Origin of the sequence: Streptomyces sp. NPDC019937 (assembly GCF_040631655.1) — a bacterium.
Taxonomy (GTDB): Bacteria; Actinomycetota; Actinomycetes; order Streptomycetales; family Streptomycetaceae; genus Streptomyces.
This window is the reverse complement of the sequence record NZ_JBEYAL010000025.1, coordinates 55,174-112,844: the sequence shown is the minus strand read 5'-3', so window position 1 is coordinate 112,844 and position 57,671 is coordinate 55,174. Positions and strand designations below refer to the sequence as shown.

At 71.1% G+C, this 57,671-nt stretch carries 43 protein-coding genes and 1 pseudogene (2 of these 44 only partly in view); 11 read left to right on the top strand and 33 right to left on the bottom strand.

Annotated features, from left to right (window positions below; translation table 11 throughout):
* The 20 genes from rfbC to ABZ562_RS24845 all read right to left on the bottom strand — a co-directional run.
* Positions 1-267, bottom strand: partial view of a dTDP-4-dehydrorhamnose 3,5-epimerase gene (rfbC, locus tag ABZ562_RS24940; RefSeq protein ID WP_361483680.1) — the beginning only. The gene continues 285 nt to the left of window position 1, outside the view; 267 of the gene's 552 nt are visible here — the first part of the coding sequence; it begins with the start codon at positions 265-267; the stop codon falls past the left edge of the window.
* On the bottom strand, positions 264-1,484 hold the full coding sequence (locus ABZ562_RS24935) for a polysaccharide pyruvyl transferase family protein (RefSeq protein WP_361483678.1): 1,221 nt from the start codon (positions 1,482-1,484) through the stop codon (positions 264-266). Before ABZ562_RS24935 ends, rfbC begins: the two co-directional genes overlap by 4 nt.
* A complete protein-coding gene (locus ABZ562_RS24930) occupies positions 1,481-2,428 on the bottom strand; it encodes a glycosyltransferase family 2 protein (RefSeq protein ID WP_361483676.1) in 948 nt (315 codons plus the stop codon). The genes ABZ562_RS24935 and ABZ562_RS24930 overlap by 4 nt, the downstream gene beginning before the upstream one ends.
* Complete coding sequence (locus ABZ562_RS24925; protein ID WP_361483674.1) at positions 2,425-3,732, bottom strand: hypothetical protein; 1,308 nt, start codon at positions 3,730-3,732, stop codon at positions 2,425-2,427. Before ABZ562_RS24925 ends, ABZ562_RS24930 begins: the two co-directional genes overlap by 4 nt.
* The gene (locus ABZ562_RS24920; protein WP_361483672.1) at positions 3,729-5,012 is read right to left on the bottom strand and encodes a DUF4910 domain-containing protein; all 1,284 of its coding nucleotides are present in this window, start codon (positions 5,010-5,012) and stop codon (positions 3,729-3,731) included. The genes ABZ562_RS24925 and ABZ562_RS24920 overlap by 4 nt, the downstream gene beginning before the upstream one ends.
* Positions 5,000-6,025, bottom strand: coding sequence for an SDR family oxidoreductase (locus ABZ562_RS24915; protein ID WP_361483670.1), 1,026 nt, complete (start codon positions 6,023-6,025; stop codon positions 5,000-5,002). Before ABZ562_RS24915 ends, ABZ562_RS24920 begins: the two co-directional genes overlap by 13 nt.
* Positions 6,026-6,028: 3 nt before the next feature.
* Positions 6,029-6,676 (bottom strand): PIG-L family deacetylase, encoded by a 648-nt coding sequence (locus ABZ562_RS24910; protein ID WP_361483668.1) that lies wholly within the window; start codon positions 6,674-6,676, stop codon positions 6,029-6,031.
* The gene (locus ABZ562_RS24905) at positions 6,673-7,467 is read right to left on the bottom strand and encodes a glucose-1-phosphate cytidylyltransferase (RefSeq protein WP_361483666.1); all 795 of its coding nucleotides are present in this window, start codon (positions 7,465-7,467) and stop codon (positions 6,673-6,675) included. The genes ABZ562_RS24910 and ABZ562_RS24905 overlap by 4 nt, the downstream gene beginning before the upstream one ends.
* Positions 7,468-7,481: 14 nt before the next feature.
* Positions 7,482-8,714 carry a class I SAM-dependent methyltransferase gene (locus ABZ562_RS24900; protein WP_361483664.1) on the bottom strand — a complete coding sequence of 411 codons (1,233 nt, stop codon included), beginning with the start codon at positions 8,712-8,714 and terminating at the stop codon, positions 7,482-7,484.
* Positions 8,711-9,955 (bottom strand): glycosyltransferase, encoded by a 1,245-nt coding sequence (locus tag ABZ562_RS24895; RefSeq protein WP_361483725.1) that lies wholly within the window; start codon positions 9,953-9,955, stop codon positions 8,711-8,713. Before ABZ562_RS24895 ends, ABZ562_RS24900 begins: the two co-directional genes overlap by 4 nt.
* Before the next feature lie 11 nt (positions 9,956-9,966).
* Positions 9,967-11,202, bottom strand: a complete 1,236-nt coding sequence (locus ABZ562_RS24890) for an O-antigen ligase domain-containing protein (RefSeq protein ID WP_361483662.1) — start codon at positions 11,200-11,202, stop codon at positions 9,967-9,969.
* A 1-nt stretch (position 11,203) separates the two neighbouring features.
* Complete coding sequence (locus tag ABZ562_RS24885) at positions 11,204-12,736, bottom strand: right-handed parallel beta-helix repeat-containing protein (RefSeq protein WP_361483660.1); 1,533 nt, start codon at positions 12,734-12,736, stop codon at positions 11,204-11,206.
* 11 nt (positions 12,737-12,747) lie between these two features.
* Complete coding sequence (locus ABZ562_RS24880) at positions 12,748-14,691, bottom strand: alginate lyase family protein (protein ID WP_361483658.1); 1,944 nt, start codon at positions 14,689-14,691, stop codon at positions 12,748-12,750.
* Positions 14,688-16,883, bottom strand: a complete 2,196-nt coding sequence (locus tag ABZ562_RS24875) for a bi-domain-containing oxidoreductase (RefSeq protein WP_361483656.1) — start codon at positions 16,881-16,883, stop codon at positions 14,688-14,690. The genes ABZ562_RS24880 and ABZ562_RS24875 overlap by 4 nt, the downstream gene beginning before the upstream one ends.
* 17 nt (positions 16,884-16,900) lie before the next feature.
* Positions 16,901-18,835, bottom strand: a complete 1,935-nt coding sequence (gene asnB / locus ABZ562_RS24870) for an asparagine synthase (glutamine-hydrolyzing) (protein WP_361483654.1) — start codon at positions 18,833-18,835, stop codon at positions 16,901-16,903.
* Between the two features lie 3 nt (positions 18,836-18,838).
* Entirely contained in the window at positions 18,839-20,359 is a 1,521-nt protein-coding gene (locus ABZ562_RS24865; protein WP_361483652.1) for a Wzz/FepE/Etk N-terminal domain-containing protein, read from the bottom strand.
* Positions 20,356-21,765 carry a Wzz/FepE/Etk N-terminal domain-containing protein gene (locus tag ABZ562_RS24860; protein WP_361483650.1) on the bottom strand — a complete coding sequence of 470 codons (1,410 nt, stop codon included), beginning with the start codon at positions 21,763-21,765 and terminating at the stop codon, positions 20,356-20,358. Before ABZ562_RS24860 ends, ABZ562_RS24865 begins: the two co-directional genes overlap by 4 nt.
* On the bottom strand, positions 21,762-23,000 hold the full coding sequence (locus tag ABZ562_RS24855; RefSeq protein WP_361483648.1) for a glycosyltransferase family 4 protein: 1,239 nt from the start codon (positions 22,998-23,000) through the stop codon (positions 21,762-21,764). The genes ABZ562_RS24860 and ABZ562_RS24855 overlap by 4 nt, the downstream gene beginning before the upstream one ends.
* Positions 22,990-24,309: a nucleotide sugar dehydrogenase gene (locus ABZ562_RS24850; RefSeq protein ID WP_361483646.1), complete on the bottom strand. Its 1,320-nt coding sequence runs from the start codon at positions 24,307-24,309 to the stop codon at positions 22,990-22,992. The genes ABZ562_RS24855 and ABZ562_RS24850 overlap by 11 nt, the downstream gene beginning before the upstream one ends.
* Before the next feature lie 70 nt (positions 24,310-24,379).
* Complete coding sequence (locus ABZ562_RS24845) at positions 24,380-25,855, bottom strand: sugar transferase (RefSeq protein WP_361483644.1); 1,476 nt, start codon at positions 25,853-25,855, stop codon at positions 24,380-24,382.
* A 651-nt stretch (positions 25,856-26,506) separates the two neighbouring features.
* Here ABZ562_RS24845 and ABZ562_RS24840 point away from each other — a divergent pair.
* The gene (locus ABZ562_RS24840; protein WP_361483642.1) at positions 26,507-26,725 is read left to right on the top strand and encodes a hypothetical protein; all 219 of its coding nucleotides are present in this window, start codon (positions 26,507-26,509) and stop codon (positions 26,723-26,725) included.
* Positions 26,726-26,969: 244 nt separating this feature from the next.
* The gene (locus ABZ562_RS24835; protein WP_361483640.1) at positions 26,970-28,244 is read left to right on the top strand and encodes a 4-hydroxybenzoate 3-monooxygenase; all 1,275 of its coding nucleotides are present in this window, start codon (positions 26,970-26,972) and stop codon (positions 28,242-28,244) included.
* Positions 28,245-28,309: 65 nt separating this feature from the next.
* Here the strand turns inward: ABZ562_RS24835 and ABZ562_RS24830 are convergent, their stop codons facing one another.
* A complete protein-coding gene (locus ABZ562_RS24830; RefSeq protein WP_361483638.1) occupies positions 28,310-28,837 on the bottom strand; it encodes a GNAT family protein in 528 nt (175 codons plus the stop codon).
* 130 nt (positions 28,838-28,967) lie between these two features.
* Here ABZ562_RS24830 and ABZ562_RS24825 point away from each other — a divergent pair, with 130 nt between their 5' ends.
* The 6 genes from ABZ562_RS24825 (at position 28,968) to ABZ562_RS24800 (ending at position 35,561) form a co-directional block, all read left to right on the top strand.
* Positions 28,968-30,518 carry a cytosine permease gene (locus tag ABZ562_RS24825; RefSeq protein ID WP_361483636.1) on the top strand — a complete coding sequence of 517 codons (1,551 nt, stop codon included), beginning with the start codon at positions 28,968-28,970 and terminating at the stop codon, positions 30,516-30,518.
* A 132-nt stretch (positions 30,519-30,650) separates the two neighbouring features.
* Positions 30,651-31,157: a serine hydrolase domain-containing protein gene (locus ABZ562_RS24820; RefSeq protein ID WP_361483634.1), complete on the top strand. Its 507-nt coding sequence runs from the start codon at positions 30,651-30,653 to the stop codon at positions 31,155-31,157.
* A complete protein-coding gene (locus ABZ562_RS24815) occupies positions 31,154-31,573 on the top strand; it encodes a hypothetical protein (RefSeq protein WP_361483632.1) in 420 nt (139 codons plus the stop codon). The genes ABZ562_RS24820 and ABZ562_RS24815 overlap by 4 nt, the downstream gene beginning before the upstream one ends.
* Before the next feature lie 193 nt (positions 31,574-31,766).
* Complete coding sequence (locus ABZ562_RS24810; protein ID WP_361483723.1) at positions 31,767-33,161, top strand: MFS transporter; 1,395 nt, start codon at positions 31,767-31,769, stop codon at positions 33,159-33,161.
* Positions 33,158-34,375 (top strand): FAD-dependent monooxygenase, encoded by a 1,218-nt coding sequence (locus ABZ562_RS24805; protein ID WP_361483630.1) that lies wholly within the window; start codon positions 33,158-33,160, stop codon positions 34,373-34,375. Before ABZ562_RS24810 ends, ABZ562_RS24805 begins: the two co-directional genes overlap by 4 nt.
* A 244-nt stretch (positions 34,376-34,619) precedes the next feature.
* Positions 34,620-35,561 (top strand): aminoglycoside phosphotransferase family protein, encoded by a 942-nt coding sequence (locus ABZ562_RS24800; protein ID WP_361483628.1) that lies wholly within the window; start codon positions 34,620-34,622, stop codon positions 35,559-35,561.
* 401 nt (positions 35,562-35,962) lie between these two features.
* On the opposite strand, the gene map is transcribed toward ABZ562_RS24800, so the two are convergent.
* The 3 genes from map to abc-f all read right to left on the bottom strand — a co-directional run bounded on the left by map (position 35,963) and on the right by abc-f (position 39,238).
* On the bottom strand, positions 35,963-36,745 hold the full coding sequence (map, locus tag ABZ562_RS24795; RefSeq protein ID WP_361483626.1) for a type I methionyl aminopeptidase: 783 nt from the start codon (positions 36,743-36,745) through the stop codon (positions 35,963-35,965).
* A 147-nt stretch (positions 36,746-36,892) separates the two neighbouring features.
* Complete coding sequence (locus tag ABZ562_RS24790; RefSeq protein WP_361483624.1) at positions 36,893-37,570, bottom strand: CatB-related O-acetyltransferase; 678 nt, start codon at positions 37,568-37,570, stop codon at positions 36,893-36,895.
* Between the two features lie 48 nt (positions 37,571-37,618).
* Positions 37,619-39,238 (bottom strand): ribosomal protection-like ABC-F family protein, encoded by a 1,620-nt coding sequence (abc-f, locus tag ABZ562_RS24785; RefSeq protein ID WP_361483622.1) that lies wholly within the window; start codon positions 39,236-39,238, stop codon positions 37,619-37,621.
* A gap of 349 nt (positions 39,239-39,587) precedes the next feature.
* On the opposite strand from abc-f, the pseudogene ABZ562_RS24780 reads away from it, so the two are divergent.
* Positions 39,588-40,701 (top strand): annotated as a pseudogene (locus ABZ562_RS24780) (NAD(P)/FAD-dependent oxidoreductase); the annotation flags it as partial.
* A gap of 347 nt (positions 40,702-41,048) precedes the next feature.
* Here ABZ562_RS24780 and ABZ562_RS24775 read toward each other — a convergent pair.
* The 6 genes from ABZ562_RS24775 to ABZ562_RS24750 all read right to left on the bottom strand — a co-directional run bounded on the left by ABZ562_RS24775 (position 41,049) and on the right by ABZ562_RS24750 (position 48,616).
* A complete protein-coding gene (locus ABZ562_RS24775) occupies positions 41,049-42,509 on the bottom strand; it encodes an MFS transporter (RefSeq protein WP_361483620.1) in 1,461 nt (486 codons plus the stop codon).
* Entirely contained in the window at positions 42,506-43,450 is a 945-nt protein-coding gene (locus ABZ562_RS24770) for a nucleoside hydrolase (protein ID WP_361483618.1), read from the bottom strand. The genes ABZ562_RS24775 and ABZ562_RS24770 overlap by 4 nt, the downstream gene beginning before the upstream one ends.
* A gap of 191 nt (positions 43,451-43,641) precedes the next feature.
* Positions 43,642-45,426 carry a beta-glucuronidase gene (gene uidA, locus ABZ562_RS24765; RefSeq protein WP_361483616.1) on the bottom strand — a complete coding sequence of 595 codons (1,785 nt, stop codon included), beginning with the start codon at positions 45,424-45,426 and terminating at the stop codon, positions 43,642-43,644.
* A gap of 70 nt (positions 45,427-45,496) precedes the next feature.
* On the bottom strand, positions 45,497-46,372 hold the full coding sequence (locus tag ABZ562_RS24760) for a carbohydrate ABC transporter permease (protein ID WP_361483613.1): 876 nt from the start codon (positions 46,370-46,372) through the stop codon (positions 45,497-45,499).
* A 1-nt stretch (position 46,373) separates the two neighbouring features.
* Positions 46,374-47,327, bottom strand: coding sequence for a sugar ABC transporter permease (locus tag ABZ562_RS24755; RefSeq protein WP_361483610.1), 954 nt, complete (start codon positions 47,325-47,327; stop codon positions 46,374-46,376).
* Positions 47,324-48,616, bottom strand: a complete 1,293-nt coding sequence (locus tag ABZ562_RS24750; protein WP_361483607.1) for a sugar ABC transporter substrate-binding protein — start codon at positions 48,614-48,616, stop codon at positions 47,324-47,326. The genes ABZ562_RS24755 and ABZ562_RS24750 overlap by 4 nt, the downstream gene beginning before the upstream one ends.
* A gap of 175 nt (positions 48,617-48,791) precedes the next feature.
* Here ABZ562_RS24750 and ABZ562_RS24745 point away from each other — a divergent pair, with 175 nt between their 5' ends.
* Positions 48,792-49,412, top strand: coding sequence for a TetR/AcrR family transcriptional regulator (locus ABZ562_RS24745; protein WP_361483604.1), 621 nt, complete (start codon positions 48,792-48,794; stop codon positions 49,410-49,412).
* A 22-nt stretch (positions 49,413-49,434) separates the two neighbouring features.
* Here ABZ562_RS24745 and ABZ562_RS24740 read toward each other — a convergent pair whose 3' ends face one another.
* Positions 49,435-49,998 carry a DUF488 domain-containing protein gene (locus ABZ562_RS24740; protein WP_361483601.1) on the bottom strand — a complete coding sequence of 188 codons (564 nt, stop codon included), beginning with the start codon at positions 49,996-49,998 and terminating at the stop codon, positions 49,435-49,437.
* Positions 49,999-50,176: 178 nt separating this feature from the next.
* On the opposite strand from ABZ562_RS24740, the gene ABZ562_RS24735 reads away from it, so the two are divergent.
* The gene (locus tag ABZ562_RS24735) at positions 50,177-50,953 is read left to right on the top strand and encodes an SOS response-associated peptidase (protein ID WP_361483598.1); all 777 of its coding nucleotides are present in this window, start codon (positions 50,177-50,179) and stop codon (positions 50,951-50,953) included.
* Here ABZ562_RS24735 and ABZ562_RS24730 read toward each other — a convergent pair.
* Both ABZ562_RS24730 and ABZ562_RS24725 read right to left on the bottom strand, forming a co-directional pair.
* A complete protein-coding gene (locus ABZ562_RS24730) occupies positions 50,904-51,695 on the bottom strand; it encodes an alpha/beta fold hydrolase (RefSeq protein WP_361483595.1) in 792 nt (263 codons plus the stop codon). The two genes, ABZ562_RS24735 and ABZ562_RS24730, sit on opposite strands and share 50 nt — an antisense overlap.
* Positions 51,692-57,671, bottom strand: the 3' portion of a protein-coding gene (locus ABZ562_RS24725) for an SDR family NAD(P)-dependent oxidoreductase (protein WP_361483592.1). The gene runs 1,358 nt beyond the window's last position; 5,980 of the gene's 7,338 nt are visible here — the last part of the coding sequence; its start codon lies beyond the right edge, outside the window — the gene reads right to left on this strand; the stop codon is at positions 51,692-51,694. Before ABZ562_RS24725 ends, ABZ562_RS24730 begins: the two co-directional genes overlap by 4 nt.

Genomic DNA, 57,671 nt, shown 5'->3' with positions numbered 1-57,671 from the left:
GCGCAGGTCCACGACGACGTCGAAGATCTGCCCGTACGAGCACCGCACCAGCTTGGCCTCGCCGGCGCCGGAGCGCAGGTGGAGGCCGCGCAGCACGCCCCGGACCGAGCGGGAGACGCTGTCCTGGACGAAGGCGTGCGGGTCGAGGCCCACCGAGCGGATCACCTCGGCGTCGAAGGTGCGGCAGAAGAAGCCGCGTTCGTCGGCGTACGGCGTCGGCTCGAACAGGTACGCGCCGGTGATCTCCGGGATTTCGGTCGCTTTCATGGAGCCTTCCGTGGGACGTGGGCGTGGTCGTTCGCCGGGAACAGGGTCGTGGTCAAGGCGGTGAATTGGGAAGCGAGTTGTTGTGCGGCGACCCGGTTTCGCTCGGTGAGGGTCTGCCGTAGCTCCGCCGATCGCTTCTCCAGCGCCCGGAACTGCTCGAGCAGCCGGTCGGCGTCGACCTCGCGCGCCGGGTGGCAGAACGCGCCGAGGCCCATCCGGTCCATGAGCGCGTCGCTCTTGGCCGCGTAGCTGAGGGCGAGCACCGGGGTGCCGGTCTTCAGCGCGCAGATCAGGTTGTGGTAGCGGACGGCCACCACGGTGTCGGCGGCCGCCATCTCGTTCATCAGGTCGGCCAGTGAGGCCGGTTCGGCGGCGGTGACCAGCGGCGAGTCGACCGCGTCGAGGATCGCCTCGACCACCGCCACGTCGCACTGGTCGCCGGTGAGGAGCCGGACCGGTCTGCCCTCCTCGACCAGCGTGCGGACGAACCGGATCGTGCCGTCGAGGTAGCGCCGGTGGATCTCGTCGGCCCGGGCGCGGTCGTCGTTGCCGCCATGGAAGTCCATGACGCCGAGGCAGACCAGGCCCGGCGGGCCCGTGGGCGCGTTCGCCTGCGGCGTCGGCAGGGAGAAGGCGAGGTCGGGGTAGACCTCGTCGCGCGCGGTGTCCACGCCCATGGCCCGCATCGCGTCACGGCTCTGCGCGTCCCGGTAGGAGCGGTACGCGGCCAGCCGCGCCGACCAGCGCACCAGGGCCCGGGTGGGCCGGTTGCGGATCTCGGCGGCACCGACGCTGACCAGCGCGACCCGGGTGCCGAGCAGCCGGCCACTCGCGCAGAGCAGGAACAGCGCGTACGGGAAGCCCCACGGCCGCAGCGGCAGCGTGGCCTCCAGGACGCCCATGCCCGGCACGATCACCACGTCGTGCCGGCGCACCCAGGCGGCGGTGCGGAAGACGTCGACCAGTTTGCCCAGGCCCTTGCCCGCGATCGCGCCCGCACGTGACGCGGTCCGGTACTCCGCGCGGTTCCAGTGCAGCCGCGTCGCGGGGATCCCGAACCGGGCCGTCACCGCCTCGGGGCCGCCGCACAGCGCGTCCACGGCCGCCTCCGGGTGCTCGGCGCGGAGGTATCCGAGGACGGCCTCGAGTGATCCGTCGTTGCCGAGGTTGCCGGAGCCCAGGAGGCCGAACACCCCCACACGTGTCGCCGTCCTCATGCCCGCCTCCCCTCACGGCCGGCCACGAGGGCGTCGACGGAGACGGTGAGCGCGGCCGGGTCGACGGGTGCACGGTCCTCGACCCGCTCACCGGCACCCGGCCGGACCCGGCTGGTCATCCATGCGGCCAGGTGGCGGTAGCAGGCGCGGCGGTCGGCCGGGGACAACGGCGCCCTCCGGATCGCCGAGGCGAAGCCCCAGATGTACTCGCCGAGCAGCCGGGGCGTCGGGTGCAGCGGGCCCGCCCGGCGCGGGTCCAGGTTCACGCAGCGGGCGCGCTTGGAGGGGTTGGCCCGCTCGGCGCGGGTGGGGTGGTCGCGGCGGAAGTACAGCAGCTCCGGCACCTGGTGGAAGCGCCCGTGCAGGGTGATCTCGGCGACGAACGTGCGGTCCGCGTGGTGGTAGCTGTCGAGCGGCTTGACCCGGCGCAGCATGTCGGCCCGCATCACGCCGTAGAAGTCGTCGCCGCCCGGCTCGAACAGCAGGCTGCGGAAGCGCTCCGGCGGGCGTGGTGAGTCGGTGGCGAGCGTGTATTCGTAGGGGACCTTCACCTGGCCGTCGCCGTCGATGACCGCCTGGTCGGCGTGGGCGAGGATCACGTCGGGCTGCTCGTCCAGCGCCTCGACGCAGCGCCGCAGCAGGTCGCGGGCGTACAGGTCGTCGTGCGAGGCCCACTTGAACAGCTCGCCGCGGCACTGGGTGAACACGTAATTGTGGTTCGGCGTGGCGCCGACGTTCCGGAGCAGCCGGATGTACCGGATGCGGGAGTCCTGCGCGGCGTACTTGCGGCAGATGTCCTCGGTTCCGTCGGTCGAGGCGTTGTCGGAGATGACCAGCTCGAAGTCCTCGTAGGTCTGTCCGAGCAGGGCGTCGAGCGACTCGGCGAGGTACTCCTCGCCGTTGTACACGGGCAGGCCGATGCTCAGCCTGGGATGGGCGGTCATGGCGTCCTCACTTCGGGAACGGAGTTGTGGTCGCGCTCGCGCAGGGCGGACCGCAGGTGCAGCCACCACACGGCCGAGCCGCTGACGGTCGCGGCGGCGACGCCCCAGGCCGAGCCGACCGTGTCGGCGACGGCCGCGCCGCCGAGCCCGCCGCCGACGTAGCAGGCGGAGGCGAACAGCTGGCAGCGCAGGCTGCGCCGGGCGGCGCCGAGCGCGCGCAGCCCGGCCGCCGCGCCGGTGCCGAGGCCCGCGCCCGCGACACTGAAGGTGATCGCCGCGATGAGCTGCGAGGCGGAGTGCCAGACGTCGCCGAGCACCAGATCGCCGAACCGGTTCGGCAGCAGGAGCAGCGACCCGCCCCACAGCAGCGCGGCGGCGGCCTGTCCGCCGCCCAGCAGGAGACAGAACGTGCCGAGGCGGTGCGGGGACTGCCGCAGCACCCGTGCCGCCTCCGGGACGGTGACCAGCGAAAGGCCCATCAGTACGGCGAGGAAGGGGCCCATCAGGAGCTCGGCACCCCGCACCGCGCCCACCGCCCCGACCCCGGCGATCGCGCCGAGCCCGTAGGCCCGCAGCTGGCTGGCGCCGCTGAGGCTGACGTTCTCGACCAGGTACCGGTAGCCGAGATCGCGCTGCTCGCGCAGCCACCCGCGTGCCTCGGTCATCCGGGGCCGGATTCCGGACTGGAGGCAGCCGTACGCGGCGGCCACCGCGGCGGACGCGCCCCAGGCCAGCACGAAGGCGGCCACGCTGCCCACGTGGGCCGCCACCACCATGGCCGGGACGAGTGCCACGCACCACACGACGTCGTTGAGGAAGGCCTTGCGCCCGGCGCCGGCGGCGAAGAACGAGAACCGCCAGGCGTCCTGCAGCAGCAGCCCCGGCAGCATGACGCCCAGGCAGACGAACGCGGGCCCCAGCCGACCGCCGAGCGCCAGTCCGGCCGCCAGGGACAGCGCCCCTATGGCGGTACCGACACCGAGTGCCGTACCCGTCGAACGGGCCACCGCCCCGCGCCAGTTCGCTTCCGGCACGCCGCTGAAGCGCACCACGAGCGGGTCGGTGGACAGGCCGCGCGAGACATTGAGCACCACGCCGTAGGTCACCCAGGCCAGGCTGAACACGCCGAACGCGGTCACTCCCAGCGAGCGGGCCACGTAGATGCCCACCACGAAGTTGCTGATGCTGGAGGCCGCCTGGTCGGCCAGTCCCCACGACAGCCGGCCGACCAGGGCCCGCCTGGCGGATCCGGCCGGTCGCGCCGTGGTCTGCGCGCTCTCCCCCTCGACGGGCATCGACGTCATGTCTTGATCAACCCGGCCTCGTGCAGGGCACCGGCCGCGTCGGCGACGGTGTCGAACGGCAGCCCGGACCGCTCGGCGACGTCGAGCAGACTGTGCTCGCCGTCGGAGAGGTTGAGCACCCAGAGCATGGCCATCTGGGCCTGCTTGGTGTCGCTGCGGCCGCCGAGCGCGTCGTACAACCCGCGCCGCCCCAACTGCGGTTCGCCGTACGGGCTGAGGTTGACGTACTGACGGTTGCGGTCCAGGACGCCGAACGCCTCGCGGCAGACCGCGAGGGTGTCCGCCATCGCCTCCGGGGAGACGAAGTCCAGGTTGTCCGCCGAGGTGTGATACTCGGGGTAACCGGCGTACGGGGTCCGGGTGAGCGAGCCGACGCCGAGGTTGAACCCGGGCGAGCAGTACTGCCGTTCGTCGTAGCCGTACGGAGTGAACTCGGTGACGTGGTGCGGCCGTTCGGATGCGGTCAGGACGTGCTGCATCACCCGGTCGATCTCCGCGTCTCCGCGTCTGCTCTGCTTGTACGTCAACTGGCCCGGGTCGCCGGCGCAGGCCAGCACGACGCCGTGTTTGACCCGCTCCACCCGCTCCGCGTTGCGGGCCAGCCAGGTGATCGCCCCGATGGTGCCGGGCGCGAAGATGAACCGGTAGGTGTAGTACGGCGTCCGCTGCGCCAGCGCCCGCGCCAGGAACGTCGCCACCGCGACACCGGCCATGTTGTCGTTGGCCAGCGACGGGTGGCAGACGTGGCAGGAGACGATCACCTCGTCGGCCACCTGCCCGGGGACGACGTGCTCGGCGTAGGTGAGGTGGCCGTCGGCGAGGGTGGAGTCGATGACCACCTCGTACTCGCCGTCCGGCATCGCGTCCAAGGTGTCCTGGGCCAGGCAGAAGCCCCACTCCGGCTTGTAGTAGCTGGTGCGGTACGGCACCCAGGACGGCTGTTCGGGCAGGGTGTGCAGGTGCGGGCGCAGCTCGGCCAGCGGCATCGTCGCCGACACCGGCACGCTGTAGCCGAGCACGTGCAGGCTGGACTCGGCGAAGTCGACGACCCGGTGGCCGGTGCTGTCGGCGATGTACGCGTCGCGGATGTTCCACTCCTGCGGCACCGTCCAGTCGAGCACCTGGGTCCCGGTCGGTACCTCGTGCACCTGCAGCGGAATGTACTCGCCGACGATGTCCAGGGTGGTGCGCACACCGTCGCCGGTGATGCTCCGGCAGAGCGGGTACAGCCGCTCCACCAGGGCGTGCATCTCTTCGCCGGGCTGGGTCATCGGCGCCACCGCAGGGTGCCGTCGACGGTGCCGGCGTCGGAGGCCGCGCGCAGCACGGCGAGGCGGGTGAAGCGCTGCTCGAAGTCCTCCCGGGTCAGCCCGTGGTTCCGGTAGGCGTCGGCGAGTTCGAGCGCGCCCTGTTTCACCGTCCACTCGCAGTCGAAGCCGGGTATCGCGGCGCGGAAGCGGGAGAAGTCCACCCGGTACGACCGCGGATCGGCACCGGTCTCCCCGGTGATCACCACCTTGGCGCCGGCCACCGCCTCGGCGACCTGCCCGGCGATCTCTGCGACCGTGACGTTGTTGGTCTCGCTGCCGATGTTGAACGCCCGGTCGTGCACCGCTTCGCGGGGCGCGGTCAGCGCGGCCGTGAAGGCCCGTGCGATGTCGGCGGCGTGCACCAGCGGCCGCCAGGGGGTGCCGTCGGAGAGCACCAGCACCTCGCCGGACAGCAGGGCGTGGCCCACCAGGTTGTTCAGCACGATGTCGGCACGCAGCCGGGGCGAGTAGCCGAAGGCGGTGGCGTTGCGCATGAACACCGGGCTGAAGTCGCCGTCGGCCAGGTCGTGCAGGTCGTCCTCCACCCGCACCTTGGACTCCGCGTACGGCGTCACCGGGCGCAGCGGGGCGTCCTCGGCCACCAGGTCCTCGCCGCCGGCGGCGCCGTAGACCGAGCAGGTCGACGCGTACAGGAAGCGCCGCACTCCGGCGTCGCGGGCCAGCCGGGCCAGCCGCACGGAGGCGTGGTGGTTGATGTCGTGGGTGAGCTGCGGCGCCAGTGATCCCAGCGGGTCGTTGGAGAGGGCGGCCAGGTGGATCACGGCGTCGACCCCGGCCACGTGTTCGGCCGTGACGTCGCGCAGGTCCACCCGATGTCCCCGCGGGTCCGCGGGAGCCGGGCCCAGCACGCAGTCGGCGAACAGGCCGGAGTCGAGGCCGACGACCTCGTGCCCGGCGGCGGCGAGGACCGGGGCCATGACGGTTCCCAGGTAGCCCTGGTGTCCGGTCAGCAGTACGCGCATGGTTCAACCCCCCAGGTTGAGCGTGAGTTTGGTGACGGCGAACGCTTCGGCGTAAGCCTCGTGGCATTCGATGCCGCGGATCCGCGCGAGGCCGAGGAAGGCCTCCCGGTCGTACCAGGGCCGGTGCCGCTGCGAGGGGTAGTGCTCCTGCAGCAGCCGCACCTTCTGTTCGGCGATCTCCGTCGACAGTGGCTGGTACGCCGCGGGGCGGCCGAGGTCGCCGTCCCACTTGACGATCTCGTAGCCGAGGACGAGGTGGTCGCGGAAGGCGGTGGGTATCAGCCGCGCCAGGCCGCGGTGGTCCTGGTGCGCGTCGTCGGTGCGTGGGGCCAGGATCAGATCCGGGTCGGTCCGCGCGCGCAGTTCCTCGAGGGCGGCCTTGGCCTCTTCCCAGTGCGCGGGCAGATGGCCGTCCGGCAGCTTGTGCACGGTAAGCCGCAGGTCGGCGCCGGGGCAGAAGGCGGCGAGCGCGGCCCGCTCCTCCTGCTCGCGTTCGCCACCGCCGCCGGAGAGGACCAGCGCGTCGATTCGGAGACCGGGCCGCGCGAGGCACATGGCGAGCAGTGTGCCGCCGGCGCCGATGGCGATGTCGTCGCAGTGCGCGCCCACGGCGACGATCCGCTCCGGGGGCCCTGCCCCGAGCCGGATCACGCGCCCACCCCGGCGTTGTCCCGTTCCCACACGGCCCAGGGCCGGTCGCCCCGGGCGTAGGCGGCGTCGAGGGCGGCCCGCTCCTTGACGGTGTCGGTCGGCTTCCAGAAGCCGCGGTGCTGGTGCGCCACCAGACGGCCTTGCTTGGCCAGTTGGGCGCATCCGTCGGCGACCAGGTCGCCGTTTTCCGGGATGTGGTCGAAGACCTCCTGGCGGAGCACGAAGTAGCCGCCGTTCTCCCACAGCGGCAGTTCGCTCACCGCGGTGATGCCGCCCACCAGGCCGTCCTCGCCCAACTCCACGCAGTGGAAGGAGGACTGCGGCGGCACCACCATCATCGACGCACCGGCGTCGCGTGCGGCGAACCGGTCGATCATCTCCGGCAGCGGGGCGTCGGTGAGGACGTCGGCGTAGTTGGCGAGGAACATCTCGTCGCCGTCCAGGTGGTGGCGCACCCGGCGCAGCCGCTCCCCGATCGGCGACTCGACGCCGGTCTGCACGAACGTGATCGTCCAGTCCGAGATGTCGGTGGACAGCAGCTCGGTCCGCCCGCCTCGCAGTACGAAGTCGTTGGACGTCGTCTCCTCGTAGTTGAGGAAGAAGTCCTTGATGTGGTGGGCCCCGTATCCGAGGCACAGGATGAACTCCGTGTGCCCGAAGTGCGCGTAGTAGCGCATGACGTGCCAGATCAGCGGCCTGGGGCCGACCATCGCCATCGGCTTGGGCACGTCGTCCGCGGCACCGCTGCGCATCCGCATCCCGTAACCGCCGCAGAACAGAACGACCTTCATGCTGTGCCCTTTCACTACGCGGCCTCGACAATGCTCAGTTCCGGGATGGGAAAGACCAGCCGGCCGCCCCAGTCGTGTACGAAGGACAGCTGCTCGACCAGTTCGGCCCGCAGGTTCCACGGGAGGACGAGCACGTAGTCCGGCTTGTCTTCGGCTATCCGCTCGGGCGGCAGGATCGGGATGCGGGTGCCCGGGGTGTACCTGCCGTGCTTGTAGGGGTTGCGGTCGACCGTGTACGGGAGCAGGTCGGGCCGGATGCCACAGTGGTTGAGCAGGGTGTTGCCCTTGCCCGGGGCGCCGTAGCCGACGACCTTCTCGCCGCGCTCGGCCGCTGTGATGAGGAACCGCAGCAGATCCCGGCGCACCTTGGCCACCCGGGCGGAGAACTCGGTGTACCCGGACAGCTCCTGCAGCCCGGCGGCCTTCTCCCGGGCCAGTACGTCAGCCACGTGCTGCGTCGGCTCGCCGGCCGCCTCGGTGGGCCGGGCCCACAGCCGGATGGAGCCGCCGTGCGTGGGCAGCAGCTCGACGTCCACGAGCGTGAGTCCGCCGCTCGCCAGCGCCCGGATCGCGGAGGCGACCGTGTAGTACTGGAAGTGCTCGTGGTAGATCGTGTCGTACTGGTTCTCCTCGATCAGGGTCAGCAGGTGCTGCACCTCGATGGAGACCCAGCCGTCGTCGGCGACCAGGGCGCGCAGCCCCTGGGTGAAGCCGACCACGTCGGGGATGTGCGCGTACACGTTGTTGGCCACGACCAGGTTCGCCGGGCCGTGCTCGGCGCGGACGGCCGCGCCGGTGTTGGGGGACAGGAACTCCGTGAGCGTGGGCACCCCCGCGTCCCGCGCCGCGGCGCCGACGTTCACCGACGGCTCGATGCCGAGGCAGCGGATCCCCCGGTCCACCACGTGTCGCAGCAGGTATCCGTCGTTGCTCGCGACCTCGACGACGAAGGCGTCGGCGCCGAGACCGAGGCGCGCCGCGGCGTCGGTGACGAACGTGCGCGCGTGCTCCACCCAGGACGTCGAGTACGAGGAGAAGTACGCGTACTCCTTGAACGTCTCCTCCGGCGTGATCAGTGGCGGGATCTGCGCCAGCCAGCAATCGGTGCAGACCCGCAGGTGCAGCGGGTACGCAGGTTCCGGCTGGTCCAGTTGGTCCGCGGCGAGAAAGCTCTCACATGGTGGCGTCGCCCCGAGGTCGACCACGCTCGCCATCGCTTCCGAGCCGCACAGTCGGCATCGTGTCATCTACTGTCCCCATCCCCCCTGCTCGGGCGGGAGTCCCCGCCGCGAGTCAGTGCTGACCGACCCGCGATCGCGGTGCGGTACTCCTCCACCAGGCGCTCCAGCCCGACGGCCGGGCTGAAGCCCTGTTCGTAACGGCGCCGGGCCGCCCGGCCCATCTCCCGGCCCAGGGCCGGCTCGGCCGTGATCCGGCGTATGCGGGCCGCGAGCGAGGCGGTCTCGCCCGGCCGGTGCAGCAGCCCGGTCACGCCGTCCTCGACGAGTTCGACGAAGGCGCCGTGGCCGGCGGCGACGACCGGCACCCCGGCCGCCATCGCCTCCACGACCACCAGGCCGAACGCCTCCAGCCACGTCGAGGGAGCCACCACGGCGATTGATCGCGCGATGGTCTCGGCGCACTCCGCCGGGTCCAGCAGGCCGACGAACGCCACGTCGTCCCGGCCCGCCGCCCAGGCGGTCACCTCTGCCTCCAATGGCCCCGCGCCGGCGATCACGAGCGGTGCGCCCACACCGCCGTCCGCCGCGAGCTCGTCCCACGCGGCCATGAGCAGCGTTACGCCCTTGGCCTCCGCGAGCCGGCCGAGATAGAGCAGATGCTCTCCCCCGCCCTCTCGGCGGGCGCCCGGGTCGGGCACGAAGTTGTGCTTCACCGCCAGCCGCTCGGCCGGCATACCGGCCCGCACCAGGACGTCGCGCTGCGCCGCGGAGATGCAGAAGAACCGCTCCACGCCGGACCACCATCGCCGCCGGTTGGCCGACAGGCTGACCGCAAGCGGCACCGTCGCCAGGCGGGAGCCGCGGTAGCAGCCGTGCCGGACGGCGGGCAGCGGCGCCGCCGACCCGACGCACTCGGTGCACGGCCGGCCGTCCCGCTGCAGCGTGCCGGGCGGGCACACCTGGGTGTAGTTGTGCAGCGTGGCGACGGCGGGCACGCCGGCGTCTGCGCAGGCGGCGAGCACCGCGGGCGACAGGAGCGGGAAGACGTTGTGGACGTGGACCACGTCCGGCCGCTCGGTGCGCAGCCGGGCGGCCAGCTCCGCGCGGACCGCCGGGTTCCAGGGCACCCGCAGGGGCACCGCGGCCTTGGCGAGGAGGGACATGGCGGCGATGTCGTCGCTGCGCCGCTCGAACACCTCGACCCGGTGGCCGGCCGCGCGCAGCAGCTCCACCTCCTGGTCGACGACCTTGTTCTCCCCGCTCGGCTGCGCCGAGGCGTAGCGGTTGTGTACTACCAGCACACGCATGTCGTGCATGCTCAAGGAACCTCCGTTCGAGCCCGGGCCCAGCGCGGGATGTGTCGTCGGGCGACGTCGGGCGTCGCGAGAGGGGCGGCCTCAGCAGGCGCCACCAGCAGCGAGGCGGCCAGGGCCAGGTGCAGCAGATACGGCGAGGCGTCGCCGAGACCGGCCTCGGTGTACGACGCGATCGCGCAGTAGCTGATCAGGAAGATCGCGCAGGCCCTCTGCAGCGATGGTGGCCGCAGCAACGCGACGCCGCCCAGCACGATGATGATCGCCGCGACCAGGGTGACGCCGGCCAGACCCTGCTCGTTGTAGACGGCCAGCCAGCTGTTGTCGATCGGCAGCCCGCCGAACGACTTGTCGCCCAGGCCCACGCCGAACAGCTTCTCCTCCGCCGTCCGTGGCGCGGCCAGCAGGGCGTCCCAGACCTTGGCCCGGCCGGTGAGGCTGGAGAAGTTCTCCTTGGTCTGTCCGCGCAGGAACCACGCCTGGAGCACGGAGGCGAACCCCACCGCGGCCACCGTGGCGCACAGCACCGCCCAGGTGAAGAAGCGGCGGGCCGCGCCGCTGGTGAGGAGGAGCGAGCCGATCGCCAACGCCAGGCCGGCGAACAGGCCGAGGGTGGCCGTCCGGGTATGGGTCAGCGCGAGCAGGACGAGTGACGGCACGATGACCAGCGCCGCGCTCGTCCTGTCGGTCCGGCGGCCCAGGACGAGCAGCACGGTGAGCCCGATGATCACCGCGGCGTACTGTCCGATCTGCGGCGGGGTGAGCGGCCACAGCGCGCCGACCAGCCGCCCGCCGTAGAGGTCGGGCAGGGCCGCGCCCGGTGAGATGAGCAGGCCGGCGGCCACCGAGCCGAGCACCGCGAAGTACATCCGGATGTGGTGCCGGACGAACGTCAGGCCGCCGTCCCACCAGCGGCTGAGCAGCCACAGTGTGCCGACGAAGAGGGCCAGCCGGAAGCAGCGGAACAGCGCGCCGAACCCGGACTCCAGGTGTGCGCTGGAGATCACGCTCGTCACCAGGAGCAGGGTGAGCAGGAACACGTACGCACTGGCCCGGATGCGCAGCCGTGGATTGACCGCGAGCGCCAGTGCGAACGCGGCGACCAGCGCGCCCATGGTGGCCATCTGGATGAGGGAGCGGGGCAGCGGGACGATGGTCTTCGCCCCGGCGGAGCCGAGGGTGTTGAGGACCAGCAGCCCCCAGACCGTCCCGACGATCTTCGGTGTGTGACCCCCGCCCATCTCAACCGCCGTCCCGTGCGCGGAGGGTGCTGCCCGCGTCCTGCTGGTACGGCGTGACCTGCCACTGCCCGAAGTCGAGCACCCGGCTCGGGTCGTGGGCGACGAACTTCCATGGTCCGATGTAGACGTTGTCGTGCCAGCGGTTGTGCTGCTTGGTGGTGATCGCCTCGGCCACCCCTTCGCCCTGGTACGGCGACCAGTCCGGATAGGTGCCGTAGTTGGCCAGCATCGCCATGCGGTCGCACTTCACCGTGCAGGTGACGACGGACGTGTCCAGCACGAAGCGGTTGTCGTGGATGTCCACCCGCTGGGTCTTCCAGCGGCAGTCGGCGTAGAGCGGTGCGGTGGCGATGGCCGGTCTCGCGCAGCGGCCGGTGTCCCGGACCAGCAAGGTGCAGTCACCGGAGGAGGTGTTGGCCGGGCTGTTGCAGAACCGGTCGGCGTTTTCCCACAGGGTGATCCCGGACCAGTTGTTCTCCAGCGCGTTCCGGTAGATCTCGATCTTGTCGGTGCGGGCTTTGATCCGTGGTTCGCCACCGGATTCGGACAGGTAGATGGTCGCGAGCGGGAAGCTGTCGCCGCGGTCGGCTGCCTTGCGGCCCTCGACCCAGTTGTTCCGCCGGATCGTGTTCTTGCGGATGACGGCGTTGTAGCTGGTCTCGTAGATCAGCGCGGCACCGTCGTTGGCCTCGAGCACGTTGTCCTCGATGCGGAAGTCGTTGTTGTTGGTGTCCGCCCACAGTCCGGTGCCACGGTTGTCGTGCACCCAGTTGCCGCGTACGTCGGCCCCGTTGACGGCCCAGAACTTGATGCCTCCGGTGCAGCCGCAGCCCTTGCGCCGCCGCTCCCAGTCGTCGGTGTTGTTGCCCACGATCTCGTTGCCCTCGACCACCAGGCCGCTGATACGGCCGGTGGTCTTGTACGCGTTCATGCCGTACTGGCCGTTGCCGCGCAGGCAGCTGGCGCGGACCCGCTGGCGGGCGCCGGCCATCAGCCCGGCACCGGAGTTGTCCTGGATGGTCGCGTGCTCGATCACCCACCCGTCGGCCGAGTCATGGTTGACCACGCCCTCGTTCTGCGGCGCGACGAATCCCCGCACGGTCAGGTAGCGGATGGTGACGTCGCGGGCGGTGCCGCCGAACGCGTACTGGTTGGTCTTCCGGCCGTCGAGCACCGCACCCGGCGCGCCGAGGTAGGTGTCCCCCTTCTTGGGGATGACCTGGGCGTAGCGGTCCGGCTGGAGCCTGTGCTTGCCCGGCCGAAGCCAGAACGTGGTGTGCGGGGGGCTGCTCTTGGTCTTCGCGGCCAGGTCACCGGCCACCGCGGGGTCGACCGTCACCGCGCCCGCCGGCGCCTTCGCCGGCCCGGGCGTGGGCTTGGCGCACACCCGGGCCAGCGACGTGGACCGCGCCCCGGGCGTGGTGGGCACGGCGGTCGGGTTCGCACCGGCGCCCGACGTGTTCACACAGCCGGTCGCCGCCAGCACAGCCACCAGCGCCGGCGGTAACGCCCACGTCCGCCACTTGATCACCACGCCTCCCCCCTCTAGCCGTGGAACCTGAGTACGGTGGTGAACCCCCGCACGCCGTCGGCGAAGCCGGTGCCGACCAGCGTGGTGGTGGGTTCCTTGCGTCCGAAGCCGGCGGAGTACCAGCCCAGCGGCGGATCGGTCTCGCCGCGGTGTGCCCGCCAGGTCAGCTGCCCGGGCAGGTCGAGTACGGCGGAGCGGTCCTCGCCGTCCCGGGTCCAGGTGAGCCGTGCCCGGTGGTCCACCAGGTCCGCGGCGATCGTCGGGCCGAGGTGGAACGCCAGGCGTACGGCACGGCGCGGGCCGCGCACCTCGTCGACCACCCTCAGCTCCTGGCTCGCGGCCGTCAGCTCCACCCGGCGGCGGTGCACGGAGCCCTGGTAGCCGTCGTGCTCGGCACACCAGCGGGCCACGCCGTCGCCGGATGGGTCGGCGACCAGGACGCGGCTCTCGGCATGCCGGGTCCACAGGAACGGGCCGCCGGAGACGGACTGGTCATCGCCGTCGAGTTGGAGGGTGTTGTGGCCGAGGGTCGACCGGAAGTACTGCCGCCACTCGGGCTGCCCGTGGTAGCAGTACGTCCCCGGGTCGGCGAGTACGTCGACTCCGTCGTGCCGGACCTCCACGGACAGGGCGTCCGCGTGGGCGTGCGCGGCGATGGACAGGAAGCCGTGCGGACCACCGTCGCAGCGGCACCAGATCTCCTGCGGACCGCGCAGGATGGTGAGCCCCGCGTCGGCGAAGTGGCCCGGTCGGCTCCGAGGGCGGGCCACGGACGGTTCAGTGGGTTTGATGAACGCGGCCAGCAGCGGGGTGCGCACATCGGTTCCGGTCACCGCCGGCCACCAGGCGAGGCGGCCGAACGCGGCGTCCCCGGTGGCCAGCAGCGAGCCCCAGCGGTCGGTGCCCGCGCCGTCCACGACCAGGCCGTACCCGTCGTCGGCGTCCCCCTGGCGCGGTGGCCGCAGCCGGCCGTCCACGATGGCCGCGAGCGCGTCGGTCATCCGCAGCAGCACCAGGCGGACCGTCGCGGGGACCGGCACGCCGGCGGCGTCCGCCTCGGCCACCGCGGCGAGACCCAGCTCCAGCACCAGTCCGTGATACTCGGTGGCCAGTTCGCGGTTGAGGCCGGAGCCGAAGGTGTTGCCGCGCAGATGCCGCTCCAGCGACCGCAGCGCGTCGGTGCGCCAGCGCGCCGAGGTGGGGAACCAACCGAACGCGCAGGCCGCGGCGAACTGCCCGGCGGCCTCGGCGATGACGTGGTTGTTCGCCGAAGACCCCCGGCTCGGGAAGGCGGCCAGCCAGCGCTGGTGGTGCCAGATCTGGTTCAGCGCCACCGGGTTGTCCTCGAACAGCCCGGCCGCGCCCGGCCAGCCGTCGAGGAGCCGGCGGATCCACACCCAGGACAGCAGCCGGATCCCCAGCTCGATGCCGCTGGTCCAGTGCACTCCGCGCAGCGGCGCGTTGGCCGCCCACCACGACCGCAGGTGTTCGGCCACGCGCTCGGCGTACCGCTCGTCCCCGGTGATCGCGTAGGCGGCGGCGAGCTGGGTGAGGTACTGGTGCCGGGACGGCTCCCAGATCTGCTTGATGTCCCCGACCGCGTCCTCGTCGCGGTACGGCACGTCGAAGGCGTAGCCCGACGGGGCCCGGCGCCCGGTCTTGGGGTCGTACCACCAGTCCGGGTCGGCCAGGTCGTCGCGGTCCACCCCGAAGTACTCGGCGTGCCCGGACATCAGCCGGTCCGCCTCGGCGATGAGGCGTTTCGCGGCGTCCGGTGGCACCGCGGCGATCGCCCCCGCGGGCAGTGCGGCGGTGAACCGGGCGCCGGTCACGCTCGGGCAGTCCGGCGGCGCCGACCGCCACCGCCGCCTGCGCACCGCGTCGCCCACCCGGCCGCCGACCTCCCGCGGTCCCATCCGGGACAGCCGCCGCAGGTACCAGCCCGCGCTCATGGTCACAGGGCCCTCGCCAACGCCACCGGCGCACCGCCGGCCAGGCCGGCCCGTACGGCGAGGGTGGCCGCCGTGGTGGCGGCCAGCGACTGCAGCGGCACCGGCATCGGCCCGCCGGTCCGCACGGCCTTGATGAACGCGGCCAGCTCGGCGTTCTGGCCCTTGTCGCGGGCCTTGGGCAGCCGCGAACTGACCCACCGGCCGCGGCGGCCGTCGTACACGGTGGCGCGGACGAAGTCATCCAGCCGCAGCACCTTGCCGTCCGCGATCAGGTCCAGCGTCTCTTTCGGGAAGCCGGGCGCGCCGGTGGTGACGTAAGCGATGGTGGCGGTGGAGCCGTCCGGGTAGCGCAGCACGACCTGCAGGTCCTCGTTGCCGGACGTGGCGACCGCGTACACCGAGACCGGGTCGGCCCCGAGCAGCCAGCTCGCGGTGTCGATGAAGTGTCCGCCCTCGCCGGCGAACCGCGATCCCTCGGTGCCCTGCTGGAGGTACCAGCTGCCGTGGTCGAGGGGACCTGCGTTGACCAGGTAGCGGAGGCTCGCCGGTCCGGTGCGGGAGCCGAACCGCTTTCCGGCCTCCTGCAGCAGCGGCGCGAACCGGCGGTTGAATCCCACTTGCAGCCGGTCGTTGCCGGACTCCTCCACCGCCGCGAGGACGCCGGCCAGCTCGTCCTCGGTGAGGGCCAGGGGCTTCTCCACGAACACCGCCTTGCCGGCCCGCAGCGCCCTCATGGTCAGTTCGGCGTGGGAGCTGTGGCGGGTGACGACGAACACCGCGTCGATGGACGGGTCGCCGAGCACGGCGTCGAGATCGGTGGTCGCCTCGGCGAAGCCGAACTTGCGCTTGGCGTTGGCCGCGGACAGCGCCGTGGTGGTGACGACGGTGGACAGTTCGACGCCGTCGCGCCGTTCGAGGTGCGGCAGCAGCATCGACGTCGCGTAGTTGCCCGCGCCGACGAATGCCAGCCGCACCGACGCGTTGGCGAGCCGGGCCGGGGTGGACGCTTTGCCGCCGCGTCGCACCGCGGGCACGGCCACCGCCGGGGTCCCCGTTTCCACGGCTCGGCCGGGGTGGCCGGGGTACCGGAACAGCACGGCCACGGCCTTCAGGTCGCCGTCCTTCAGGCGCTGGTACGTCTCGACGGCGTCATCGAAGTCGGCTATGTGGGAGACCAGGGGCTCCACGTCGACGCTGCCACGGGCGAGGAGATCGAGGAAGCACGCCAGGTTGCGGCGCTCGGTCCAGCGCACGTAGCCGATCGGGTAGTCCCGCCCCTCCAGCTCGTACTCCGGGTCGTAGCGCCCGGGGCCGTAACTGCGGGAGAACCGGACGTCCAGCTCCTTCTCGTAGTACGCGTTCCACGGCAGGTCCAGGCGGCACTTGCCGATGTCGACGACGCGGCCGCGGTCCCGGCTCAGTCTGGCGGCCAGCTCGACGGGCTGGTTGCTGCCGCCGCCGGCGGCCAGATACACCTGGTCCACGCCCAGCCCGCCGGTGAGTTCGGCGACGGCGGTTTCCACGGCCGCGGAGGCGGGATCGCCGCAGGCCGCCGCGCCCAGGCGCTCGGCGAGCTCGCAGCGCACCGGGTCGGGGTCGGCGCCGACGACGCGGACTCCGGAGGCGGCCAGCAGCTGCACCACCAGCTGCCCGATCAGCCCGAGGCCGATGACCAGCGCCACCTCGCCGAGCTGTGGCTCACCGCGGCGGACACCCTGCAACGCGATCGACCCGACGGTGCCGAAGGCCGCGTGCCGTGGCTCGAGGCCGTCCGGCAGCCGGGCGTAGAGGTTCTTCGGCACCCAGTTCAGCTCGGCGTGCAACGCGTGCTCGTTGCCGGCGCAGGCCACGAGGTCGCCGACCTTCACCTCGTCGATCCCGGCGCCCACCTGCTCGACCACCCCGCACAGCGAGTAGCCGAGCGGCGTGTAGGAGTCCAGCTTTCCCATCACCTTGCGATAGGTGGCGGGCAGCCCGTTGGTGGCCACGCTCTGCACGACCTTGGCGACCTGGTCCGGCCGGGAGCGGGCCTTGCCCACCATCGACATGCCGGCCTCGGACACCTTCATCAGCTCGGTCCCGGTGGATATCAGCGAGTAGGCGCTGCGGACCAGCACACCACCCGGCTTGCACCCCGGCACCGGCACGTCGAGCAGGGCCAGCTCGCCGCTCTTGTAGTTCTGCACAACCTGCTTCACCCGAACTCCTCTGATTCCTAAGCCGTCAACCGAGTGCTCTGGCCGGACCCAGAGGTCGCGTCGCGATACCAGTACTCGAGGGTCAGCACATGCCACAGATGCTTGGAGAAGTCCCGCTGTCCGGAGGCGTCCTCGGCGACCATCCGCGCCAGCGCGTCGCGGCGCAGGAGCCCGGAGCGGACGAGCACGCCGTCGTTGACCACCTCGCGCACCAGCGGTGCCAGGTCCCGGCTCATCCAGGCCCGCAACGGGGCGCTGAACAGGCCCTTGGGCCGGTACACGATCTCCCGGGGCAGGATGGAGGTGGCCGCCTCCTTGAGGACGGCCTTCCCCTGCCGTCCGACGATCTTGCGGTCACCGGGCACGGCGAACGCCGCCTTGACCACCTCGACGTCCACGTACGGCACCCGCACCTCGGTCGACGCGGCCATGCTGGAGCGGTCCGTGTACGTGAGGTTCAGGCCCGGCAGGAACATCCGGGCGTCGCCCAGGCACATGCGGTTGACGAAGTCGTCGAGGTCGTTGTCCTGGTAGACATCGGCGTGCTCGGTCAGCACGTCCTGAACCGTCCCGGCCAGGTCCGGGTCGACCAGGGCGAGCAGTTCGTCCTGGTCGTACATGGTGTAGCTGCGGCGGAACGCGGTCTCCTCCGGCAGATCGGCGAAGGAGAGGAACCGCTTCGCGAAGCGCACCGACCGGTAGCCCCGGCGGCTCGTCGCGACCGGCAGCCGGTCCACGGCCCTGGACACCCCGCGCCGCAGGGGCCGCGGCACGCGCTGGTAGCGCAGCGCGATCAGGTTGGCCAGGTGCTTGCGGTAACCGGCGAACAGCTCGTCGGCACCCATCCCCGAGAGCATCACCTTGACCCCGGCCTCCCGGGCGGCCGAGCAGATCAGGAACGTGTTGATCGCGGCGGGGTCGCCGATCGGCTCGTCCAGGTGGTACGTCATCCGCGGCAGCAGGTCGAGCACGTTCGGGGCGATCTCGATCTCGTGCAGGTCGACGCCGAACCGCTCGGCCACTCGCCGGGCGTAGCGCAGGTCGTCCGGCATCGCCTCGAACCTGGCGTCCTCGGCGCGGAACCCGATCGTGTAAGCGGAGATGCCGGGTTGGTGGCGGGCCGCCAGCGCGGTCAGGTAGCTGGAGTCGAGGCCGCCGGAGAGGAAGGTCGCCACGGGCACGTCGGAGAGCAGGTGGCGCCGGGTCGACTCCTCGACGATGGCGGCGAGGTCCGGCTGCTCGCCGCTACGGGCCCGCTCCCGGCCCTCGGCGGCGATGTCCTTCAGGTGCCAGAACCGGCCGCGCTCCACCCGGCCGTCGGGCCGGCACCTCAGCCAGCTCCCCGGCGGCAGCTTCTCCGCTTCGCGGAACGCGCAGCGCGAGTCCGGCACCCAGTAGTACAGCAGGGAGGCCACCAGCGCCGCATGGTCCACCTCCAGCGGCGCGCCGGTCGCGGTGGCGAGCGCCTTGAGTTCGGAGGCGAACACCAGGCCCTCGCCACGCCGGAGCAGGAACAGCGGCTTGATGCCCAACTGGTCGCGGGCCAGCACCAGTTCGCCGGTCCGCTCGTCGAAGATGCCGAACGCGAACATGCCGCGCAGCCGGGGCAGGCAGTCCGTGCCCCAGCGCCGCCACGCCTCCAGCAGCACCTCGGTGTCGGAGGTGCCGCGGAAGCGCACCCCGGTGGCCGCCAGTTCGGCACGCAGCTCGGGCGCGTTGTACAGCTCGCCGTTGTACGTCAGGACGAGCCCGCCGGAGACCATCGGCTGGGCGCCGGTCCCGGACAGGTCGATGATGGCCAGCCGGCGGTGCCCGAGGTGCACTTCGCCGTCACCGGCGGGGTGGCTGTAGCGTCCCGTCCCGTCCGGGCCGCGGTGGGCGAGGGTATCGGTGAGCCGGTCGGTCACGACCTTCCCGTCCGGCCATCGGTAGGTTCCTGCGATGCCACACATGTCCTACCGTGCCTCCTGGTCGCTGTCCGGGACGCGTGCGGCCCACATCGGCGGCCGCTCCGTCCGTAGTTGGCCCGTCCCGTGCCGCAGGGCCGGCCGTTCGCCCTGGCCCCGCAGGGCGATGTGCAGCCCGTCCCACAGCGTGCCGTCGGTCCGGTCATGCGGATCGGGGTCGATCAGCACCACGCCGATCACCTGGATGCGCTGGTCGGCGAGCTGCCGCGCCACGGTGTGCAGCCATGCGGCGCTGCCGTGCCCGGCACGTACGACGAGCACGGTCCGGGTACCGAGGTACTGGAGGTCGGTCCACGCCGTGCCGGGCGCCACCGAGCCGACGCCGATCCGGCGCTCCTGGTGCGACACGGCCGTGGCCTGCTCGCCGCTGACCACGGTGGGGTCTCCTGGTTTCGGGCGGCGGCCTGTGAGCTGCGGGCCGGGCAGACCATCGATGACGGCCACCGGCCCGTCCGCCTCCAGTGCCCTGGCGAGGTCCAGGGCGATCTCGCTCGTGCCGCGCGCACAGCCCAGTTCCAGCAGCGACACCGGCTCCGCGGAGCCGCGCACGGTGCGGGCCAGGGACGCGGTGAGCCGTGTCCGTGCCGCCCGGGTCCGTCGGCGCCGCCACAGCATGCCCGGCCGGCGGGGCAGCTCCGCGATGACCGAGGCGCCCAGGTTCGCCGCGATCTCCCGGCGCAGCACGGGGCGGTCCGCCACCACCGTGCCGACCGCGGCCACCGCGAGTCCGAGGACGAGCCCGAGGACGAGCCCGATCGCGGCGTTGGTGGCAGCGGTTTTGGGCAGGGAGTGCGGCACCGCGCGCGGGGCGTCCACGATCTGTGTGCCGGCGATGACCCGGGGCGTGCCGGTGCGGGCCTCCGCGGCGCGTTGGTCGAAGTCGGCGATCCGCGAGTTGAGTTCGGCCCGGCGGGCGAAGAGCGACTCGATGCCCGCCGACGCTTGCGGGTCGCTGCCCGGCGATCGGCCTCCGATCGCCTTGTTGACCTCGGCGAGTTCGCGCCGCACGCGGTCACGCTGGTCCAGCAGGGCCTTGGACTCGGCTTTCGCGGCCTCCCGCATCCGCCGCACATGGTCCGCGACGAACGCGTCGGCCAGTGCCTTGGCCCGGGCCATCGCTTCCGCGTCGGTGTCACCTGTCACATCGATCTGCAGCAGGTTGTTGGTCAAGCCGGTGCCCCGGTACTCCTGCAAGAAGTCTTCCGGTTTTTCCGGGGACTTGAGGGACTTCAGGGCCTGGCCCGCGATCCGCGTGGTCCCCAGCAGCGCGACGTCGGTGCGGATCAGCGTTCCGGTGTCGTTCGGCTGGTCCTCCTGATGCGCGACCAGCACTTTGGTCACCGCGGCCGGCGGCGGTGGCAGCAGGACCGCCATCGCCGCGCCGGCCAGCAGCCCCAGCACGGCCATGGAGCACCAGAGCCGGCGGCGCCTGCGCACCGCCACCACCAGCGCCTGCAGGTCGAACAGCGGAGTGGCCGCCGACCACTCCGGCGTCGTGCTCGCCGTCACACGGCACCTCCCGTCGCGTGGCCGGGAACGGCGAGCGCCGGAGTGGCGTCATCGGTCGGGGTGCCGGCAGACCGCTTCGGACGGGCCCGGACCGTGCCGGCGACGACGATGCCGACGATCTCGTGCTTGCCGTCCGCACACGCCTCGGCGATGCCGGCCAGCTCCGCCGCGGTCCAGCTGCCCGCGCTGAGCACGACCAGGGCGCCGGACTCGGTGCCGCGGTCCGGCACCAGCGGCTGGGACACCGAAACCGCCACCACCCGCAGCATGGGGTATCCCCTGGTCGAAGCGGACGGGGAGGGATCGCCCTCGGACACGGCGACGAGCTGTTCGGCGGCCCGGTGGGCGATCTCGTCGCCTTCGGGTACGACCACCAGCAGCCGCCGTGGGGCCGTCAGCCGGTCCCGGAGGCGGGCGAACACCCGCCGGTAGCGGATGTGTCTGCTGGCCTCGTCGCCGGACGCCTGCGGCGCCGGTAGGTCCCACCGGGTGTCGACGCCGAGCAGCCGGCGGATCCGGGCCCGCACGCCGCCGCCTCCCGGCCGGTGCGCGCGCCGTTCACCAGGCACGTCGACAGGTACGTCGACGGTACCGAGCAGCGCCGAGCCCAGCGCCGCGGCGATCTCCGGTTCGGTGCGCAGCCGGCGGCTCATCCGTGCGGCGGTGAGATGGCCGATGACCGCGAGCAGGAAGAACAGCAGCGCTCCGGCGACGGTGAGCTGCGTCCTCGTCGGCGGTGCCGCGCCGTCCGGCCGGGCCGCCGGTCCCATGACGACCATGGTGGACTTGTTGCTCACCGGGTCGGCCTCGTCCAGCTTTTTCATGGCCTCCTGCAGCGCGATGCGCAGCTTCTCCAGCTCGGTGCGGCCCTGCACGCTCTCCACGGTCCGCCCCGGATCGGCCGCGTCGGCCAGCTCGGTGATGCGGCGGCTGGTCCGCACCACCATCTTGCGCAAGTCCTCGGGCCGGGCCGACGCTTCGGTGTCGGGGTCGTCGCCTGCGAGCCGTGCGGCGAAGGTGACGAACTGCTGGGCCACTTGGTCGGAGAGACGCTGCGCGCGCTCCGGTGTGTCGGCCGTACCCGAGAGCTTGATGATGTTCCCGTCGGTGGCCTCGGCGCTCACCCGGTCCCGCAGCTCGCTGCCGCTGACCCCGGCCCAGCCGAGCGTGGCGGCCACGCGGTCGACCACCACCGAACTGGTCGCGATCTCCGCCTGGGTCAGCAGTTCGCGCTCCTCCCACGCCCCCGGCAGCAGTACCGATGCCGACGTCGTGTAGCGCGGTGGGAACAGCAAGGAGGTGCCGTAGCCGACGAGCGCCCCCACCACGGCGAGGACGGTGAGCAGCCGCCAGCGCCGACGGATCATCCGCCCGATCGTGACCAGGCGTATCGTGTCATCGCTCAACGGCGCGGCCTCTTCCCTGACCGGCCCGGGTTCCCCGCCGACGCGTAGGCGGCGAGCAGCGATGCTTGCGAGTTCCGCCAGGAGAGCGGCCCGCTGATCCGCTCCTGGCCGGTCTTGCCCATCCGGGCCCGCTTCTCCGGATCGTCGAGGAGCAGCGCGATGAGCTTCGCGAACTCGGCCTCGTCGTTGGCGGGCGCGTAGACGGCGGCGTCACCGGCGGAGACCCGCGCCTCCTTCAGGTCGAACGAGACGATCGGCCGGCCCATCGCCATGTACTCCAGGACCTTGTTCATGGTCGACACGTCGTTGAGCGGGTTGCGCGGGTCCGGGGAAAGGCACACGTCCGCGGTGGACAGGTAGCGCACCAGGTCGGCGTCCGGAATGCGCCCGGTGAACTGCACCTGCTCGGTGAGCCCGAGCCGCCGGGACAGCTCCACCATCGCGTCGAAGGCGTCGCCGGAGCCGACGAACACCGCGTGCCAGTCGGTCCGCCCGAGTTCGTCGCGCAGCTTGGCGAGGGACCGCAATGCGTAGTCGACGCCGTCCTGCGGGCCCATGACGCCGAGGTAGCACAGCAGATGTGGCTTGCCGCGCTTCAACTCCGGTTCTTCCGGCACCGGTTGGAACCGGTCGACGGCGGGCGCGCTGCGCACCACGAAGACGTCCTCCGGCCGCTTGCCACCCCGGCGCAGCGCGACGTCCCGGTAGCTCTCGTTCGTGGCGAGCACGACGTCCGCGGCGCGGTAGGTCCGCCGCTCCAGCGCGCACACGGCGCGGTAGAGCAGGTCCTCGCCGCGGCCGAACCGGGAGAGGTACAGCTCGGGCACCAGGTCGTGCTGGTCGAAGACGAACCGCGCGCCACGCCGCTTCAGCCACAGTGCGGGCAGGAACAGCAGGTCGGGCGGGTTGCACGCGTGGACCACGTCGACGAGGCCGACCTTGCGGATCAGCCGGACCGTGTGCCACAGCGCCGATCCGTACTCCCCCAGGTAGCCGACCGGTCCTCCGGTGGCCGCGCGCAACGGGTAGCGGTGGATCCGCACCCCGTCGATCACGGCCTCCGGCTCCGTGTCCCGTTTGCTCCCCCGGGGGCAGATGACGTGCACCGTCCAGCCCGCGTCGCGCAGTGTCGTGCACTCCTGCCACACCCGCCGGTCGAACGGCACCGACAGGTTCTCCACCAGGATCAGCGCACGCCGGCCCGACCCGTCACCACTGCTTGCGTTACCAGGCAAGGCCCACGTACCCCGGTTCGGTCCGGCGCGCCTCGGCGTCGGGAAGGCGGATGAGGTCGACGATCAACGGGCCGTCGCCGCCGTGGGGCAGCGCCGACAGTACGGCCGGGTCCCTGGTCCCGACCAGGCACACCTCGGCGTGCTCGAGGACCTCGCCGACGGAATCCGCGAGCAGCTGCGCGAGGTGCGGCAGCCGGTTCTCGATGTACTCGCGGTTCGCGCCGAGCAGCCGGGAGAGGCTCACGTTGGCGTCGTGGATCCGCAGGTCGTACCCCTTGCCGAAGAGCCTCTCCGCCAGCTCGACGAGCGGGCTCTCGCGGAGGTCGTCGGTGCCGGGTTTGAAGGACAGCCCGAACAGGCCCACCCGGCGCTTGCCGGTGCGCTCGACCAGCTCCACCGCGCGCTGCAGATGGTCGGAGTTGGAGGGAAGCACGTGGGCGAGGATGGGCACCGAGACGTCGGCCCGCTGCGCCGCGTACACCAGGCTGCGCAGGTCCTTGGGCAGGCACGAGCCACCGAAGGCGAAGCCGGGCCGCAGGTAGGCGGGGCTGATGTTCAGCTTGCGGTCGGCCAGGAACACGTCCATCACCTGGTGCGAGTCCACCCCGAGCGCCTGGCACACCGCGCCCAGCTCGTTGGCGAAGCCGATCTTGAGGCCGTGGAACGCGTTGTCCGCGTATTTGATGGCCTCGGCCGTCGGGACCGGCACCCGGAACACCTCGCCGGGCAAGCCGTCGTACAGCGCCGCCACCACATCGCCGCTCGCCGGATCGAGCTCGCCGATGACGGTCTTGGGCGGATCGAAGAAGTCCCGCACGCTCGTGCCCTCGCGCAGGAACTCCGGATTGACCGCGACCCCGATGTCCACCCCGGCGGTGCCGCCGATGTACTTCTCCAGGATCGGCACCAGCAGGTTCAGGCAGGTGCCCGGCAGCATGGTGCTGCGGAACACGACGGTGTGCCGCCCGCCGCGCTCGGCGAGCGCCGCGCCGATCTGCTCGGTGACCCGCTCCAAGTACGTGGTGCACAGGCTGCCGTTGGGCTCCGACGGCGTGCCCACGCAGACCAGCGACACCTCGCTGCCCGTGACCGCCTCGCGGACGTCGGCGGTGGCGCGCAACGCCCCGGTCCGCACGACCTCGGCGATCAGCTCGCCGATCCGCTCCTCGACCACCGGGGCCTTGCCGTCGTTGACCAGGTCGACCTTCACCTGGTTCACGTCCACCCCGATGACCTCGTGGCCCATGCCGGCCAGGCACGCGGCCGACACGCAGCCCACGTAGCCGAGCCCGAAAACGCTGACTCTCATGACCGTTCCCCCCTCAGGCACGCCCTTCCGGCCTGCCTTCCGTACGCCGACCGGACGACGCCCCCGCCCATCAGTAGGCCCCCTGCCCCTGGAGCACCGCCCGCAGCGTCTTCCACAAGATGACTGTGTCCAGGGCGAGCGACCAGTCCTCCACGTACCGCAGGTCCAGCCGGACCGCCTCCTCCCACGGCAGGTCGCTGCGTCCGCTGATCTGCCACAGGCCGGTGAGCCCGGGCTTGACCAGCAGCCGCCGCCGGATGTCCGGGCCGTACGCGGCGGACTCCTCCGGCAGCGGAGGCCGCGGACCGACGAGCGACATCGATCCGGTGAGCACGTTGAAAAGCTGCGGCAGCTCGTCGATCGAGTACCGGCGCAGCACCGCTCCCACCCGGGTCACCCGCGGATCCCGGCGGAGCTTGAACAGCAGGCCGGCGCCCTCGTTGCGGTGGGCCAGCGCGGCTCGTGCCCGGTCGGCCCCGGCGACCATGGTGCGGAACTTGAGAATGGTGAACTCGCGGCCGTCCTTGCCGACCCTGCGCTGGCGGTAGAACACGCCACCCCGGCTGTCCACCAGCACGAGCAGCCCGACGAACACCATCAGCGGCGCGAACAGCACCAGCAGGATCGCCGCGCCCATCCGGTCGACGACCCCTTTGACCGCCCGGCGGCCCCCGGTGAAGGTCGGCATGCTGACCCTCAGCAGCGGAATCCCGAGCACCGCGTCGATGTGCAGCCGCGGGCCCGCCACCTCCATCAGCACGGGGGCCACGACCATCTCGGCGTCGCTGCCTTCGAGGTTCCAGGCCAGCCGCTGCAGCCGGTCCGGTGACCAGTGCGGGTCCGGTGTGACCGCGACGACACGGTAGCCGTCGCGGCGGACGTGGCCCGCGACGTCCGCCAGCCGGCCGACGACCGGCACTCCGTCCAGTTGGTCACCGTCGAGGCCGCCGTCCGTCGTGCACACCGCCTCCACCCGCCAGCCGAGGTGCGGGAACTTGCGGGTTCGGGTGATCAGATCGCGTACGGTTTCCAGGCTTCCGGCAGCGAGCACCGGTCGCAGGCAGCGTCCTTCCTTCCGCTGTTTGTGCAGCCAGAGGCGCAGCAGATACCGCGCGGTCATGGTGATCAGCGCGATCGCGGGGATCGCGACGAATATCCAGAGCTTGATGTTGCGCGAGGTGAGGGCGATCCCGCCGAGCGCCAGCACGACGGTCGCCGCGAACAGTGAGCGTCCGAGCCGGCGGAATTCCTCGGCGCCCTGGCCGAGCACGGCCGGAGCCCACGACCGGGTCACCGCAAAGGCCCCCAGCACCAGCAGCTCGGTGCCGAACGCGAGAATTCCCCATTTCTCATGCCAGTTGGCCGCGTCCCGGGCCCCGAAGAAGTTGCCGATCGCCGCCACCACGCAGGCCGTGGCCACCGTATCGCTGGTGATCACGGTACGGCGGTACCGCTGCTCCCAATCGGTCGCGGGCTGACTGATTGCCCCGTCCGCCAAACGCCCGCGCGCCGGCGAAAACGGGTTGACTAATCCCCCTTGCCGCACAGAACCCCCCAGGTCCCCAGTGGTTCGACGTATTCGCCTAGCACTGTTCCTCCCCCTCGGGAGGCCCCCCGGCCCCCCGTACTGTTCCTCCCCCTCAGGAGGCCCCCCGCCCCCCGCGCCGCGCTGTTCCTCCCCGTGGGAGGCCCCCGCCTCCCGCGCATGCCGTGCCGGCTGTCTCAGACCTACGTGAACAACTCACCCTGGCGGCAGCGGACTCGCCTGTCCGGCCAGACTCTCGAGGTACGCGGGAGCCCGTCGCGTCCTCGGGCGCTCCCCGCGCCCAAGGCCCCCCTCGGCTCCAAGAATCGATCACCCCCACGTCCGGCGCCGACGAGGCGACTGCTGGCTACTCGTAGAGCCGGACCCATAGATCATTATTTGTCGCCTGGTGTCCAAACATGTGAAGCACGGGCCAATCTAGACCATCGAGGCCCCGCTGAAGAGGGGATGTGTGGAATTTGTGCCCAAACCTTGAAGCAGGATCCACCGATCGGCGACCGTCCGCGGGGGCCCTGGTGACGAAGACATGCTTTCTGACCTGCGGTGACGGGAGTTCTCCGGGCCGTCTGCACCGGCACCCCGGAGACGTCCCGGCACTGCCAACTGGGCCGCGTTCAGGGCCTGTCCGGTGGCGCCGCACACCGAGTGGGCGTGCCGGTTGCCGTCCCCACCGTCCGCGCCGACCTTGTCCTGGCCACCGGCGTGGCCACCGGCGTGGGTGGCCTTCATGCCCCCGCCGCCATGTCGATCCTCACGACCTCGTATCCGGAGGGGCCACAACGCGACAAGGCCCTGCTGGTCTTCGCCGGCGTCGGCGCACGGGAAGGTCAGCGGCGGCGTTCCTGGATGAGCTCGTTCTCTGCGATCTGACTTCGAACAACATCCCGACGGCGTCACTCACCTGGGCATTCGACGGACAGGCGGACGGCCCCCGCACAACCCCTTCCCCTCCCCTGTCCAGTCCCCGACCGGAAGGTACTTGCCCTACAGTGATGGCCCATGCCGGTGCCTGGACCGCCGACCGGCGAAGCCCGGACGGGGCGATCAAGGGGCATGCGCGCGAGCGGGATCGAGCATGATCGCGCTTGGCCAGGCTTACATAGAAGGCGGTCAAATGACAGAAGGGCCCGAGGAGTTGCGGGAGCCGTCGGATTCCACGACCGTCGTGGTGATCGGTGCGGGTCCGGCCGGTTTGACCGTCGCCAGCCTTCTGCGGCGCAGCGGTATCGACTGCGTGATCCTGGAACGACTGACCCGCGGGCGCGTGGCTCAGCGCCAGCGGGCCGGCATTGTGGAAACCCGCGCCGTCCGGATGTTCGACTCCTGGGGGCTGGCCGAGCAAGTCCTCGGTGGCGCCCCGTCCGATGGCCTCATGGAGTTCCGGGTGGATGGTGAGAGCCACCTGGTGTCCGACGACGACGGCTCCGAAGGCCCCCGCGCCCGTCTGTACCCGCAGCAGGTGCTGGTCCAGAAGCTCACCGCCACATACCTCGCCGATGGCGGCGACCTGCGTTTCGAGGCCGCCGACATCTCCCTGCACGACCTGGCCGGCGACCGCCCGACCGTCCGCTACCGCACCGCCGACGGCACTCTCCGTACCATCACGTGTGCCTTCGTCGCCGGTTGCGACGGTGACCATGGCATCAGCCGCGCCACCATCCCCGACGGTGTTCTCACCGCCCACGCCTTCGATCACGGCATCGGCTGGCTCACCGTCCTCGCCGACGCCCCGCCGCCGGCCCGCCCCCTCCTCGCCGTCAGTCCGCACGGCTTCGCCGCCCACTTCGCCCGCGGCCCGCACACCAGCCGCTACTACCTTCAGTGCCCGCCCGAGGCCCGTCCCGGCGCCTGGCCCGACAACCGTGTCTGGGAGGCCCTGCGCACCCGGCTCGCCGACCCCGCCCTCGTCCCCGGCCCGATCACCGACCGCGAGGTCTTCCGGCTCCGCAGCGTCGTCCACGAGCCCATGCAGTACGGCCGCCTCTTCCTCGTCGGCGACGCCGCCCACATCGTCTCCCCCCTGGGAGGCAAGGGCATGAACCTCGCCCTCCACGACGCCGACCTCTTCGCCCGCGCCGTCCGTGACTCCGTCCACGGCCACGACGACACAGGCCTGCACGCCTACTCACGCCGCTGCCTCCGCCGCGTCTGGAACGACCAGGAGTTCTCCCACTGGCTGACCCGAACCCTCCACGACGCCGGTGACGACACCCACTCCGGCCCCTTCCAGCGAGGCCTGGCCCGCGCCAGACTCGACCGCCTCTTCACCTCCCGCAACGCCGCCCGCACCTTCGCGGAGCTCATGACAGGGCTGGACTTCGTCCCGGACGTCGAGGCCCACGACGGCCCGGGGCCCGTGGCGCGCGGCAGTGCGCCGGCCGGCGATTGATGACCGAGCGTTCGCCTTCCGCGGGCTGGTAGCCGTGCTTCCGGCATCGCCGCCGAGGTGATCAGTCAGTCGTCGAGGATCCGCTCCCACAACAGCCCGTCCCGCCAGCTCCCGTCGAGAAAGATCGAGGAGTGCGCGACACCGTACGGGCTGAATCCGTTGCGGCGCAGGACCCGCTGCGACGGCACATTCTCCAGATGGGTGGACGCCTCGGCGCGGTGCAACCGGAGTTCGTCCGTCATCACCCGGAGTACAAGGCCGACGGCGCGCCCGGCGTGCCCTTGGTTCTGGGCCACGCCGGCGATCCAGTATCCGACGGAGCCGCGGCGCAGGTGCGGCTGCGGCAGGATGCCTCCGACGGTGACCTGCCCGATCACCTGGTCGTCGGCGAGCACCACGCCCGGCCAGACGGCGCCGGCCCGGTATCCGGCCAGCAGGTTGTCGATCCGTTCCGCCTGGCCCTCCGGGGTGAAGAAGCCGGCCGGCTGCGCCGGTTCCCACGGCCGGAAAGCCTCGACGTCCCGCACCCGGTGCGCGGCGATCGGCGCAGCGTCGGTGGGCTCGATCAGGCGGATCCTGGTGCTGCCGCGCATGGGCTGATCCTCGTCGCAGTGCGTCGGATGAGACGGCCACCCTATGCCAGCGGTGCCCGCGCCGGGCGGTTGCCGCTGGTCAGGGGTAGGACGCAGACTGTGGCCACAGCCGTACCGGAGGGTGGAGCCCGTGACCACGTCGATCACCGAGATCGAGACCCATGGTGTCGAACGCATACCGGACGAGGACCGGTCGGCCCGCCCGATCGATCTCTTCCGGCTGGCTTTCGGAGGCGCCAACACCTTCGCGACGTGCGTACTCGGCGCGTTTCCCGTCCTGTTGGGCCTGTCCTTCCTGCAAGGTCTCGCGGCGACCGTCTTCGGCCTGGTCGCGGGGGCGCTGCTGCTCGCCCCCATGGCGCTGTTCGGCCCGGCGAACGGCACGAACAACGCGGTCTCGTCCTCGGCACACCTGGGGGTGCACGGCCGGATCGTCGGCTCGTTCCTCTCGCTGCTCACCGCGATCGCGTTCTTCTCGATCTCGGTGTGGTCATCGGGTGACGCGCTCATCGGCGGGGCCCACCGGCTCGTCGGCGTACCGGAGTCGGAGGTTTCGTACGGCGTCGCCTACGCGGTGTTCGCGGTCCTCGTCCTCATCGTCTGCGTCTACGGCTTCCGCTTCATGCTGCTGGTCAACAAGGTTGCCGTGACGGCCGCTTCGGCGCTCTTCGTGCTGGGCGCCGTCGCCTTCGGCGGCGATTTCGACCCCGGCTACGCGGGCACCTTCGCCTCGACCGCCGACCCGCTGTTCTGGCCCTCGTTCATCGGCGCCGCACTGATCGTGCTGTCCAACCCGGTCTCCTTCGGCGCCTTCCTCGGTGACTGGTCCCGCTACATCCCGGCCGCGACACCGCGCCGCCGGGTGATGGGCGCCGCGTTCCTCGCCCAGCTCGCCACCCTGCTGCCGTTCGTCTTCGGCCTGGCCACCGCCTCGGTCATCGCCACGAAGGCCGCCCGGTACGTCGACCCGGCCGCCCCCAACTACGTGGGCGGGCTGCTGGCGATCTCACCCGGCTGGTACTTCCTGCCGCTGTGCCTGATCGCGCTGATCGGCGGTCTGTCGACCGGCACCACGGCGCTCTACGGCACCGGCCTCGACTTCTCCAGCGTCTTTCCGCGCTTCAGCCGGGTCAGGGCGACCTTCCTCATCGGGGCCCTGTCGATCGTGTTCCTCTTCCTCGGCCGGTTCGTCCTGAACCTCACCCAGTCCATCTCCACCTTCGCGACGCTGATCGTCACCTGTACCGCGCCCTGGATGATCGTGATGGTCCTCGGCTATGTCACCCGCCGTGGCTGGTACGACGCGGAGGCGCTGCAGGTCTTCAACCGCCGTCAGCGCGGCGGCCGTTACTGGTTCACCCACGGCTGGAACTGGCGCGGGATGTCCGCCTGGCTGGTGTCCGCCGTCGTGGCGCTGCTCTTCGTGAACCTGCCGGGCCAGTTCGTCGGCCCGTTGGGCGATCTCGCGAACGGCGCCGACATCTCCCTGCCGGTCGGCCTCGCCCTCGCGGCCGTTGCCTACCTCGGCCTGCTGACCGCGTTTCCCGAACCGCGCGCCGTGTACGGGCCGGACGGCCCCCGCCTCGTGCGGGCCTGCGCCGCCGGCACCCCGCCCATCACCGATTCCCCGGGCAGCGCCGACGGCCACTCCGCCACCGCCACCGCGCCCGAGCACACCTGAGGGGCCAGGCCGCTCAGGCTGAGGGGCCCGCGCCCAGCGGCAGATGGTGCTGGCCGGGTACCAGCTCGTCTCCTTGTCGCCCTGGCCCACCCCAGGTATGACACGAACAGTGGCTCTGGGGGGTGATGTGGGGTGAGCGCCGCGCTTCCTAACCTGCCGACTCTCACGGACAGGGGGGGCACACGTGCTCAAGCACAAGCGTGCGCTGGGTGGCGCACTCACACTGGCTTCAGCGGTCGTTGTCGCGAGGGGTGCGCTGACGGGGACGACGGGCCGCCGCGGAAGGCCGCCGCCACGTTCACCACCGCTCGATCCACCACCGCCGAATCCACCAACGCCGCCGGCCACGCCCGACTGCGCGAGCTCCTGCACCGGCTGACGGACGTCGACGGCGGACCCGGGGCGCTGGTCGAGGTGCGGGACCGGCGCGGCAGCACCGTGCTGACCAGCGGTGTCGCGAACGTGAAGAGCCACGCGCCAGTGCGCCGTGACAGCAGGTTCCGGATCGGCAGCATGACCAAACCCTTCGTGGCGAGGGTCATGCTCCAGCTGGTCGCGGAGCACCGCGTCGCCCTCGACGCGCCGGTGGAGCGCTACCTGCCCGGCGTCGTTCGCGGACACGGCAACGAGGGCGGATGATCACCGTCCGCCAGCTGCTCCAGCACACCAGCGGCGTGCCCGACATCCTCGACTACCTCAGCCCGCGGCGGGTCCTCGAGGCCCCGCCGACCCACTACGACACACGCGACCTCGTGAACGCGAGACGTACGTGCCGGGTGACGCCCCGGCGATCCCCGGACCGCACCCGCGCGGGTACGCGCGGCCGGGCGTACGGCCTCGGCCTGGAGAGCAGGCCACTGCCCTGCGGCGGCCGCTACTGGGGGCGCAGCGGAGACATCCTCGGGTACGAGACGGTGGGCGGTGCCACGGACGACGGCAGGCAGGCGACGGTCATGGTGAACGTCGGCCCGGGCGGTTCGGATGGGCAGAGCGATGGCATGAAGGCCACCGTCGAGGCGGCACTCTGCGAGAACCGGCCCTGGGTCTCCCCGTAGCGCGCCCACCGGCGGCGCCAACGCGCCCAGCTCGGCCAAGCCGGCCAAGCCGCCCTATGGACCTGGCCACAGAGCGTCATGCGCGCCGCACCCCACCTGAATGGCCGCCGGGCCCGGACCGGGCCCGGCAAGACGGCTGCGCTACGCGCGTTGCCGAACCCTTACGCGTCCGACAACGAAGGAAAGAACGTTCATGACCACAACCCTGGCGCCCCCGGTCCGCATCGGGAAGGCCGCCGTCGGGGCACTCGGCATGCTGGCAGCCGCCACCGGGGCCCTGGAGTCGGTGGTGACCCCGACGCTCCCGCTGTTGCAACGGGAATTGTCCATGAGTCCTGCCCAAGGGGCACTGCTCAGCATCACGATGCTCATCACCGGTGCCCTCGTCACGCCCGTCGCGGGCAGCCTCGGTGACCGCTACGGCGGGAAATGGGTCATGCTCCGGCTGATGGCGGTGGTCTCGGCCGGTGGACTGGTGTCCTCGCTGGCACCGAACCTGCCGGTGCTGCTGCTCGGTCAGGTACTGGAGGGCGCGATGGTGGGCGCGATGCCACTTTCGTTCATCCTGGTACGCAAGCACCTCTCCACGGGAGAGTCCCAGGTGGCCATCGGGGTGGTCAGCGGGTTGTTCGTGGGCGGCGGCATGCTGGGGACGCTGATGGCCGGGCCCATCGCGGAAGGGCTGTCCCGGCACTGGATGTTCGCCATCCCGACGATCGCGATCGTCGTGGCGACCCTGCTGGTCCACCGGCTGATGCCGAACGATCCGCCCGCCCGGCCGGACGCCAGGATCGACTGGCCCGGCCTGGTTCTCCTGAGCGGCGTTCTGCTGACGCTCATGCTCGGCCTCTCGATGGCGCCCGAGTTCGGCAGCCGGCCACTCGCGCTCGGCGCCCTCGTCGTGCTCCTGGCCCTCCTCGTGGCCGGATGGACCTTCGTTGAACGCCGGTCACCCTCGCCGATGGTCGATCTGAACCTGGTGGCGAAGCCTGCGATGTGGACCTCCTATGCGGTCACATTCGCCGTCTGCGTGGGCACCTCGGTGTCGATGTATCTCGTTCCGCAGCTGTTCGCGGTGTCCGCCGACGGATACGGCTTCGGGGCCGGTTCCACCGACATCGGGCGGTACCTGTTGCCCGGCGCCGTCGCGGGGGCCATCAGCGGGCCGCTCGGCGGGGCCGCGGCGCGGCGTTTCGGCTCCAGCGCCGTGGTCACTGCCGGAGTCGGCGTCATGACGGCCACGTTGGTCGCCCTGGCGTTCGTGCACACCGAGATCTGGCACCTCATCGTCGGCAAGGCGCTGATCGCCCTGGCCAGCGGTGTCTGCATCACGGCAATGGTCGTCAAGACCGCCACCTCTGTCGATCACGGCAACACCGGCACCGCCACCAGCCTGGTCCTGGTGACTCGCGTGATCGGCTTCGCCGCAGGCGCACAGGTCAGCGGCGCCTTCCTCACCGCCGGGACCCACCCCGGGATGGAAGACCCGGCCGAATCGGCCTTCGTCACCGGCTTCGCCATCGCCGGCGCCGTCACGGCGCTGCCCCTGCTTGCCGTCCGCACCATGAGCAAAGGAGTCAAGGCATGACCCTCACCTATCCGTTGACGGACATCCGCACCACGCCGAAGGGCAAGGTCCTGATTTCGGGGGCCGGCATCGCGGGTACCGCCCTCGCGTTCTGGCTGAACCGCTACGGATACGCGGTCACGATGGTGGAGAAGGCGCGGGCACTGCGAAGCGGCGGATACCCCATCGACGTGCGCGGCACCGCGCTGGAGGTCGTCCGGCGGATGGGGATCTTGCCACCATTACAGGACGCACACGTCGACTTGCGTCGGCTCACCTTCCTCGACGGGGACGGCAGCAAGGTGGCCTCGGTCAACCCGCATACCGTCGTCGGCAGTGTCGCGGGACAGGACCTCGAGGTGCGGCGCGGGGATCTGACCGACGCTCTCCACACGGCTGTCCGTGACGACGTGGAGTTCGTGTTCAACGACTCCATCGCCACCCTCGACCAGTCCGGCCACGGGGTCGACGTCACCTTCCGCGGGGGCGGCAGACGTACGTTCGACATGGTGTTCGGCGCGGACGGTCTGCACTCGCGCACCCGGGAGTTCCTGTTCGGCCCCGAAGAGCAGTTCCACCGGTATCTCGGGTACTGCTTCGCCGTGTTCACCCTGCCCAACACCTTCGGCCTCTCCCACGAGACCATGATGTGGAACACCCCGGGCAGAGCCGCGGCTCTCTATGCCGTAGAGGACGACGACGAAGTGCACGCCTTCTTGAACTTCGCCCACCCGGAACCGTCACTCGGCGCGTTCCGCGACCCAGAAGCCCAGCGGAACCTCATTGCCACTACTTTCGCCGGCGCGGGATGGGAAGTCCCCGGCATGATCGCCGCCATGCGCGAAGCGGATGATCTGTTCACCGACATGGTCAGCCAGATCCGCATGCCTCGCTGGTCCAGCGGCAGGGTCGCCCTGGTGGGCGACGCCGCCTACGCACCCTCGTTCCTCACCGGACAGGGCACCAGCCTCGCGCTCGTCGGTGCGTACATGCTGGCCGGTTCCCTGGCCGGCCGTGACGCCGCCACGGGCTTCGCCGCCTACGAACACGACACCCGTGAGTTCGTGACCCTGAACCAGGGGCAGATCGGCGTGGGCGACGCCACCCTTTTCCCCACCACCGCTCGGGCCCTGGAGCAGCGCAACGACATGCTGCGCAATCTCAGCACCATGCCCTCCGGGGAGGGACGACCGGCCCACTCGGCCCTCGCCCTGCCCGAATTGATGCCCATGTGATAACCCCAGGCAGGCGCGCGTTGATGATGAGCGTCACCGGCGGGAGACCGGCACGCGACGCCGGCCTCCCCGGCCGCGGTCCTCGCGGACGGCGGCTATCGGGGCACCAGCGGCTGGAGCCGCCCGCAAGATCGTGACCGCGGTCATCCCCGCGTCGAGCGGGCAGCCCGGACGCTCAGGCGAGACTCCGCTACGTGCTGGTCGTCACGAACGGTGGTTCACCGTCCGGCTATCGTGGCTCCGCATGACCCACACCGAGATCGAGATCACCGCGGAACTGGTCCGGCATCTGCTACGCGACCAGCACCCCGACCTGGCCGATCACCCTGTGCGGCTCGGTGCGCGGGGCTGGGACAACCAGCTGTGGCGGCTCGGCGACGACCTCGCCGTCCGGCTGCCCTGGGCAACGCTGTCCGCGGACGCGCTGCTGCGAAAGGAGCACGCGTGGCTTCCCGCCCTGGCCCCGCACCTTCCTCTGCCGGTCCCCGTACCACAGCGCCTCGGCGAACCCTCCGAACGGTTTCCGCGGCCCTGGATCGTCACCACCTGGGTGCCCGGAACGCCCGCCGACCGCGCCCCCGCCACGCGCGCCGCGGAGGCTGCCGACACCTTGGCCGCGTTTCTCACCGCTCTTCACCGACCTGCCCCTACCGGGGCGCCGACCGGCCGTGACCGTGGAGGGCCGCTGACCGACCAGGCGGAAGCGTTCGAACAGGCCGTGGCCTCGGCCACCGAGTCGCGGCTGATCCCTGACCCGGACGCTGTCCGCGCCGTCTGGGAAGATGCCGTCGCCGCGCCCGACTGGGCGGGGCCGGCGCTGTGGCTGCACGGCGATCTGCATCCGGCCAACATCCTCACCGCGGACGGCACCTTCTGCGGCGTGATTGACTTCGGCGATCTCTTCGCGGGCGATCCGGCCTGCGATCTCGCTGCCGCCTGGATGCTGCTGCCGGACGGCGCCGTCGACCGCTTCTACGATGCCTATCAACCGGCCGCCGACGCAGCGACCCGACGCCGCGCCCGCGGCTGGGCTGTGCTGAAAGCCCTCGCCTGCATCTTCATCGGCGAGGCAGGCGTCCACGGCCGTCCGGGCGGCAAGCGCACCTGGGGCCCACCTGCCCAGGCCGCGCTGCGACGCCTCACCACGACGATCCACCCCTCCAGCCCCCCAGCACCAAAGCGGTGACCTGAGGCGCACACCATTCGCTGCCAGAGGGCACCTGTAACCCGTGCCAATCGAACCCTGAGCGGTCAGAGTCCGGTTGCAACGTACGCGCTCAAGGGGCAGTGGCACAGGACGCCCTGCTGGGGTCATCGCGATGCCAAGCCGCCAGGGCGTGAGGAGACCGTGGCAGGCCCCGAGGGAGCAACAATGCCGACTGGTGCGCAGCGATGAGCCGAGCGCACGGCTTGATGAGCGAGTTCGGGGTGCAGGCCTGGGCCGCTGTACTACCCCGACGCGGTGACGCTGGTGCCGGGCGTCCGCCTGCTGATCCTCTTCTCGAAGCGCGCCCCAAAGCTGGTGTGCCACCCGTCGTCGAGGCCGCGATGCGGTGCTTGGAGAAGAGGAACACCGGGGCTCCCACCTCACAACTGCGCTTGCTTGGGCAAGGTGAGGATTTCGGCTCCGTCGCTGGTGATGGCGATCGTGTGCTCACTGTGTGCCGTCCGGCAGCCTGTCGCGCTTCGGAGCGTCCATCCGTCGGCATCAGTGACGAGTTCAGCGGTGTCCGCCATGATCCACGGCTCCAGTGCCAGCAGCAGCCCAGGGCGCAGTTTGTACCCACGGCCAGGCCGGCCGGTGTTCGAAACGTGCGGGTCCTGGTGCATCGTTGACCCGATGCCGTGGCCTCCGAACTGGGTGTTGATCGGGTACCCCGCCTCGCTGAGGACCGTGCCGATGGCATGGGAGATGTCGCCGATGCGAGCCCCGGGCCCGGCAGCGGCGATCCCTGCGGCCAGGGCGCGTTCGGTGGCACTGATCATCGCGACGCTCTCCGGGGGCTGTGCGTCGCCCACGATGAAGCTGATGGCGGCGTCCGCGGCGACTCCGCCTTGGGAGACGGCGAGATCGAGGGTCAGCAGATCGCCGTCGGCGAGCGTGTAGTCGTATGGCCGTCCGTGGAGCACGGCGTCGTTGACGGCCGTGCAGATGTAGTGGCCGAACGGGCCGCGTCCGAAGGACGGCTCGTAGTCGACGTAACAGGACAGCGCTCCCGCCTCGACGATCATGGCCTTGGCCCACCGGTCGATGTCCAGCAGGTTCGTGCCGATCGTGCTGCGGCTCTTCAGCGTCCGCAGGATGTCAGCGACCAGGGCGCCGGTGTCTTTTGCTCGGGCCAGCTGGGTGGAGCTCAGGATCTCGATCATGCGGCGCCCTTCTCATGCAACCAATAACTATACCGGCCATACTATACCGGTACGAGAATTGGGTCTCTGGTCAGGCTGCCGCTCACCGCAGTGCGTGGGCAGCCATGCGTACGAGGACCCGGCCACTGTTTACCCGGAAGAGGAACGTCAGTCGGCGGACGGGTCGTGAGGCGCCTCTGCCGGCTGTGCGGCCGCCGCGTCTTCCAGGTCGTCGATGCTGCCGGACATGATCGTGTGGACGTGTTCGGTGATGCGCTGGAGCGGCCAGTGCCACCAGGCCAGGGCCAGGAGGCGGTTGACGTCCGCATCGCTGTAGCGGCGGCGGATGAGGCGGGCGGGGTTGCCGCCGACGATGCCGTAGTCGGGGACGTCGTCGACGACGACGGAGCCGGAAGCGATGATCGCTCCGTGCCCGATGCGGACGCCGGGCATCACCATGGCCCGGTAACCGAACCAGACGTCATGGCCCACCACGGTGTCTCCCCGCCCGGTCAGGCCGGTGATGAGGGGGAAGTGCTCGGACCAGGAACCGCCCATGATCGGGAAGGGGAACGTCGAGGGGCCGTCCATACGGTGGTTGGCACCGTTCATGATGAACCGCACGCCCTCGCCCAGCGCGCAGAACTTCCCGATGACCAGCTTTTCCGGTCCGTAGTGGTAGAGCACGTTGCACGTCTCGAAGGCGGTCGGATCATCGGGGTCGTCGTAGTAGGAGAACTCCCCGACCTCGATCAGCGGCGAGGTGACCAGTGGCTTCAGCAGGACCACCCGCGGCTGCTCGGGCATCGGATGGAGCACGGTCGGGTCGGCGGGAACAGGTGGCATCACGATGTGCTTCCCTTCCTGAAGGAGTGTCGGCGGGCCCGGAGGACTTCAGCACCGGGTGACGGACGTCGAGGTGGCGCGCATCGTCAGGTGGGCGCCCCGCCAGCGCCGACGCAGCCGGCGGTCATGGCTGACGATGACGATGGCGCCGTTGTACCCGGTGAGAGCGGCCTCCAGCTCCTCGACGAGGGCGGGCGACAGGTGGTTGGTGGGTTCGTCGAGCAACAGGACGTCGGACGGCTCGCTGAGCAATCGCGCCAGGGCGAGACGCTGCAGCTGCCCGGTGGACAGCCGGCCGACCGGCACCGCGAGCTGGTCGCGGCCGAACAGGCCGAGGGACAGCAGTTGCTCGGTGTACGCGGCGGCCTCCCCCGCCCGTCCACGGGCGAAGGCGGCCAGCACGGTCTCGTCCGGCTCCCCTGGGTGCGGCTCTTGGGGGAGGTGGCCGATCCTGCCGCGGCGGGTGACGCTCCCGCTGTCGGGGGCGACTTCTCCGGCCAGGACGCCGAGCAGGGTGCTCTTGCCCGCTCCGTTCGGCCCCGTGATCAGCAGGCGTTCGCCCGCCGCGACGGTGAGGCTCGTGCGGTCGAGCCGATCGGTGACGGCGATGTCCGCGGCGTCGAGTACGACGCTCTGGAGGTGGCGGGCCCGCAGCACGGGGGTGAAGCGCAGCGGCTCGGGCGGGGGCGGGACCGGGTCGGCGAGCAGACGGCGCAGCCGTTCCTCGGCGTTGCGTACCCGGCCGGCCAGCGACCGCTGCACCCGGCCGCCCGCCCGGTCGTAGGCCATCTTGTTGCCGTCCTTCATCGGACGGCCGGGGGCCACCTGGCGGGCGGTGGTCGCGGCGGTCTCGCGGAGCCGGTCGACATCGGCCCGCCACTGGTCGTACGCCTGGGCCCAGCGCTGCCGGGCAGCCGCCTTCTCGGCGAGGTAGCCGGCGTAGCCGTTGCCGTACCGGACGACGCGGCGCCGGTCGGCGTCCACCTCCAGCAGGCTGGTGGCGACACGTTCGAGGAAGACCCGGTCGTGGGAGACCGCCACCGTGGTACCGCGCCGGCTGCGCAGGTGTTCTTCCAGCCAGCTCAGGGCGCTCTCGTCCAGATGGTTGGTCGGCTCGTCGAGCAGCAGCACCTCCGGCGCGGCCGCCAGGACGGCCGCAAGCCGCAACCGGACCTGTTCGCCACCGGACAGACTGCCGACGGCACGGTCACGGCTCACCAGCCCGAGGCCGAGGCCGTGCAGGGCCCGCTCCACACGGGCGTCGGCGTCGTAGCCGCCGCGCAGCTCGAAGACCGTCATCAGTTCGCCGTACTCGACCATGCCCGACTCGTCGCCCTCGGCCATCGCGGCCTCCAGGCGGCGCATGCGCTGCTCGACGGCGTGCAGATCGCTCAGGGCCCGGTCGATGATCTGCTGGACGGTCGCCTGCCGGGCGGGCCGCTCGTCCTGGGCGAGATAGCCGACGCCACCGGCGGCGTGGACGACGACCTCGCCCTGATCGGGCCGTTCGCGCCCGGCGAGCAGGCGCAGCAGGGTGGTCTTGCCGGATCCGTTCTCGCCGATGATCCCGGTGCGCTCGCCGGGGGCGAGCGAGCACGTCACCGAGTCAAGGACGGGCCTGTCGTTGAAGGACTTGCTGACGGCGAGCGCGGTGATCTGGGTAGGCATGCGGGGACTCCGAAGCATTCGAGGACGGTGCGGCCGTCGAGGGCCGCGTGGTCGGGCGAACGCTTCGGAAGAGCATCGATCACTCCACTAGTGCGACAACTGATGCATTAAGATGCTTCCACAACGCCGTTTCCTGAGCAAACGGATTTCCTGGCGGTGGCTGCGCACCGTCCGTATTCGTACGTGGGTGCTCGACGCGGTCGCGGTGTCGGTCACGTATCGCTGGCTGTCGGTCGGTTGTCGGTGGCCTTTCGACTCCGGCACCTTCCACATTCGACTGAGGCCGGCACCTTCCCCAGAGATCCTGCCGGGTGCCCATCCGGCAGGCGTGCGACAGCAAGGAACCACCATGACCACTGACATCACGATCATCGGTGCCGGACTCGGCGACCTCACACTCGCCCGCGTCCTGCACGTGCACCGCATCCGGCCACCGTCTACGAGGCGGAGGCCTCTGCGACGGCGCGCACGCAGGGCGGGATGCTCGACATCCACGAGGACAGCGGACAGCCGGCCTTACAGGCGGCCGGCCTGACGGACGAGTTCCGCGGCCTCGTCCTGGAGGGCCGCCAGACGATGCGGGTCCTGGACCGGGACGGGAGCGTTCTGTTCGACCGGGCCGACGACGGTACGGGTGGCAGCCCCGAGGTGCTGCGCGGTGAGCTGCGGCGGACGCTCCTCGGCTCGCTCCCGGCCGAGACCGTCCGGTGGGGGCACAACGCCAGCGCGACCCGCGCCCTCGGTGAGGGCCGCCACCAGGTGATGTTCGCCGACGGCACCACCATCACCACCGGCCTGCTGGTCGGCGCGGACGGCGCGTGGTCCCGGGTCGGGCGCTGCTGTCCGACGCCCCCCCCGAGTACATCGGCATGTCGGGCGTCGAGACCTACCTGTTCGACGCCGACACCCGCCACCCGGCCGGCGCGAAAGCGGTCGGCGGCGGGTCGCTGTTCGCGCTCGCGCCCGGCAAGGGATTCCTGACGCACCGGGAGAACGGCGGCACGCTGCACACCTACGTGATGCTCGCCCGGCCGCGGGACTGGTTCGCGGACATCGACTTCACCGACGCCACCGCGGCCGGCGCACGGATCGCGCAGGAGTTCGCCGGCTGGGCACCGGAGCTCACCGCGCTGATCGCCGACGGTGACACCGCCCCGGTGCTGCGCCCCCTCTTCGCCCTGCCCGTCGAGCACCGGTGGGAGCGGGTGCCGGGGGTGACCCTGCTCGGCGATGCCGCCCACCTCTCGCTCCCGAACGGCGAGGGCGCCAACCTCGCCATGTACGACGGCGCCGGACTCGGCAAGGCCCTCCCCGCTCACCCCGACGACGTCGAGACCGCGCTCACCGCATACGAGCAGGCCATGTTCCCCCGCAGCGCTGCGGCCGCCGCCGAAGGCGCCTACGTCCACGAGTTGTGCTACCGAGACGACGCGCCCCACGGCCTGATCAACATGTTCACCGGGGCTCCCTCGGCCGGCGGCCCACGGCTCTCCCCCGACGATGGCGAGGGGCGGAGCGGAGGACTGACCTCCGCACAAGCCCAGCCACCCGGAGGGGCCGCCGGCAGCGCCCCTCCGGGTGTGCGGGATGCGACCACGCTGCCGGTGACGGCCAAGCTCTCCGAGAGCTTCACCTCCGACACCGACTTCGCGTGCACCTCCACCTGGAACCTTGACGGCAAGCGGTCCTCGAAGCGTGCGTCAGCGGACGCGGGGCAGCAATCGGTGACGATTCGTGTCGACCCGCGCCACGCTGGTCACAGCAGCATTCACGAGTCGGCCTCTTGGGGATTCACGGCCGATCGGTGCTGTCAGGGCGTCGCTTCCGCCTCCACCGGCTTGGGGATCAGGAAGGACGTCGCGAAGGCGGCGGCGATGAGGGCGGCTCCGGTGATGATGCCCGCGCCGTATCCGGTGGTGGACGTCTTGTCCGCGGGCTCGGCGGCGGTCTGGGCCGCGTAGACGAGGGCGAAGCTGAGGCCCGCGCCGAGGTTGAAGGCGCCCGCGTTCAGGCCCGGCAGGAAGCCGGGGTTCTCCTTCGGGGACAGGACGATGCCGAGACCGTTGAGGACGATGTTGCCCACACCCGCGTAGGTGATGCCGATGAGGATCGACGCCGCCAGGAGCAGCAGGCGGGAGTCGGCCCGCAGGGTGAGGAGCATCAGGGCGAGGGTGGCGGCCGCGCCGATGAGGCCGGTGCGCAGGATGCGGCCGTAGCCGTGGGTGGCGGCGAGGCGGCCGGCGAGAGGGCCCATGGCCAGGCCCGCGAGCGCGTACGGGATCAGGGTCCACCAGGCGGACTGTTCGGCGGTCATGCCGAAACCTGCCTGTGCGTCCTGGGCGAAGGCGGGGATCAGGCCGTTCATGACGGCGAACACGCCGGTCATGGTGAGGACGGTGGTCAGCAGCAGTGCCCAGGTGGAGCGCTGCCTGAGGTGGTGGGTGGCGACCAGGGGGTGGCTGCCGCGGGCCTCGGTGCGCCAGAACAGGGCGAAGGCGATGGCGGTGACGACGAACAGGGCGGCGACGAGCGGCCAGTTGGCGTCGGCGAGCTTCCCGGCCTCGTTCAGGGCGATCAGGGCCGCTCCGACCGAGACGACCAGGAGCGCGACTCCGGGCCAGTCCATGCGGTTTTCAGCATCCGCGGCCTTGGTGGCGACCGACTCGGGGGTGAGGGTGGCGACCAGGACGGTGGCGAGTGCGGCGACGGCGGCCATGGCCCAGAAGATGGCCTGGAAGCCATGGTGGTCGGCGAGGTATCCGCCCGCGAGGGAGTCGACGCCGGCGACGCCTCCGTTGACGGCGGTGATGACGCCGAGGAGGGTGCCGTACTTCTTCGGGTCGTGGACTTCGTTGCGGAGCATGATCAGGCACAGCGGCACGGTGGGTCCGGACACGCCCTGGATGACGCGGCCCGCGAAGAGCATGGGGATGCTCCCGGCGAGGGCCGCCATCACGCAGCCGACGGCCATGAGGGCCAGCATCCCGGCCAGGACCCGGCGTCGGCCGACGAGATCGCCCAGGCGGGGCAGGAAGAGCGAGAAGAGGGCCGCCGAGGTGAAGAACGCGGTCTGGGTCAGGCCGACGTCGGCCGAGGTCGCCCCGAGGGAGTCCTCGATGCCCTTCAGGGCGGGGCTGAGCATGCTCGCGTTGAGCTGGAAGGCGAAGCAGGCCGTCAGGAGCGCGGTGACCAGGACCCAGATCCGGACGGGGCCCTTGCCGCCCGTGGTGGCGGCCGGGGCACGGTCCGCTTCGGTGGAAGGGTGGTTCATGCGGGTACGTCACCGATCCGTTCGAGGGCGTCCACGATCAGGTCCCAGAAGCGCTGGTGGTCGAGGGTGACCGCCACCTGGGTGTGGCAGTCCTCGGGGGCGGGGGCGCGGAGGTCGGTGACGGTCATGCCGAGGGTGAGAGTGCCGGTGAGTTCGATGTCCACCGGGGCCTTGCGGACGGTCATGACGGTGGGGTCGATGACGTACGCGACGGCACAGGGGTCGTGCACCGGGGGGTGTTCGAAGCCCTGTTCCTTGAGGTACATGGCGCCGAAGAAGTCCAGGAGTTCGGTGACGAAGGCGGCGGGGGCGGTGCCGACTCCGGCGATGCGGTCGAGGACCTGCGGAGTGGCCAGCGCCTGGTGGGTGAGGTCGAGACCGACCATGGTGACCGGCCAGCTCTCGTTGAAGACGATGTGGGCGGCCTCGGGGTCGATCTTGATGTTGAACTCGGCGACGGGGCTCCAGTTGCCCGTGTGGTAGCCGCCGCCCATGAGGACGACCTCGCGCACGCGCTCGGCGATGCGGGGCTCTTTGCGTACGGCCAGGGCGATGTTGGTCAGACCCGCGGTGGGGACGAGGGTGATCTCGCCGGGCTCGTGGGCCATCACGGTGTCGATGATGAGGTCGACGGCGTGGCGAGGGTCCAAGGAGAGGGTGGGCTCGGGCATCGCGGGGCCGTCGATGCCGCTCTCGCCATGGATCCCGGGGGCCGTCTCGACGGTGCGCACCAGCGGGCGGGAGCAGCCTGCGGCGAAGGGTACGCCGGTGATGTTCGCGATGCGCGCGACCGAGAGGGCGTTGCGTGTGACCTTCTCCAGGGTCTGGTTGCCGACGACGGTGGTGACGGCGACCAGTTCGACTGCGGGATTGCCGTGTGCCAGGAGCATGGCGATCGCGTCGTCGTGCCCGGGATCGCAGTCGAGGATGATCTTTCTCATCGGGTTCTTTCTGGGTGCGTGACGGAGGACATGAGGGGGCCCTCAACCGTGGTTGTCAGTTTCACACCGTAACGTGACAAGGTTCGGCGCGTTTCACCGCGTTACCTGGGGATTCGGAAGCAGTCCGGGCAGTGCCTGCCCGGACTGCAGCTTCCGCCTGTGGCCCACCTTATGACCGCACAGCGGGGTGCTCAGTCAGCCTTTCGCCACCGGGCGCGCAGGCTGAAGGCGGCGCTCTTCGGGCGGCGCTCACGGGTGAAGACGCCCTTCTTGTTGCCGTCGACGCGGAAGACGCCGGGCGCGGTGGCGAAGTCGGCGAAGTGCCAGATCTGTTCTCCCACCACCGCGTCGACCCGATCGAATACCCGGTGATACACGTCGAGCAGCTCCGTCTGGTACTCCTCCGTCCAGGGGCTGGGCACGGCGCTGTGCAGGCCGGGGTAGGTGTCGGCCCCGTACTCGGTGATGACGATGGGCTTGTCGTGCCGCTCCGCCCACTGCCGCAGTTCGGCCTCCAACTCGGTCTCGGCCGCTGCCAGGTCATCGGGGCCGAAGTACCAGCCGTAGTAGCGGTTGAGGAGTACGACGTCGAACAGGTCGGTGACGGCGCACTGGTCCGGTGTTCCCATCAGCGCGTTGACGTAGGCGACGGGCCGGGTCGGGTCCAGGCGGCGGGTCTCGGCCGCCAGCGGGGCGAAGTAGTCGCGTGCCTCCGGTTGGACGTTGTCGGGCTCGTTCGCGATGGACCACAGGACGACGCTGGGGTGGTTCTTGTCGCGCGCCACGAGTTCCCGGATCGCCCGCAGATGGGTGCGCTGGGCGCGTTCGCCGATGGTGTCGGAGGAGAACGTGGTCACCTTGCCGGACGTGAAGACACCTCCGCCGATGTTGAGGTTGAGGCCGACCGCCGCCGTCTCGTCGATCACGACCACACCGTGGCGGTCGGCATAGTCGAGGACCTCTTCCGCGTAGGGGTAGTGCGAGGTCCGGAAGGAGTTCGCGCCGGTCCACTCCAGCAGTGCGAAGTCATGCACCATCAGCACGTCGTCGTGGCCCCTGCCGCGCACCGCGGCGTCCTCGTGTTTGCCGAATCCCTTGAAGTAGAAGGGGTTTCCATTGATCAGGAACTGCCTGCCCCGGGTTTCCACGGTGCGCACGCCGACGGACTGGCGGTAGTCGTCGACGATGCCGCCCGACGTGTCCGACAGCGTGGCCACCAGTTCGTAGAGGTAGCCGTCGCCCGGCGCCCAGGGGTGAACGTCGGGCACGCGTAGTGTGCCGACGGCACCGGTGGCGGTGGCCACCTCGGTGCCGGAGGCGTCGCGCAACGCCACACGGACCGTGTTCGCCTCCCCGGTGCTCTCCACCCGGTAGTCGACCACGCCGGTCGCGCCCTCGAAGCGCGTGGCCACGGTGATGTCGCTGATGTGCGTACGGGGGGTGGTGTACAGCCAGACCGACCGGTGCAGACCCGCGTAGTTGAAGAAGTCGTGGAAGTACCGCTGTGTCCGGCGGCCGTCGGAACGTTCCTCGACGCGGCCCGGCGGTATCGACTCCCACGTCAGCTCGTTGTTGACCACGACGGTGACACGGTTGTCCTCTCCGGGGCGCAGGTGTGCGGTGACGTCGGCCTCGAACGGTGTGTAGCCGCCTTCGTGCGCGACGACCTCGGTGTCGTTGATCCAGGCGGTGGCGCGGTGCGTGGCCGCGTCGAAGCGCAGGACGATCCGCTCCCCTGCCCACCGGGCCGGGACCCATACGCTCGTCTGGTACCACGCGTCGCCGACGTGGTCGCGGACTGTCGCGTCAGGGAAGATGTCGTTGTAGCTGGCCGGTACCGGGATGTCCACGGCCGCTGCGAGGGGCGAGCGCCACCAGCCTTCGGTGCGGCCTGCTCCCTCCGGGTCGAGCCGGAGCCTCCACAGACCGCCCAGTGAGCGGCGTTCGCGTGTGGGGCCGTCCTGCGGGCGAAGCATCTTCGGTTCTCCTGTTCTTCGCGTGGTGTCACGCGATGTTTCGATGAAATCGGCCCCGACGCGATTGCGGCTATTTGATGCCGGTGCTGGCGATTCCCTGGACGAAATGTTTCTGGAGGGCCAGAAAGAGGAGGACGATCGGTGTGACGACGGTTGCCGCGCCGGCGAGCAGCAGGCCGTAGTTGGTGCCGTTGGCGCCCACGGAGAACAACGCGAGCGCGACGGGCAGGGTGTAGTGCTCCTCGGTCTGGGCGATCACCAGTGGCCACAGGAAGTTGTTCCACTGGGCGAGGAAGGTCAGGATCGCCAGCGTCGCGAGGGAGGGACGGCAGAGCGGCAGGATCACTCGCAGAAACGTCCGCACCTCACCGGCACCGTCGAGGCGGGCCGCCTCGACCAGGGAATCCGGGATGTCGCGGATGAACTGGCGCATGAGGAACACCCCAAGCGGCGTCACGAGGAACGGCAGGATCAGCCCCAGGTAGGAGTTGCTCAGACCCATGTTGCTGACCAGGACGAAGAGCGGCACGAAGGTGGTGACGCCCGGAATGATCAGCATGGTGAGGACGAGGCTGAACAGAAGGCGTTTCCCGGCGAACTCGATTTTCGCGAACGCATACCCGGCCATGGAACAGAACAGCAGATTCCCCAGGACGCAGGCCAGGGCGACCAGCGCGCTGTTGAAGAAGTACAGTCCGAAGTTCTGCTTCGAGAGCAATTGGTCGAAGTTGACAAGCGTCGGAGCATCCGGGAGCCAGGAACTGGGATGAGCGACGATTTCGCCAGTCGGTTTGACCGACCCGAGAAACATCCAGGCGAACGGAGCCAGCGTCGCGAGGAGACCCAGAGTCAAGGCGCCGTACAGCAGCATGCGGGAAGTCGGGATGCGTCGGCGTGCGCTGATGTCGCGGTGGACCGGAACCGTGCTTGCGGTCGTGGTGATCATGTCAGGCCTTCGCGCGGAAGATGCGGAATTGAACGAAGCTGAGCAGCGCGATCGCGGCCACCAGCACGTACGAGGCGGCAGAGGCCACGCCGTAATTTCCGAAGCCGAACTGCTGGTACGCGTAGTAGCTGATCGACGTCGTGCTGTCCAGCGGACCGCCGCTGGTCATCACGAACGGTTCTTCGAAGAACTGGAGGTAGCTGACGCTCAGGAGTACCGCCACGATCAAAGTGGTCGGCCTGAGAAGCGGCAGGGTGATGCTGCGGAAAGCGCGCCAGCGGGTAGCCCCATCGATGCGGGCCGCCTCGTACAGTTCGGCAGGGACCGCCTGCAGCCCCGCCAGGAAAATCACCATGGGGATGCCGAAGTGGCGCCACACCGCCATCAGGATGAGCGCGGGCATCGACCAGTCCGGATCGTTCAGCCAGTCGGGGCCGTGGATTCCCACGACGGCAAGGATGGAATTGATCAACCCGTCCGGTTTGTAGAGGTACCTCCACACCACTGCGATGGCCACGATGCTCGTCACCACGGGGGCGAAGTACGCGACCCGGAAGAGTGCCTTCGCGCGCCGGATCCCCGAGTTCAGCGCGACGGCGAGGGCGAGGGCGATCACCATCGTCAGGGGGATTCCCACGGCGACGAAATAGAGGGTGTTGAGGACCGCGCGGACGAACGTCGGATCCGAGAACAGCGTGCTGTAGTTGTCGAGGCCCACGAAGTCGACCTGGAAGGGTGTCCGCACGTCCCGGCTGGTGATGTCGGTGACGCTCATCGACAGGGAGGAGACGACGGGCCAGACGCCGAAGGTGGCGAACAGCGCGATGAACGGCGAGCAGAATCCCCAGGCGATCAGCGTGCGCCGAAGGCGTCCCGACGCGGTCCTTGGTGGAGCCGTTCGCCGAGGGGTGGCGGCGCGGTCCGGTGGGGCTTTCACGGAGGCGGTCGGAGTCATCGCTGGTTTCCGGTTCCGATCGTCGAGGCCTTGGCCTGGATCCGCTGAAGAGCCGATTTCGGCGAGGAGATTCCCTTGGCGACCTTTTCGATCTCGGCGTCCAAGACCGCGGTGACTTGCTTCCACCTGATGGCGGTCGGCCCCGGCCGGGCGGTCTTGAGCTGGGACCGGAAGACACCGAGGGCGGTGTCCGTCGCGAGCTTGCCCTCGTTCCAGGCCGACTGCACGGCGGGAAGGTCGCCGGACAGCTCGTGCCATGCCTTCTGGCTGTCGGGCCGGGCCGTCCACCGGATGAACTTCCAGGCGCCTTCGCGGTTCTTGGCGTCCTTGAACACCGCCCAGTGCCCGCCGCCGATGTAACCGGCGTTGGAACGCGGCCCCGCCGGGAGCGGCGCGATCCCCACCTTGTCGTCGACGAAGGACGCGCCACCGGCGGACTTCAGCAGACCTTGCTCCCACGGGCCGGAGATGAGTGCGGCGGTGGACCCGTCGACGAACTCCGGCTCGATCTCTCCGAGGCTCAAAGGGCCGTTCCTGCTCACGGTCTTCGAGGTGAAGAACGACTGGTAGAACTCCAGCCCCTTGAGCGCCTCGGGGGTGTCGAAGGTGAACTCGGTCTTGTCCTCGTTCATGAGCCGGGCTCCGGCCTGCCACATGAAGGGCAACACGCTCTGCCAGCTCTGCGCAGCGCCGGTGGGCAGCGACAGGCCCCACTTCGCGCCCTCCTTCTGGAGGGCCTTGAGGAAGGGGCCGTACTCGTCCCAGGTCTTCGGCGCGGACACTCCGGCGGCCCGTGCCAGGTCCTTGCGGTAGAACAGGGAGCGGGTGTCCACGTACCAGGGGACGCCGTACGTGGCCCCTTCGAAGGCACTGCTGCGGACGGCACCCCGGTAGAAGGCCGAGTCGTCGACGAGCTTCGGCGGGACTTGCTCCAGCCCGCCCGTGGACGCGAACATCGCGAGATCCGCAGCGCCCACCAAGGTGGCGTCAGGGGTGTCACCGGACGCGATCGCCGTTTCGACCTTCTTGCCGTAGTCCTGCCACGGAACGGCCGTGACCTTCACCTTCGCCCCGGGGTTCGCCTTCTCGAACCGGGCGGCCAGCTTGGGCAGCAGCTCGCCCTCCGTACCCATGGCCCATACCGTGATGTCGCCGGTCGCGGGTGAGCTGTCGATGGGCGCGCCCGCGGACTCCTGTCCACGAGGGGTGCCGGTCCGACCGCAGCCGGTCATGAGCAGCGCGGCGGCCAATCCGAGAGCGCATGTCTTCGCGATGTGTGATCTGAGCATTCTTGCCTGTTCCTCTCCACCCGAGGGATGCGTGAGCGGCCCTTCCGCACGTCGTGGTGTAGGTGAGCGAGACGGTACAGCGAAACCCGAACAGGTGCCACAGTTTCGACGGGGCGAAAACCGGGGCGGGCGGGGGCGGAGCGCGGCGCGGCCGCGCCGCCATAGGGTTGATGCCATGACCCAAGAGACTCGCCCAGTCGCTCGGCGTGGCCCCTATGCCAAGAGCGCGCGACGCCGAGCCGAGATCATCAGCTCCGCCACCTCCGTCTTCTCGGCGCGCGGCTACCGAGGCGGGTCCCTGCGGGAGATCGCCAAACAACTCGATCTCAGCCTGACCAGCGTCGTGCACCACTTCCCCAGCAAGAGCGCGCTCCTGGTGGCCGTCCTCGAGAACGCCGACTTCGCAAGCGTCGACTCCTTCCAGTCGGACAGCCGGAGCGAGGGTGTGGCGTACGCCGTGCTGCAGTACGTTCGCCGCAACCTCGAGCGACAGGAGATGCTGCGGCTGCTCGCCCTCATGGCCGCGGAATCCTCAGCCCCGGACCATCCCGCGCACCAGTGGTTCCGTGACAGGTACGAGAGGGTCATCACCACCCTCGCGATCACCATCCGGCGGGACCAGGACAAGGGCCGGGTCTCCAACAGCCGCGACCCCCGCGCGCTCGCGGGGGCCCTTGTCGCCGTGTGGGACGGGCTTCAGCTCCAGTGGCTCATCGACCAGCGACTCGACCTCGTCGGCGGGATGACAGCCGCGATGGAAGATCTGCTGGGTACCCAACTCCCCCGCGACGCGTAGCCCCGTCCCTCCAACCGGTCCGTCAGGACGTGCGGGGTGCGCCCGGCGCGTGTGCTGCCGCGAGGTCGTCGTAGACGAGCAGGCCGTCCTCGCGCAGCCGCACACCCGGCGTCGGCACGTGGAGGTGCGGCTTCCCGTCATGCATCAGATGGTGCACCGGCGTCCCTCGCGCGAGGACGGCGAAGTCGGCGATCAGGCGGCGGTGGCAGCGCCACCAGACCGCTTCGCCGCACATCACCGCCGTACGGGCCATCGTGGCGTCGCGCAGCAGCCGTTCCATGGCGGCGAGGAAACCGGGCGTCCTGGTGTGTGCGGCATAGCCGCGAAAGGACGCGTTGCGCCAGACCACGTCCGGGCTGTCCGGAGGCGGTTTGCGAAACCCGCCGAGGTCGGGCTCCCAGCGGTAGGCGATCCCGTGTGCGGGCATCCACACCTCCAGCCGCTGCCTGGCCAGGTCCGGATCGCGGCGGCTGCCCGGGGCGATGCGTACGTCGACGACGGCCGTGACACCGGCGCCATGGAGCAGTCGGATGATCTGTTCGCGGCCGGCGGTGCCGTGCCCGAAGGTGATCAGTAGCGGTTCCATGTCCCTCCGCGTGGCCATCACAGCGGGTGGTGACCGGCGGGCCCTCATCGGCCGCCGGGACTGCCGCGACGGGTTACCAGGGCCGTCGTCTTCAAAGCGGGCGCCGCGCGGCATGCCGTGCGGCTGTGGTGGCGTGGGCCATCCGCCGTCCCGGGAGGATGCGTGGCACAGTGGCGATATGTGCGGCCGTTATGTGTCCACCCGCAGCCCGCAGGACCTGACCCGGCTCTTCGGCGTCCTCGACTGGCGCTCCGAGGAGACACTGGAACCGAACTGGAACGTCGCCCCCACCGACGAGGTCTATGCCGTCCTCGAGCGCGCCCCGCGCGGGGACGACGACGGAGCGTCGGTGCGCAGGGAGCTGCGGCCGCTGCGCTGGGGGCTGGTGCCCTCCTGGGCGAAAGACCCGAAGATCGGCTCCCGCATGATCAACGCGCGGGTGGAGAGCGTGCACGAGAAGCCCGCTTACCGCACCGCCTTCGCCCGGCGCCGCTGCCTGCTCCCGGCCGATGGCTTCTACGAATGGCAGCAGCTCGAGAGCGGCAAGAGCGGCAAGAGGCGCAAGCAGCCGTATTTCATCCACCCCACCGATGAGCAGGTGATGGCCCTCGCCGGCCTGTACGAGTACTGGCGCGACCCGGAAGCGGACGATGCCCCGGGCGCCTGGCTGATGACCTGCACCATCATCACCACCGAGGCCACCGACGCGGCCGGCCGCGTCCACCCCCGCATGCCGCTCGCCCTGGCCCCGGAGCACTACGATGCCTGGCTCGACCCTCACCGCGACGACGCCGACGAGCTGCGCGGCCTGCTCACTCAGCCCGCGGACGGCCACCTGAGCGCTCGGCCCGTTTCGACGGCGGTGAACAACACCCGCAACAACGGTCCGCAGCTCCTGGGCGAGGTCACCAGTTACCCGCCGGATTCCGGTACGCGGCCAGCAGATCGTCCGTGAGCCGGCCGACCACCTCGGCCACTTGGGTGCGCAGATAGTGGTGGCCGCCGGGGAAGCGGTGCACCCGGGCGCCGGCCGTCGTACGAGCGCTCCACTCGTGCAGGGTCTCCGGGTCGACCATCGGGTCGTCGAGTCCGCCGAAGACGCTCAGCCGCGCGTGCAGCGGCGGCCAGGCCCGCCGCGTATGGTGCAGCAGCGCCACCGCGTCCGCGAGGAACGGCGTGTAGACGGTGCGCGTGAGCGCGTCGTCGGCCGGTGGCTCCCAGCCCATGATCTCGGTGATGACGGCGATCCCGGAGCCGAGGTTGCGCGCGATGTGGTCGTCGAGGCCGTCGCGGTGGGGTGGTGGAACGGCGGAGAGGGCGAGCAGGTCCGGTTCGGTGCGTGACGCCGACCGGAGGCGGTGGGTGGCCTCGAAGGCGAGCAGCGCTCCGAAGCTGTGGCCGAAGACGGCGTAGAAGCCGTCGGCGGGTGGCCGGTGCCGCAGGTCCGCGGCGATCTCTTCCGCGATACCGGCGGCGGCCCAGCCGATGTCGGTGATCGACGGTTCCCCGGTGCGGGTGCCGCGGCCCGGCAGGTCGACGGCCACCAGGTCGAACAGTTCGGAGAACGCGGCGGTCCAGGGCAGGAAGAACTCCGATCCGGTGCCGGACGGTGGCACGCAGTAGAGCCGGATCCGCGCGGTCTGCCGGTCGGTGAGCCGGTTGAGCTTTGGGGCGGGGAAGGGCACAGGCGGTGTCATGCGCCTCGCCTGACCCGTCCGAGAAGGCGCGGGGCGAGCTGCCGGACACCGGCCGCGGTGGCCAGTTCCATCGTCGGGACGACGCAGTCCAGCCTGCGCTGCAGTACGGAGCTCAGCTCGGCCGCCATCAGCGACTCCAGGCCGAGCTGGTCGAGCCGGGTGTCGGGGTCGATGCGTTCCGGAGCGGTCTGCAGCACCGTGGCGAGCGCCGCGACCAGCACCTCGGTGACGAGGGCCAGCGCCTCGGGTTCGTCCGCCGAGCGCACCAGCTCCGGTATGTTCCGGTCGGCGTCGTGGGGATCGGCGTCCGGCGCGGGCAGGATCTCGGCGAAGCGCGGTGCGGCGACGGCGGGGAGGAGCTTCGCGGTCTGGGCCCAGTCCGTGTTCCCCACCATGACGACGTCCGCGTCGGGATCGGTGATCAGCTCGCCGAGAACCCGGGTGGCGGTCGTGGAGTCGAGTTCCCCGAACCCGGCCTGGCGCATGGTGTCGACCATGCCGGCCCGGTCGGCGTAGCCGGTGTCGGAGATGGCGCACCACTGGACGGCCAGTCCGGGCAGCCCCGCGGCCCGGCGCCGCCGGATGATCGCCTCGCCCGCCAGGTTGCCCGCGGCGTAGGTGCTCTGCCGGAGGTTGCCGGCGAGCGCGGAGATGGAGCTGTAGAAGACGAAGAAGTCCAGGGGCCGGTCTCGGGTGAGCCGGTCCAGGTGTGCCGTGCCGTTTAGTTTCGGGCTCACCACGGCGCGGGTCCGCTCGTCGTCCAGCTCCACCGCGGTGGCGTCGTCGAGGACGTCGTCGAGCACCATGGCGGCGTTGATGACACCGCGCAGCGGGTGGCCGGTGGCGTCGATCGCGGCCACCAGTTCCCGGGTGGCCGCGGGGTCGGTGATGTCGGTGGCGTAGGCGGTCGCCTGTGCCCCCTCGTCGGCGATGCGGGCGAGCACCGCGCGGGCCTCGGGGTGGGCGGCGCCGCTGCGGGAGGCCAGCGCCAGGTGGCGCGCCCCGCACCGGGCCAGCCAGAGGGCGGTGGCCGCGCCGAACCCGCCGAGCCCACCGGTGACGAGGTACGTCGCCTCCGGGTCCGGGGACACGGGAGGGCGGGGTGCGCGTACGGGGAGCGGTTCCGCGGGGTCGAGCGTGATGACGATCTTGCCGATGTGCCGGGAGTCCCGCAGCAGGGCCATGGCGTCGGCGATCTGGTCCGCCGGGTAGGTGAGGTGCGGCAGCGGCCGGTACACCCCGGACGCGACGTGCTCGGCCAGTTCGTCGATCATCTGCCCGGCCACCGGGCTGTCGCCCTGGAGCAGACTGGTGAGGTCGACCCCGAAGAAGGACAGGTCGCGGGAGAACGGCCGCAGGGCGAGCGCGTTGTCGGCGAGGATGTCGCGCTTCCCCAGCTCCACGAACCGGCCGTGCGGGCGCAGCAGTTCCATGCCGCGGCCCAGCGCCTCCCCCGCCACCGAGTTGACCACCACGTCCACCCCGCGGCCCTCGGTGATGTCGAGGACCTCGTCGGCGAAGCCGAGGCTCCGCGAGTCCCGTACGTGGGGGTAGCCGAGCAGGCGCAGCAGCTGGCGTTTGGCGGGGGTGCCCGCGGTGGCGATGACGGTGGCCCCGACGTGTTCGGCGTACCGCAGCGCGGCCAGCCCCACTCCCCCGGCGGCCCCGTGCACGAGGATCGTCTCGCCCGGGCGGAGCCGGGCCAGGTAGTCGAGGCCGTAGTGCACGGTGGCGAAGACCGTCGGGATGGTGGCCGCCTCGGTGAACGGCATGTCCTCGGGGATGGGGACGGTGAGCCGGGCCGGGCAGCGCACATGCGAGGCGAGGCTTCCGGACTGGGCGACCATCACCCGGTCGCCCACGGCCCGGTCGGTCACCCCGGCGCCGACGTGGGTCACCACTCCGGCGCATTCGAGGCCCAGCAGCGGGGTCCCGGTGTCCGGTGTCGCGGCCATGGGCGGCACCAGTCCCCGGGAGACCATGATGTCGGCGTAGTTGAGCGCGGCCGCCCGCACCTCGATGACCACGTCTCCCGGTCCGGGTTCGGGCGTGGCCACCGCCGTCCAGGCCGGTCCGTCGTCCGCCACGGCCAGGGCGAAGGGGCGGACGCCGCGGGTGGCGGGGCGGCGCTCGGTGATCCGTGGTACGAAGCGCCCGCCCCCGGTGAGCACGACCTCGTCCTCCTCGGTCCCGGCGAGCAGCTCCGCGCGGATGTCCGCCGCGGTGGCGCCCGGGGCCACCGCGATCCTGCGGACCCTCAGCAGGGGGTTCTCGCTGGTCAGGGTGCGGGCCTGGGCCCAGGCGGCGGCCGGGGCGGGGCGTTCGGGAACGGCGGTGCGCTCGCCGGTGGTCAGCACCCAGGCGTGCACCTCACGGCTCTCGGGCAGCGCCTGGCAGGCGGTGACCATCGCCCGGAGGACCGCCGCCTGCCGGACGACCAGGCCGACGGGGTCGGCCGTGTCCTCGGCGGCCTCGTCGCCGAGCATGACCAGGATCCCGGTGCTCTCCTCGGTGCCGGTCAGCTCGGTGCGGTTCAGCGCGGCGCCCCATCGCGCGGCGTCCTCGGAGGCGTCGATGTGGCTGACGGAGCGGCCCGGACCGCGCAGCCGTGCCACCACGGATGCGGCCAAGTCGTCGAGGCCGTCGGTCGCCACCAGGAAGTGGCCGGGCGCGGTGGCGGCGGGTTCCGGCGCGGTGTGTTCGCGGTCGCCCCGGTCGGCGAGGAGGACCGAGCAGGTGGGCTCCTCGCCGACCTGGGCCACGTCGGTGAACCCGGCGGAGCGCAGGACGTGGGGCCACTGGTCCCGGGCCAGCAGCATGTCCTCGCGCAGATCGGTGTCGGTGAAGCCGGTCGCCGAGGGGAGCAGTCCGTAGCAGGGGGCGAAGAGGTCGTTGTCGTGGAACTCCACGGCGAGCAACCGGCCACCGGTGTCGAGGAGTTCGGCGACGTGGCCGAGGGCCCGGCGCACGTCGGTGGTGGCGTGCAGGACGTTGGCGGCGATCACCAGGTCGAAGGAGGCGGCGTGGAAGCCCTGTTCGGTGGGGTCCCGGTCCAGGTCCAGCGTCCGGTAGTCGAGGAACCGGTGGCCGGCGAACCGGTGGCGGGCGCGGGGGAAGAACGCGCTGGAGATGTCCGTGTAGGCGTAGGTGGTGCGGTCGGCGGGCAGCCGGGGCAGCAGCCAGGCGGTGGTGGACCCGGTGCCGGCGCCGACCTCCAGGATCCGCAGCGGCCGGTCCGCGGGCCAGGCGTCGATCAGTCCGGTGAGCAGTGCCCCCGCCATCCGGTTGAGGTAGTGGTGTACCACGGAGGTCGTGTAGTGCAGCTCGGCGAGGCGCTCGGTGTCCGAGAAGAGCAAGCGCATCGGGTCGACGTCTCCGGTGAGCACACCGGCCAGTTGGGGCCCGCACCGCGCGTACAGGAGCAGCTCCGGCGCCATGGCGGGGAAGTCGCGCAGCAGACCGGCGAGGAGCCGGTCCGGTTCCGGGGTCCGGTCGAGCACACCTTCCCGTTCGGCGAGCGCCCGCAGGTTCTCGTACAGCTCGCGGTTGGCCGGTCGCTCGCCCCTGTCCTCCAGTTCGGCGAGCGCGGCCGTCACGAAGTGGCCGGTCAGGTGTTTGACCCGGCGTACGAAGGCGGGGCTGTCGTGGCGCCGGGCCGCGGCGCTCAGCGCCGCCACTTCCGGGGCCCGCGCGGCGGCGAGCGCGGTGGCGGTCGGCTGCCCGGCCGGGCCGGTGGCCCCGGGCAGTGGTGCGGCCCGGAGCGTGGTGACGATGCGGTCGATGCCGCTCGCGGCTCCCTTGTTGCGGCGTACGTGGACTCCGCGCAGCTCCATGGCGACGGTGCCGTCCGGGTCCGCGACGCTGATGTCCACGATCGCCTCGCGCAGCGTCAGGTCACGCGTACGGATCAGTGCCACGCCCCGGTCGGCGGGGGTACGCCAGAACCGGACCCGCTCCAGTGTGGCGGGCAGGAACTGGTGGACTTGGCCGTTCTCGGCGCGGGGAAGCAGCGCCGCGATGGATTGCAGCGTGGAATCGATCAGGGCCGGGTGGGCGTGGAACCCCTGCGCCCCGGAGGGGTTGGCGTAGTCGGCGAGCACCGTGTCGTCGGCCACGGCGAGCCGCTGGACACCGCGGAACGCCTCTCCGTAGGCCAGCTCTACCTGCCGCATCCGTGCATAGTGCCGTTCACCGGAGATCTCGGTCCGGGCGGCCGCGCGGATGGCCGCCACGTCCAGGGGCGCCGGAGGCTCGCCGTGCAGCCGGCGCACTCGCGCCTTCGCGTGTTCCTGCCAGTCCTCCTCGCCCCGGCGGGAGGCCACGCGGAGCACTTCACCTGCGAGGCGGGTCTGCACGGTGGTGTCCATACCGGGGTCGTCCCACGGCAGTACGAGCGCCTTGCCGATGTCGAGGCCGGTGACTTCCACGGCCCCCTCGTGGCCGCTCCGGTCGTGGCCGCTCCTGTCGTGGACGCTCCGGCCGGCCGCGAGCGCCATCTCCAGGTACGCGGCGCCCGGCATCACGACCGCCCCGCTCACCCGGTGGTCGCCGATCCAGCCGTGCCGCGACGGCTCGACCGGGGTCTGCCAGGTCGGTTCCACGGTCGGCAGCCGGTCGCCGAGCAGCTGGTGGCCCGACTCCTGCCCGCCGCCCGGTCGCGCCGACCACCAGTCCGGGCCGCCGTTGAAGTGGGGCTCGCGCTGCCATGGGTAGGCGGGCAGCGGCACCACCTTGCCGCGTACCGGGAACCAGGTGTCCCCGTCGGCCTCGGCCCCGGCGGCGAGCACCGCCGCACAGGTGGTCCGCACCGCGGCGGCGCCGGCCGCCTCGCGGGACAGCGTGCCGACCGTGGTCACGGGCCGGTCCACGGTGGCGCACTGCCTGCGCAGATAGCCCAGCAGCACCGGATGGGGGCCGATCTCCACGAGCGTGCCGCAGCCGTGCTCGTCCACCAGGCCGGTGACGGCGGGCCCGAACAGCACCGGCTCCCGGATGTTGCGCCACCAGTATCCGGCGCCCAGGTCGGTGCCCGGCAGTGTCCCGCCGGTGACGGTGGAGACGAACGCGGCGGTACCGGCTCGTGGGGCGAGCCCGGCCAGCGACGTGTGCAACCGGTCCCGGATGGGTTCCATCGACCGGCTGTGGAAGGCGTAATCCAGGTCCAGCTCCCGGACGAACACACCGCGGCGGAGCAACTCGTCCCCGAACGCGGCCAGTTCGGCGGCTGGCCCGGAGAGGGTCACATCGGTGGGACTGTTCACCGCGGCCAGCTCCAGGTCCCGGCCGGCGATCAGCGCGGTGACCTCGTCGGCGGGGAGCCCCACCGCCGCCATCCGGCCGCCACCGGCGGTGTCGGCCTGCGCGTGACCGCGTTCGGCGATGACCCGGCAGGCCGACGGCAGGTCCAGCGCCCCGCAGGCGTGCGCCGCGGCCACTTCGCCCACCGAATGCCCCGCCACCGCGGCGGGCCGGATGCCACGCTCCCGCAGCAGTGCGGTCAGCCCGATCTGCACCGCGAACAGCAGCGGCTGGGCGATCTCGGTCCGGTGCAGCTCAGGCCGCGCGGACCTCAGCTCCCCCAGCACCGACCAGCCCAGGTGTCCGGCCAGTTCGGCGTCCACCTCGGCGACGGCGTCGCGGAACGCCGGTTCGGCGTCCAGCAGTTCCGCGCCCATGCCCGCCCACTGGGCGCCGTTGCCGGAGTACACGAACGCCACCGGCCCCGGGCTCGCGCTCCCCGCCGCTCCCCCGCTCAGGGGGGCGCCCTCGGCGATGGTCTCCAGCAGCGCGGCGGCCTGTTCGGCGCTGTCGGCCAGGACGGCGGCCCGTTCACGGTGGTGTCCGCGCCGGACGCAGCTGGTGAAGGCGATGTCGTAGAACGCGTCGGTGGTGTCCCGGAGCCGGGCGGCGGTACGGGTGACGGCCTCGGCGAGCGCCTTGGGGGTGGCCGCCGAGACCAGCACCGGCAGGGCCGTC

Coding starts and splice junctions, on each gene's coding strand:
- ABZ562_RS24915 (WP_361483670.1), bottom strand. CDS start 6,025: ATGCGCGTACTGCTGACCGGACACCAGGGCTACCTGGGAACCGTCATG.
- ABZ562_RS24935 (WP_361483678.1), bottom strand. CDS start 1,484: ATGAGGACGGCGACACGTGTGGGGGTGTTCGGCCTCCTGGGCTCCGGC.
- ABZ562_RS24770 (WP_361483618.1), bottom strand. CDS start 43,450: ATGAGAAAGATCATCCTCGACTGCGATCCCGGGCACGACGACGCGATC.
- ABZ562_RS24810 (WP_361483723.1), top strand. CDS start 31,767: ATGACCACAACCCTGGCGCCCCCGGTCCGCATCGGGAAGGCCGCCGTC.
- ABZ562_RS24760 (WP_361483613.1), bottom strand. CDS start 46,372: ATGATCACCACGACCGCAAGCACGGTTCCGGTCCACCGCGACATCAGC.
- abc-f (WP_361483622.1), bottom strand. CDS start 39,238: ATGCCTACCCAGATCACCGCGCTCGCCGTCAGCAAGTCCTTCAACGAC.
- ABZ562_RS24735 (WP_361483598.1), top strand. CDS start 50,177: ATGTGCGGCCGTTATGTGTCCACCCGCAGCCCGCAGGACCTGACCCGG.
- ABZ562_RS24800 (WP_361483628.1), top strand. CDS start 34,620: ATGACCCACACCGAGATCGAGATCACCGCGGAACTGGTCCGGCATCTG.
- ABZ562_RS24755 (WP_361483610.1), bottom strand. CDS start 47,327: ATGACTCCGACCGCCTCCGTGAAAGCCCCACCGGACCGCGCCGCCACC.
- ABZ562_RS24900 (WP_361483664.1), bottom strand. CDS start 8,714: ATGACACGATGCCGACTGTGCGGCTCGGAAGCGATGGCGAGCGTGGTC.
- asnB (WP_361483654.1), bottom strand. CDS start 18,835: ATGTGTGGCATCGCAGGAACCTACCGATGGCCGGACGGGAAGGTCGTG.
- ABZ562_RS24850 (WP_361483646.1), bottom strand. CDS start 24,309: ATGAGAGTCAGCGTTTTCGGGCTCGGCTACGTGGGCTGCGTGTCGGCC.
- ABZ562_RS24905 (WP_361483666.1), bottom strand. CDS start 7,467: ATGAAGGTCGTTCTGTTCTGCGGCGGTTACGGGATGCGGATGCGCAGC.
- map (WP_361483626.1), bottom strand. CDS start 36,745: ATGATCGAGATCCTGAGCTCCACCCAGCTGGCCCGAGCAAAAGACACC.
- ABZ562_RS24805 (WP_361483630.1), top strand. CDS start 33,158: ATGACCCTCACCTATCCGTTGACGGACATCCGCACCACGCCGAAGGGC.
- ABZ562_RS24730 (WP_361483595.1), bottom strand. CDS start 51,695: ATGACACCGCCTGTGCCCTTCCCCGCCCCAAAGCTCAACCGGCTCACC.
- ABZ562_RS24775 (WP_361483620.1), bottom strand. CDS start 42,509: ATGAACCACCCTTCCACCGAAGCGGACCGTGCCCCGGCCGCCACCACG.
- ABZ562_RS24895 (WP_361483725.1), bottom strand. CDS start 9,955: ATGCGTGTGCTGGTAGTACACAACCGCTACGCCTCGGCGCAGCCGAGC.
- ABZ562_RS24925 (WP_361483674.1), bottom strand. CDS start 3,732: ATGACGTCGATGCCCGTCGAGGGGGAGAGCGCGCAGACCACGGCGCGA.
- ABZ562_RS24890 (WP_361483662.1), bottom strand. CDS start 11,202: ATGGGCGGGGGTCACACACCGAAGATCGTCGGGACGGTCTGGGGGCTG.
- ABZ562_RS24740 (WP_361483601.1), bottom strand. CDS start 49,998: ATGGAACCGCTACTGATCACCTTCGGGCACGGCACCGCCGGCCGCGAA.
- ABZ562_RS24745 (WP_361483604.1), top strand. CDS start 48,792: ATGACCCAAGAGACTCGCCCAGTCGCTCGGCGTGGCCCCTATGCCAAG.
- ABZ562_RS24930 (WP_361483676.1), bottom strand. CDS start 2,428: ATGACCGCCCATCCCAGGCTGAGCATCGGCCTGCCCGTGTACAACGGC.
- ABZ562_RS24815 (WP_361483632.1), top strand. CDS start 31,154: ATGATCACCGTCCGCCAGCTGCTCCAGCACACCAGCGGCGTGCCCGAC.
- ABZ562_RS24750 (WP_361483607.1), bottom strand. CDS start 48,616: ATGCTCAGATCACACATCGCGAAGACATGCGCTCTCGGATTGGCCGCC.
- uidA (WP_361483616.1), bottom strand. CDS start 45,426: ATGCTTCGCCCGCAGGACGGCCCCACACGCGAACGCCGCTCACTGGGC.
- ABZ562_RS24790 (WP_361483624.1), bottom strand. CDS start 37,570: ATGCCACCTGTTCCCGCCGACCCGACCGTGCTCCATCCGATGCCCGAG.
- ABZ562_RS24835 (WP_361483640.1), top strand. CDS start 26,970: ATGACAGAAGGGCCCGAGGAGTTGCGGGAGCCGTCGGATTCCACGACC.
- ABZ562_RS24830 (WP_361483638.1), bottom strand. CDS start 28,837: ATGCGCGGCAGCACCAGGATCCGCCTGATCGAGCCCACCGACGCTGCG.